The 56614-nt window shown below is 70.2% G+C and carries 50 protein-coding genes, 2 pseudogenes and 2 CRISPR repeat arrays (2 of these 54 cut by a window edge); of the genes and pseudogenes, 30 read left to right on the top strand and 22 right to left on the bottom strand.

The window, feature by feature from the left end:
* The 3 genes from IE255_RS11335 to hemL all read right to left on the bottom strand — a co-directional run.
* Positions 1-1028: the 5' portion of a polysaccharide deacetylase family protein gene (locus IE255_RS11335; protein WP_190050034.1), read on the bottom strand. Its footprint begins 262 nt before the window's first position; 1028 of the gene's 1290 nt are visible here — the first part of the coding sequence; its start codon is at positions 1026-1028; its stop codon lies off the left edge, out of view.
* 205 nt (positions 1029-1233) lie between these two features.
* Complete coding sequence (locus IE255_RS11330; RefSeq protein ID WP_190050033.1) at positions 1234-1923, bottom strand: histidine phosphatase family protein; 690 nt, start codon at positions 1921-1923, stop codon at positions 1234-1236.
* A complete protein-coding gene (hemL, locus tag IE255_RS11325; protein WP_190050032.1) occupies positions 1920-3236 on the bottom strand; it encodes a glutamate-1-semialdehyde 2,1-aminomutase in 1317 nt (438 codons plus the stop codon). The genes IE255_RS11330 and hemL overlap by 4 nt, the downstream gene beginning before the upstream one ends.
* A gap of 619 nt (positions 3237-3855) precedes the next feature.
* Between hemL and IE255_RS11320 the strand changes: the two genes are divergently transcribed.
* On the top strand, positions 3856-4293 hold the full coding sequence (locus tag IE255_RS11320; RefSeq protein ID WP_003974483.1) for a hypothetical protein: 438 nt from the start codon (positions 3856-3858) through the stop codon (positions 4291-4293).
* 156 nt (positions 4294-4449) lie between these two features.
* A CRISPR array of direct repeats spans positions 4450-5943; the repeat unit is 29 nt; unit sequence GGGACCATCCCCGCGGGTGCGGGGAGCAG.
* A 92-nt stretch (positions 5944-6035) separates the two neighbouring features.
* Here IE255_RS11320 and cas2e read toward each other — a convergent pair.
* From cas2e to IE255_RS11275, 9 genes are all read right to left on the bottom strand, one after another.
* Positions 6036-6380 carry a type I-E CRISPR-associated endoribonuclease Cas2e gene (gene cas2e / locus IE255_RS11315; RefSeq protein ID WP_190050031.1) on the bottom strand — a complete coding sequence of 115 codons (345 nt, stop codon included), beginning with the start codon at positions 6378-6380 and terminating at the stop codon, positions 6036-6038.
* Positions 6377-7336 carry a type I-E CRISPR-associated endonuclease Cas1e gene (cas1e, locus tag IE255_RS11310; RefSeq protein ID WP_190050030.1) on the bottom strand — a complete coding sequence of 320 codons (960 nt, stop codon included), beginning with the start codon at positions 7334-7336 and terminating at the stop codon, positions 6377-6379. Before cas1e ends, cas2e begins: the two co-directional genes overlap by 4 nt.
* Complete coding sequence (gene cas6e, locus IE255_RS11305; protein WP_190050029.1) at positions 7333-8130, bottom strand: type I-E CRISPR-associated protein Cas6/Cse3/CasE; 798 nt, start codon at positions 8128-8130, stop codon at positions 7333-7335. Before cas6e ends, cas1e begins: the two co-directional genes overlap by 4 nt.
* Positions 8130-8876 carry a type I-E CRISPR-associated protein Cas5/CasD gene (gene cas5e, locus IE255_RS11300; protein ID WP_190050028.1) on the bottom strand — a complete coding sequence of 249 codons (747 nt, stop codon included), beginning with the start codon at positions 8874-8876 and terminating at the stop codon, positions 8130-8132. Before cas5e ends, cas6e begins: the two co-directional genes overlap by 1 nt.
* Complete coding sequence (gene cas7e / locus IE255_RS11295) at positions 8873-10066, bottom strand: type I-E CRISPR-associated protein Cas7/Cse4/CasC (protein ID WP_190050027.1); 1194 nt, start codon at positions 10064-10066, stop codon at positions 8873-8875. The genes cas5e and cas7e overlap by 4 nt, the downstream gene beginning before the upstream one ends.
* On the bottom strand, positions 10063-10740 hold the full coding sequence (casB, locus tag IE255_RS11290; protein WP_190050026.1) for a type I-E CRISPR-associated protein Cse2/CasB: 678 nt from the start codon (positions 10738-10740) through the stop codon (positions 10063-10065). The genes cas7e and casB overlap by 4 nt, the downstream gene beginning before the upstream one ends.
* Positions 10737-12452 (bottom strand): type I-E CRISPR-associated protein Cse1/CasA, encoded by a 1716-nt coding sequence (gene casA, locus IE255_RS11285; RefSeq protein WP_190050025.1) that lies wholly within the window; start codon positions 12450-12452, stop codon positions 10737-10739. Before casA ends, casB begins: the two co-directional genes overlap by 4 nt.
* Positions 12442-15369, bottom strand: a complete 2928-nt coding sequence (gene cas3, locus IE255_RS11280) for a CRISPR-associated helicase Cas3' (protein WP_190050024.1) — start codon at positions 15367-15369, stop codon at positions 12442-12444. Before cas3 ends, casA begins: the two co-directional genes overlap by 11 nt.
* Positions 15370-15588: 219 nt before the next feature.
* Positions 15589-17449: direct repeats of the CRISPR family, unit length 29 nt; unit sequence CTGCTCCCCGCACCCGCGGGGATGGTCCC.
* Between the two features lie 87 nt (positions 17450-17536).
* On the bottom strand, positions 17537-17836 hold the full coding sequence (locus IE255_RS11275) for a DUF6087 family protein (protein ID WP_190050023.1): 300 nt from the start codon (positions 17834-17836) through the stop codon (positions 17537-17539).
* Positions 17837-17967: 131 nt separating this feature from the next.
* On the opposite strand from IE255_RS11275, the gene IE255_RS11270 reads away from it, so the two are divergent.
* The gene (locus IE255_RS11270) at positions 17968-18432 is read left to right on the top strand and encodes a GNAT family N-acetyltransferase (RefSeq protein WP_190050022.1); all 465 of its coding nucleotides are present in this window, start codon (positions 17968-17970) and stop codon (positions 18430-18432) included.
* Here IE255_RS11270 and IE255_RS11265 read toward each other — a convergent pair.
* A complete protein-coding gene (locus tag IE255_RS11265) occupies positions 18396-19127 on the bottom strand; it encodes a MerR family transcriptional regulator (protein WP_190050021.1) in 732 nt (243 codons plus the stop codon). The genes IE255_RS11270 and IE255_RS11265 overlap by 37 nt on opposite strands.
* Positions 19128-19208: 81 nt before the next feature.
* On the opposite strand from IE255_RS11265, the gene uvrA reads away from it, so the two are divergent.
* Complete coding sequence (gene uvrA, locus IE255_RS11260) at positions 19209-21710, top strand: excinuclease ABC subunit UvrA (protein WP_229906359.1); 2502 nt, start codon at positions 19209-19211, stop codon at positions 21708-21710.
* On the opposite strand, the gene IE255_RS40105 is transcribed toward uvrA, so the two are convergent.
* The gene (locus IE255_RS40105) at positions 21683-22291 is read right to left on the bottom strand and encodes a DUF7848 domain-containing protein (protein WP_190050020.1); all 609 of its coding nucleotides are present in this window, start codon (positions 22289-22291) and stop codon (positions 21683-21685) included. The genes uvrA and IE255_RS40105 overlap by 28 nt on opposite strands.
* A 105-nt stretch (positions 22292-22396) precedes the next feature.
* Here IE255_RS40105 and IE255_RS40655 point away from each other — a divergent pair.
* From IE255_RS40655 to IE255_RS39105, 3 genes and pseudogenes are all read left to right on the top strand, one after another.
* Positions 22397-22573 (top strand): annotated as a pseudogene (locus IE255_RS40655) (helix-turn-helix domain-containing protein); the annotation flags it as partial.
* Positions 22574-22693: 120 nt separating this feature from the next.
* Positions 22694-23359, top strand: a complete 666-nt coding sequence (locus IE255_RS11250) for a DUF5753 domain-containing protein (protein ID WP_506005213.1) — start codon at positions 22694-22696, stop codon at positions 23357-23359.
* Positions 23307-23417 carry a DUF397 domain-containing protein gene (locus tag IE255_RS39105; protein ID WP_229906370.1) on the top strand — a complete coding sequence of 37 codons (111 nt, stop codon included), beginning with the start codon at positions 23307-23309 and terminating at the stop codon, positions 23415-23417. The genes IE255_RS11250 and IE255_RS39105 overlap by 53 nt, the downstream gene beginning before the upstream one ends.
* Before the next feature lie 3 nt (positions 23418-23420).
* Here IE255_RS39105 and IE255_RS11245 read toward each other — a convergent pair whose 3' ends face one another.
* Complete coding sequence (locus tag IE255_RS11245) at positions 23421-23705, bottom strand: PLD nuclease N-terminal domain-containing protein (RefSeq protein ID WP_190050018.1); 285 nt, start codon at positions 23703-23705, stop codon at positions 23421-23423.
* Positions 23706-23773: 68 nt separating this feature from the next.
* Between IE255_RS11245 and IE255_RS11240 the strand changes: the two genes are divergently transcribed.
* Genes IE255_RS11240 through IE255_RS11230 form a run of 3 tightly spaced genes read left to right on the top strand, consistent with a single transcriptional unit; the run spans position 23774 to position 26693 of the window.
* The gene (locus tag IE255_RS11240) at positions 23774-25225 is read left to right on the top strand and encodes a menaquinone biosynthesis decarboxylase (protein ID WP_190050017.1); all 1452 of its coding nucleotides are present in this window, start codon (positions 23774-23776) and stop codon (positions 25223-25225) included.
* A complete protein-coding gene (gene mqnP, locus IE255_RS11235; RefSeq protein ID WP_190050016.1) occupies positions 25222-26124 on the top strand; it encodes a menaquinone biosynthesis prenyltransferase MqnP in 903 nt (300 codons plus the stop codon). Before IE255_RS11240 ends, mqnP begins: the two co-directional genes overlap by 4 nt.
* A 14-nt stretch (positions 26125-26138) precedes the next feature.
* Entirely contained in the window at positions 26139-26693 is a 555-nt protein-coding gene (locus IE255_RS11230; protein WP_190050015.1) for a Uma2 family endonuclease, read from the top strand.
* Here IE255_RS11230 and IE255_RS11225 read toward each other — a convergent pair.
* On the bottom strand, positions 26641-27258 hold the full coding sequence (locus IE255_RS11225; RefSeq protein ID WP_190050014.1) for a rhomboid family intramembrane serine protease: 618 nt from the start codon (positions 27256-27258) through the stop codon (positions 26641-26643). The genes IE255_RS11230 and IE255_RS11225 overlap by 53 nt on opposite strands.
* 92 nt (positions 27259-27350) lie before the next feature.
* Between IE255_RS11225 and IE255_RS11220 the strand changes: the two genes are divergently transcribed.
* The 9 genes from IE255_RS11220 to IE255_RS11185 all read left to right on the top strand — a co-directional run bounded on the left by IE255_RS11220 (position 27351) and on the right by IE255_RS11185 (position 33781).
* Positions 27351-28037, top strand: coding sequence for a UbiX family flavin prenyltransferase (locus IE255_RS11220; RefSeq protein WP_190050013.1), 687 nt, complete (start codon positions 27351-27353; stop codon positions 28035-28037).
* Between the two features lie 56 nt (positions 28038-28093).
* On the top strand, positions 28094-28549 hold the full coding sequence (locus tag IE255_RS11215) for an Lrp/AsnC family transcriptional regulator (protein ID WP_031117078.1): 456 nt from the start codon (positions 28094-28096) through the stop codon (positions 28547-28549).
* A gap of 38 nt (positions 28550-28587) precedes the next feature.
* On the top strand, positions 28588-29751 hold the full coding sequence (gene mqnE, locus IE255_RS11210) for an aminofutalosine synthase MqnE (RefSeq protein WP_190050012.1): 1164 nt from the start codon (positions 28588-28590) through the stop codon (positions 29749-29751).
* Positions 29752-29846: 95 nt separating this feature from the next.
* A complete protein-coding gene (locus tag IE255_RS11205; protein WP_190050011.1) occupies positions 29847-30497 on the top strand; it encodes a UdgX family uracil-DNA binding protein in 651 nt (216 codons plus the stop codon).
* 16 nt (positions 30498-30513) lie between these two features.
* The gene (locus IE255_RS11200) at positions 30514-31038 is read left to right on the top strand and encodes a GNAT family N-acetyltransferase (protein ID WP_190050010.1); all 525 of its coding nucleotides are present in this window, start codon (positions 30514-30516) and stop codon (positions 31036-31038) included.
* Between the two features lie 91 nt (positions 31039-31129).
* The gene (locus tag IE255_RS11195) at positions 31130-31429 is read left to right on the top strand and encodes a DUF4229 domain-containing protein (RefSeq protein WP_190050009.1); all 300 of its coding nucleotides are present in this window, start codon (positions 31130-31132) and stop codon (positions 31427-31429) included.
* 140 nt (positions 31430-31569) lie between these two features.
* Positions 31570-31671, top strand: a complete 102-nt coding sequence (locus tag IE255_RS40345; protein WP_372487606.1) for a putative leader peptide — start codon at positions 31570-31572, stop codon at positions 31669-31671.
* A 65-nt stretch (positions 31672-31736) separates the two neighbouring features.
* Positions 31737-33038, top strand: coding sequence for a dicarboxylate/amino acid:cation symporter (locus IE255_RS11190; RefSeq protein ID WP_190050008.1), 1302 nt, complete (start codon positions 31737-31739; stop codon positions 33036-33038).
* A gap of 77 nt (positions 33039-33115) precedes the next feature.
* Entirely contained in the window at positions 33116-33781 is a 666-nt protein-coding gene (locus IE255_RS11185; RefSeq protein ID WP_190050007.1) for a TetR/AcrR family transcriptional regulator, read from the top strand.
* Here the strand turns inward: IE255_RS11185 and IE255_RS11180 are convergent.
* Together IE255_RS11180 and IE255_RS11175 are read right to left on the bottom strand one after the other, a co-directional pair.
* Complete coding sequence (locus IE255_RS11180; RefSeq protein ID WP_190050006.1) at positions 33769-34614, bottom strand: MaoC family dehydratase; 846 nt, start codon at positions 34612-34614, stop codon at positions 33769-33771. The genes IE255_RS11185 and IE255_RS11180 overlap by 13 nt on opposite strands.
* Positions 34614-35921 carry a 3-oxoacyl-ACP reductase gene (locus IE255_RS11175; RefSeq protein WP_190050005.1) on the bottom strand — a complete coding sequence of 436 codons (1308 nt, stop codon included), beginning with the start codon at positions 35919-35921 and terminating at the stop codon, positions 34614-34616. The genes IE255_RS11180 and IE255_RS11175 overlap by 1 nt, the downstream gene beginning before the upstream one ends.
* Positions 35922-36015: 94 nt before the next feature.
* Here IE255_RS11175 and IE255_RS11170 point away from each other — a divergent pair, with 94 nt between their 5' ends.
* From IE255_RS11170 to kstD, 4 genes are all read left to right on the top strand, one after another.
* Positions 36016-37299, top strand: coding sequence for an acetyl-CoA C-acetyltransferase (locus tag IE255_RS11170; RefSeq protein WP_190050004.1), 1284 nt, complete (start codon positions 36016-36018; stop codon positions 37297-37299).
* Between the two features lie 229 nt (positions 37300-37528).
* The gene (locus IE255_RS11165; RefSeq protein ID WP_190050003.1) at positions 37529-39448 is read left to right on the top strand and encodes an AMP-dependent synthetase/ligase; all 1920 of its coding nucleotides are present in this window, start codon (positions 37529-37531) and stop codon (positions 39446-39448) included.
* A 135-nt stretch (positions 39449-39583) separates the two neighbouring features.
* A complete protein-coding gene (locus tag IE255_RS11160; protein ID WP_190050002.1) occupies positions 39584-40675 on the top strand; it encodes a sugar ABC transporter substrate-binding protein in 1092 nt (363 codons plus the stop codon).
* A gap of 98 nt (positions 40676-40773) precedes the next feature.
* Positions 40774-42555, top strand: a complete 1782-nt coding sequence (gene kstD, locus IE255_RS11155; protein ID WP_190050001.1) for a 3-oxosteroid 1-dehydrogenase — start codon at positions 40774-40776, stop codon at positions 42553-42555.
* A gap of 42 nt (positions 42556-42597) precedes the next feature.
* On the opposite strand, the gene IE255_RS11150 is transcribed toward kstD, so the two are convergent.
* From IE255_RS11150 to IE255_RS11140, 3 genes are all read right to left on the bottom strand, one after another.
* Positions 42598-43254, bottom strand: a complete 657-nt coding sequence (locus IE255_RS11150; protein WP_190050000.1) for a class I SAM-dependent DNA methyltransferase — start codon at positions 43252-43254, stop codon at positions 42598-42600.
* A gap of 11 nt (positions 43255-43265) precedes the next feature.
* Positions 43266-43604, bottom strand: a complete 339-nt coding sequence (locus tag IE255_RS11145) for a hypothetical protein (protein WP_190049999.1) — start codon at positions 43602-43604, stop codon at positions 43266-43268.
* A gap of 123 nt (positions 43605-43727) precedes the next feature.
* The gene (locus IE255_RS11140; RefSeq protein ID WP_004984723.1) at positions 43728-43931 is read right to left on the bottom strand and encodes a cold-shock protein; all 204 of its coding nucleotides are present in this window, start codon (positions 43929-43931) and stop codon (positions 43728-43730) included.
* 319 nt (positions 43932-44250) lie between these two features.
* On the opposite strand from IE255_RS11140, the gene IE255_RS11135 reads away from it, so the two are divergent.
* From IE255_RS11135 to IE255_RS11125, 3 genes and pseudogenes are all read left to right on the top strand, one after another.
* Positions 44251-45099: a menaquinone biosynthetic enzyme MqnA/MqnD family protein gene (locus IE255_RS11135; RefSeq protein ID WP_190049998.1), complete on the top strand. Its 849-nt coding sequence runs from the start codon at positions 44251-44253 to the stop codon at positions 45097-45099.
* Between the two features lie 93 nt (positions 45100-45192).
* Positions 45193-45390 (top strand): annotated as a pseudogene (locus IE255_RS11130) (serine/threonine protein kinase); the annotation flags it as partial.
* Positions 45391-45670: 280 nt separating this feature from the next.
* Positions 45671-47212: a transposase gene (locus IE255_RS11125; RefSeq protein WP_229906358.1), complete on the top strand. Its 1542-nt coding sequence runs from the start codon at positions 45671-45673 to the stop codon at positions 47210-47212.
* A gap of 718 nt (positions 47213-47930) precedes the next feature.
* On the opposite strand, the gene IE255_RS11120 is transcribed toward IE255_RS11125, so the two are convergent.
* Positions 47931-52565 carry an FtsK/SpoIIIE domain-containing protein gene (locus IE255_RS11120; protein ID WP_190049997.1) on the bottom strand — a complete coding sequence of 1545 codons (4635 nt, stop codon included), beginning with the start codon at positions 52563-52565 and terminating at the stop codon, positions 47931-47933.
* Between the two features lie 306 nt (positions 52566-52871).
* On the opposite strand from IE255_RS11120, the gene IE255_RS11115 reads away from it, so the two are divergent.
* The 5 genes from IE255_RS11115 to IE255_RS11095 all read left to right on the top strand — a co-directional run.
* Entirely contained in the window at positions 52872-53174 is a 303-nt protein-coding gene (locus tag IE255_RS11115) for a WXG100 family type VII secretion target (RefSeq protein ID WP_190049996.1), read from the top strand.
* An 88-nt stretch (positions 53175-53262) separates the two neighbouring features.
* Positions 53263-53586 (top strand): DUF6317 family protein, encoded by a 324-nt coding sequence (locus IE255_RS11110; protein WP_190049995.1) that lies wholly within the window; start codon positions 53263-53265, stop codon positions 53584-53586.
* Positions 53583-55103, top strand: coding sequence for a putative T7SS-secreted protein (locus IE255_RS11105; RefSeq protein WP_190049994.1), 1521 nt, complete (start codon positions 53583-53585; stop codon positions 55101-55103). The genes IE255_RS11110 and IE255_RS11105 overlap by 4 nt, the downstream gene beginning before the upstream one ends.
* 12 nt (positions 55104-55115) lie before the next feature.
* On the top strand, positions 55116-56471 hold the full coding sequence (locus IE255_RS11100; RefSeq protein WP_190049993.1) for a hypothetical protein: 1356 nt from the start codon (positions 55116-55118) through the stop codon (positions 56469-56471).
* Between the two features lie 26 nt (positions 56472-56497).
* Positions 56498-56614, top strand: the 5' portion of a protein-coding gene (locus IE255_RS11095) for a hypothetical protein (protein ID WP_190049992.1). The gene runs 528 nt beyond the window's last position; only the first 117 of its 645 coding nucleotides appear in the window; it begins with the start codon at positions 56498-56500; its stop codon lies off the right edge, out of view.

The following is a 56614-nucleotide window of genomic DNA, read 5'->3' as shown; positions in this document are numbered from 1 at the left end:
TTGCCGATGAAGAACGGCGCCCGGTTTGTCTCGTATGCCCGCTTGAATCCCTGGATGTACGACTGTGCCGACTGCTCCCGCCAGCCCGGGTAGTTGTGCGCGGGCGCCTTGGTGGAGTTCAGGGACTGGTTGGCCAGCATGTTGTAGTCCATGGAGAGGACTTCGAAGCCCCGGCCGGGGAAAGGTATCTGCTGCAACGGCAGGTCCCAGATCCCCTGCCGCTTCACGGGCCACACCTGACGGCCGCCCGGGGAGGAGGCGTCGTACCGCCAGCCGAGCTCACGGGCGGTGGGCAGCAGGTTGTCCTGGCCGAGCAGACAGGGCGTACGGCCGCCGACGAGCTCCTTGTCGTAGTCGAACGGCAGCGGCGGCAGGTCCCGCCAGCCGGTGTTGGTACGCCACTCCGTCACGAAGGACTTCGCCTGGTCGATCTCGCTGCGCCACTGCCGCGGCGTCCAGTTCTTGACCGAGCCGTAGGCCTCGCCGCAGAAGTGCCCGTTGAAGTGCGTGCCGATCTCGTGGCCCTCCAGCCAGGCGCGGCGGACGTTCGCCAGCGTGTCCTTGATGTGCGCGTCGGTGAGGTAGCCGATGTCGGAGGCGCCGCGCGGGTTGTTCGGCGGGTCGTAGAGGCGCTTCTTCGACTCGGGCAGCAGGTACAGCCCCGAAAGGAAGAAGGTCATGCTCGCGCCGTGCTCCTTGGCGAGGTCCAGGAAGCGCGGGAAGAGGCCGTTGCCGACCTCGCCGGCCCCGTCCCAGGAGAACACCACGAACTGCGGCGGGGCCTGACCCGGCTCCAGCGGCTCCGGCCTGCCCGGCTGGTGGGGCTGCTTGCCGGTGTAGGCGGTGGAGCCGTCGCCGATGGGCCGGGCGGCGGGCTTGGGCTTGGATCCGCCCTGGGTCTTGTCGCCGCCGGAACCGTCGGCGTGGCTCGACTCGTCCGACCCCGTGAGGCCGGCGCAGCCGGCGAGCGAGACGGCGGCGGCTCCCGCGCCGATTCCGAGCATTCCCCTGCGGGTGAGAGCGCGCATGGCATCCCCGATTCATCGCATCGTGCTGGTCACCCAGTCAGAGGATGTGATGAACAGGGAGGTTCCGCTGAAATGTGCGGTTTCCGTAACGGAGGGATCATAAGCGAGCAGAAGGGGGCGAACGGCAAAGGCTCACGCGCCTGCCGAACACCCCCTGCGCGGGCTCACGCGCTCGCTGAACGCCCGCTTCAGGGCGTCCGCGGGCTCACGCGCCGAAGGCCTTGTCCTTCCCCTTGACCGGCTTGGCGCCGGCCAGGAGATGCGCCGGGACGAGATCGCGGGCCGGCTCGGTGTAGCCGACGGAGACGATCCGGTCGCCCTGGTACGTGAAGGTCGTCAGCGAGGCGAGCGTGCACTGCCGCCTGCGCGGGTCGTGCCACAGCCGCCGCCGCTCGACGTACGACCGCACGATCCAGATCGGCAGCTGGTGGCTGACCACGACCGCCTCGTGCCCGCGGGCCTTGTCCTTCGCCGCGCTCAGCGCGCTCATCATCCGCACGACCTGGTCCACGTACGGCTCGCCCCAGGACGGCCGGAACGGGTTGACCAGGTGTCTCCAGTTGCCGGGCCTGCGCAGCGCCCCGTCCCCGACGCCGAACGTCTTCCCCTGGAAGATGTTGCCGGCCTCGATCAGCCGCTCGTCGGTGGCGAGGTCCAGCCCGTGCGCCTTGGCGATCGGCTCGGCCGTCTCCTGCGCCCGCTCCAGCGGCGAGGCGACGACGTACGTCACATCGCGCGCCGCCAGGTGCTCGGCGACCCGGTCGGCCATGCGGCGGCCGAGCTCGGACAGGTGGTAGCCGGGCAGCCGGCCGTAGAGGATGCCGTCCGGGTTGGCGACCTCGCCGTGCCGCATGACGTGGACGACGGTGATGTCGCCGCTCGCCTCGCCGCTCATGCCGTTGCCTCCGCGGCCGCCCGGGCCGCCGCCGGGAGGGCGTCGGCGATCCGCTGCACGGCCCGCTCGTCGTGCGCGGTGGACACGAACCAGGACTCGAAGGACGACGGCGGCAGGTAGACGCCGTTCGCCAGCAGCGAGTGGAAGAAGGCGGTGAAGCGGAACGACTCCTGCGCCTTGGCGTCCTCGTAGTTCCGCACGGGCCGGTCGGTGAAGAACACGGAGAACATGTTGGAGGCGGTCTGCAGCCGGTGCGCGACGCCCTCCTTGGTCAGCGCGTCGGTGACGAGGCCCTGGATCTCCCGGGACACGGCGTTGACCTTGCCGTAGGCGGCGTCGTCGAGCAGCCGCAGCTGGGCGAGCCCGGCCGCGGTGGCCACCGGGTTCCCGGACAGGGTGCCGGCCTGGTAGACGGGCCCGGCCGGGGCGAGGTGGGCCATCACGTCAGCGCGCCCACCGAAAGCGGCGGCGGGGAAGCCGCCACCCATGACCTTGCCGAAGGTCATGAGGTCGGGCACGACACCGTCGATCCCGAACCACCCGGCGCGGCTGGTGCGGAAGCCGGTCATGACCTCGTCGGAGATGTACAGCGCGCCGTTCTCCGCGCAGAGGTCCTTGAGCCCCTGGTTGAACCCGTCGGCGGGCGGGACGACGCCCATGTTGCCCGGGGAGGCCTCGGTGATCAGGCAGGCGATCTCACCCGGGTGGGCCCGGAAGGCCTCCCGTACGGCGTCGAGGTCGTTGTAGGGGAGGACGATGGTGTCGCCGGCCTGGGCGCCGGTGACGCCCGGGGTGTCGGGCAGCGCGAAGGTGGCGACGCCGCTGCCCGCCGCGGCGAGCAGCGAGTCGACGTGCCCGTGGTAGCACCCGGCGAACTTGATCACCTTGCTGCGCTGGGTGAACCCGCGCGCGAGCCGGATCGCGGACATGGTCGCCTCGGTCCCGCTGGACACGAGCCGCACCTGCTCGACCGGCTCCACCCGGGCGACGATCTCCTCGGCGAGCGCGACCTCGCCCTCACCGGGCGTACCGAAGGACGTACCGCGGGCGACGGCGTCCTGCACGGCGGCGATGACCTCGGGGTGCGAGTGCCCGAGGATCATGGGCCCCCAGGAACACACGAGGTCGACGTACTCCCGCCCGTCGGCATCGGTCAGATACGGCCCGGTGCCGGACACCATGAACCGGGGTGTGCCGCCGACGGCGCGGAAGGCCCGCACCGGCGAGTTCACGCCACCGGGTGTGACGGCCGCCGCACGGTCGAACAGAGCCTGCGAGGCCGGTGCTTCATACGGATATGCCAGTTCGCTCATGACCTGCGACTTCTCCGACCTTCTCCGACGTTGTCGGGCTCCGGGTGCCAGTGACCTGTTCAGGGTAGGCCAGGGGGGTGGCGGGGAGGGGGGGTGGGACGACCGGGGGCCTTGGGCGGGGCGAGGGGGACTGCCGGGCGGGACGCCAACGGGAATCCCCGGGCGGGACAACGGGAACCCTCGGGCGGGACGACGAAACCCCCGGGTGGGACAACCGGCCCCGGGCCCGCCGGCGTCTGCGAGACTGGGACCTGATACACACAGCTCAAACGGCCCGGCGTGGTCAGAGGCTGCGAAGATCCTGCGGACAGATGTTTCAGCGCACGTTTCGGCGGGCGGCCGTGGGGGAGGTCACTGACACGATGATCGGGTTGCGCGGCGGGGGCGACGCGTCCTAGAAAAGCAGTCGGGTGGAGATATGCATCGCGGTGGCGGACTGGGCGAGGGGACTGATGACCTGGGTCCTCGACGTGCCCGGCGGGGAAGGCACCGGCGCGAGGCGGAGGACACGCAGGAAACACGTCAGGCTCAGGGGCTGCCGAGTGAACCGGAGCGGCTCGCCGGACGTACTGAACGCCGGGTGGACGATCTTCGGGCCGGGAGCAGGAATGGTGGTCGGGTGGGGGTGACGTACAAGTACTTCGGCGCGCCCGACGGCGCGACCGCGGCCCGCGTCCCGATCTCGATGCGCCCCGAGGAGCTCGGCGGCGACGAGCTGGGCATGAACGGCATGTTCACGAAGATCAAGCCGGAGACCATGGCCGCGATGGTCCTCACGGGCATCGAGGGCGTCCCCCTGCACAAGGTCCCGCCCCTGGAACTGGTCGTCCTGCACCCCGACTACGCGGTCGTCAAACTCCCCATGACGGTCGTCGACCCCCTGCGCGGGATCGGCGAGGAGGCGGTGGGCGCGGCAGCCTTCATCTGGTCGACGGTGCCGGACCGGGGTGGGCCCCGGGATGCGTTCAACGTGTACCAACTGCTGCATGAGTGGCAGGACTTCTCACATCGGTTGCATGAGGCGGGGCACCAGCCGTACTGCTTGGTGTGGCCCTGAGCTGAGGCTACTTAGGGCGGGGCGGCGCTTTCGGGCTCCGCCCCGGTTGTATGCGCCGGGGGCCCTCGCAGGGCGGGTGGCTCAGGCCCTGATCTCAGTGCAGCGCATTAGGCCCAGGTACTAGACAGCGCTCCGTTCGACGAAGGAGGCCGAATAGCGGCCATCCCCGCGGGTGCGGGGAGCAGCCAACGGCCGAACATCAGGCGGCGGCCGGGTAGGGGCCATCCCCGCGGGTGCGGGGAGTAGACCGATGCGATCTTGAGCCGGTTGGTGACGGCGGGACCATCCCCGCGGGTGCGAGGAGCAGAACGGTCGGGACTACGGCACGTTCACGCTGCCGGGACCATCCCCGCGGGTGCGGGGAGCAGACCGTGAGCGTCTGCGGGTCGGTGAGCTGGAAGGGACCATCCCCGCGGGTGCGGGAAGCAGCTGCTGTTCACCTAATCCGGGGGCATACGGGGGGGGACCATCCCCGCGGGTGCGGGGAGCAGCCCTCGCGCAGCGGCTGCCAGTCGTGCCGCATGGGACCATCCCCGCGGGTGCGGGGAGCAGATGGTTCGGACGACGGGGCGGCCCATCTTGTCGGGACCATCCCCGCGGGTGCGGGGAGCAGAGCTGGACGTCCGCACGGACGGCTACCTCGAGGGGACCATCCCCGCGGGTGCGGGGAGCAGGTTTCATGAGCACCACGCCTTGTGACGGTTGGGGGACCATCCCCGCGGGTGCGGGGAGCAGGCCACCGCCCTCAAGACCCCCGGCGCGCTGGTGGGACCATCCCCGCGCGTGCGGGGAGCAGCCTGCCCCACAGGATCCCGATCAGGACCGCCAGGGACCATCCCCGCGGGTGCGGGGAGCAGGACCGTGCCCGCCTCGATGTGGGACAGCAGCAGGGACCATCCCCGCGGGTGCGGGGAGCAGGGACCAGCGCTTGCGCGACGGTCAGCCGGGTCGGGGACCATCCCCGCGGGTGCGGGGAGCAGCTCGGCTCCATCAAGGGCGCGATCGGGTCCGTGGGACCATCCCCGCGGGTGCGGGGAGCAGCCTGACGAGTTGTCGTTTCCGGTCCGCGAGGAGGGACCATCCCCGCGGGTGCGGGGAGCAGACGGCCGTGGACAGCTTGACGCTGGAGAGGTCGGACCATCCCCGCGGGTGCGGGGAGCAGCGGCTCTCGCCCGAGGCCCGGCAACGGTTGAAGGGACCATCCCCGCGGGTGCGGGGAGCAGTCACCGGGGCACTGGTCGGCGATGGCCCACAGGGGACCATCCCCGCGGGTGCGGGGAGCAGTCTGAGGAGGACTTCGCGGGCGTCGGGGCGAAGGGACCATCCCCGCGGGTGCGGGGAGCAGTCTCCTGTTCAGGGGATGATGTCTACGGTGACGGGACCATCCCCGCGGGTGCGGGGAGCAGTGGTCCTGGGGCGCCTGCGGGTCCTGCGGCCAGGGACCATCCCCGCGGGTGCGGGGAGCAGAAGGTCCCCAAGGCGTTCCAGAAGCCCACCACGGGACCATCCCCGCGGGTGCGGGGAGCAGCTCACCGCCACGCTGCACGCGGTCTCGTTGTCGGGACCATCCCCGCGGGTGCGGGGAGCAGGGCGGTACGGTCGGCCGCGCGGTGCCGGGGATGGGACCATCCCCGCGGGTGCGGGGAGCAGGCTGGGTGAGCTGGGGATTTACCAGCTCCGGGTGCCGTATTCGAGCACTTTCTTTGAATCCGGCAAATCGGTCATGCGGGGCTCGATGCGCATCAGCGTCCTCCGAAGCGTCGGCGCTTGGATGCCCTGCTCCAGCCCGACCGTCGGTCGGGGGCGGGTGCGCTCAGGTTGGGGCGGTGGATCAGGGTGAGGCCCTCGTGATCCGTCGGGTGCCATGTGTGGTCGTGCGTGCGGAAAGTGAAGCCTTGTTCGTTGTTGGTGGTGTGGGCCAGTAGGGCGCGGCCCTGGCCTGCGTACTGCCGGACCTCGTCCCAGAGGACGTCGCGGATCCTGGCCGACGGATTGCCTACGAACACGCCCGCGGAGATCTCCAGCAGCCAGCGTGTGAGGAAGCCGCGCAGGCCGGCCGGACAGTTGGTGAGCACGATGATCGTCACCAGAGCTCATCCCCGTAGTCGTCAGGTCCGTCGTAGTTGATGCCGGAAGCGACCTGATGGCCGCCATCGCTCTGGAGCGTTACGACGTCCTGGTCCGTGGAGTCGGCCGTCTCCGGCGGCAGTAGGAGTCGTTTGATGTCGTCAACGCATCGGTGCAGCAAAGAGGTCTCGTTGATGCGGTCTCTCAGCGCGCGGCGCGTGCGAGGGCCTACGTCCTCCTCGTCCTGTGCGGCCACGTCGAACGCGAGTGGGATTCCGATCTCTGTCTTGTAGAGGTCGGCGATGTCCAGGACGAAGGACAGCTCGTGGCCGGAGTGGACGAAGCCGAGGGCGGGGCTGCATCCCAGCGAGGTGACGACGGCGTGAGAGATGCCGTACATGCACTGGGCGGCGGCAGTGACGGCCTGGTTGACGGCGTCGCCGCTCGTGAAGTCACCGGGGACATAGCGGCGGCCACGCCAGGGGACGCCGGTACGGGCAGCCTCTGTGCGGTAGCACTCCTTGACTCGTCTTCCCTCCCGGCCGAGGAGTTCCTGTCGAGTGAGGCCGGCGGGGTCCTCGTCCGGGAAGCGCAGACGGTACATGGCCCGTGCCACGGCAAGTCGGCTGCGCGGGTTGGCCCACTGCCGGGCTTGGGCCTCCATGAGCGCGGAGGAGCGGCTGAGGGCGCGGCCGGAAGCGTAGTAGCGCACGCCCTGTTCGCCGACCCAGCAAACGGCCGCACCTGTCTCGCCCAGCACGCTCATGGCCTGGTGAGTGACGCGTGTTCCCGGGCCGAGGAGGAGAGTGCCGATCGTGGCCGACGGAATATGGGTGGTGCCTTCCGCGTCCTGGGCCGTGATGGCGTTGGCGTCGCGGTGCACCGTGCAGCGTTCCAGGTAGACGAAGGAGAGCCGTTCACCGGTGCGGGTGAGCTGTCTCGGGCTGAGCCCCGGGCGCCGGGAGACCGTGCTCATGCTGTCTGCCGCGTGGAAGGGGCAAGGGGGGCCAGGGTCAGGAGACCGCAGCCGTACGCCCTTGCCCGACCGATGCCCTGGGTCAGAGTGCGGCGCAGGGCGTCGGGGTCGGTGACCTCCAGCCGTCCGTCGAAAGTGACGGTGACGAGCGTGACTGGCTTGCCGCGGCGACTGCCGTCCGTGCCACGGGCTTTGTCGAAGGACAGCGAGCGTGTGTCACCGATGGACAACTCGTACCGGTCGCCTGGGTGCGGTCTGCCGCGGTGGGTCGTGCCGTGGGGCAGAAGGCGCCGGTCGTCGGGCTTTTCGAGGATCCGGAAACCGCAGCGTTCCTGGCGTTGCGGGTCGAGCAGCCAGCCCATCTGGTGGACCGGCGTGAGGTGGGCGGTGACCTTCCGGGGCTCGCCCTCCTTGCGGCGGATGGTGTGCACGGGGTTCGCGGTCAGGCGGAAGGACCAGCGGTCGCCGGTGGCCAGGCGGTCGAGGAAGGGTGCGTAGGGCCTCGTCTGCCAGCCGGGGTTCTGCGGATCGGCGGTCGCTGCGGCGGGCCAGCCGGCCTGTTCGACCAGGTGGGTGAGGTCGGGCCGGTCGGAGCTGACGACGTACAGCACCACCTCGGCACGAGCACGTTGGTCCAGACGCCACAGCACCCGCGGCGCGTCGGGGACCGGGACGTCTGTGGGTAACAGGTGGGGGAATGAGGACATCACGGCCGCATGCATGGCCTGCGGCGAGGAGAGCAGGCGTCGGGCACCGGGCCGCGCGGTGTTGACGCGGAAGCGGGAGAGGTACATCAGGCGCTCTCTTCCTCCGGCACTTCGGACAGTGCCTCGAACGGATCGTGATGCTGGGGCCCGTCCAGCGGGTCGGGTGGCATGGGCACCTGGGTGGTGACGACCGTCCTCAACGCGTGGCGGCGGTGAGCTGCCGCGAAGCTGATCGGCTGGTCGCGTAGGACGTCTGTGGCCCCCTGTTCGTCGGCCGCTTTCTCGCGGAGGACGGTCAGCCTGTCGGGGGGCTCGTGGCGGTGGCGCCTGCGGTACCAGCCGGACGCTTGCCAGGGAAGTTCCTTCAGCGTGTCCTCCAGGCAGGCGTTCTCGTGCAGGCCCAGTTCGACCGGCCCGGAGGGTGGGCAGGAGCGGCGGCCGAGGAACGGTGCGTACACCGGAGCTTGGAGTGCGGCGTACAACTCGGCGAGCAAAGGGTGCTCGCCCTCGACCGCGGCGACGAAAACAGCATCGGCGAGGTAGAACCTCTCCGACAGCGGCATGGTTTTTTCTGTGACCGGATGCACCGCTTTCTGGAAGTCCCGGATGCGGGTGCCGGGTTGGTCGATGCGGACTCCGAACCGCAGTGCCGCCAGGGGGCCGAGGCGTGTGTCGTCGTCGCGGTCGATGCCGACTGCGGCGGCGAGCAGGCCGACGACGCCGCTCTTGGTGGGGGCGGACTCGGTGGTACGGCGGGTGAATCGGGAGGAGGCCCCCCACGATTGCAGGGGGCCTGCCAGGCGGAGGGCGAGCACGCTCGTGCGGCGGCTCATGCGGGTTCTTCCAGGCGATCCGCCACGGCTCGACCGACGGCTGTCACGAGATCGTGCAGGGAGTCGGATTCGGTGCCGAGGGCACCGAGTTTCTGGGTGCTCGGGCCGACGCGCAGCACCCAGGTGAGGGTTGTCTCCTTGTCACCGTAGGCGCGTTCGATCTCCGGAACGTACGCAGCGAGCCGCTCGGCGGCCTCCCGCAGATGACCGCCTCCGTCACTGTGGACCGGCTCCTCGAAGGCGGCGACGAAGCTGACCGGCCTGGTGGTACGGAGTTTGACCACGACTGCGTCGGGGTGCGTGTGGTGCCCGAACGTATTGATCTTTCCGGTGGGCAGAGATGCGATGAAGCTGTGCACGAACGCCTCGACGGCACGGCGCACAGGCTCGGTTCGCGGTTCGTCCTCGCGTAGTCCCTGACCGAGGTTGGCGGCGAGCTGGTGCACGCCGAGGGCCGCATAGCGGTAGAGCGTGGCGGAGTTGAAGTCGACGGTGCCGATCATGCCTGCGCCGGTCTCCCCCTCCGTGTTCTCGTCGTCGACGGCGGTGTAGTAGTCGGACTCGTTCTCCACTCGGTGGACGCTGATGGCGTGGGCGACCTGCACCGCGGCGTCGACGCTGATGTCCGCGGCGTCGGCGACCATGCGGCCGAAGAGGGCGATGTCCACGGAGTGTCGGGTGTCGGCGATCTCGCGGGCGCGGTCCTTGTTCTTCTTGTCCTTCAGGAAGGCCGTGATGTCGGCCGCGCCGTCGAGGGCGAATCGGGCCAGACCGTCGAGCTGGCGGGAGCTGAGAAACACCAGGTACTTGCTCTCCGGGGCGGGAGCCGGCGCACCGTCCTTGGCCTGGTCGGCCTTCCTCTTGGGAACTTCGGTCTTGAGACCGGTGGCCCTGACCGTCTCGTCGGCGAGCCGCAGTGCATCCTCGGCGGCCAGGGCCGGGTCGAGTCGCGAGATCCGCTCGGCAAGCAGCTCCACAACCTTCTTGGTGCGCACGCCGAGTTCGCCGGGATCCAGCAGGTGCTCGTCACGGAAGTAGGTGCGGATGGCCCGCTTCCACGACTGGCTGGATACGCGGGCACGTGGCACGCCTCCGTAGACGGCCGACTTGGGTGCGCCGGTGTCGTCCCGGTTGAGATTGCTGGGCGGGACGGTCTGGAGAGCGTGCACGTCCAGGAAGATGCGGTTCACGAGGCGTCCTTGTGGGTGTCCGTGGTGTGGGGCGGAGTCGTGGGGTGTTCACCGGCTGGTCCGGGCTGCTGCCAGGTCTGGTGGAAGGAGCGGCCCCACTCTCGGCGGACGGCGCCGGGCCCGCCCGGCCACTGCCAGGCGTAGAGCTGTCCGGCGAGCAGGCCGTAGTCGAGTGGGACGTCCGCGCGGCGCAGGAGGACGACGATGTCGCGCAGCCTCTGGGTGAGGCTGACCAGGTCGGGCGCTGTACCGGCACGCACCAGGCGTTTGCGGACGGGCTCGTCGATTCCGCCCGGCGGCATCAGGTGTCGTACGGCTGCGCCCAGGCCCGTCGGTCGTGTGCGCGTGTGCGGGCGGTGCATTCGCGCACCGCGGGACTGCTGGTGGAGTGCCCAGAGAGTCAGGACCGCGTACAGGGCGTCCTCGGCCCGGCTCAACTCCTGCTCGCTCAGCGACCGGGAGGCGTCGGCGTGAAGAGGACCGGTGTCGACGAGGCTCCACAGGTCGGGCATCTCAGCGGCATCCCGGCCTGCACCGCGGCGCAGGCGCGCGAGCGCGGCGACCTCTCTGGGGCTGTCGCGGAGGTATCCCTCCTGCCACAGCGTGATGCGTGCGGCCGCCAGTTCGGCGACACGGGAGCGAGTCGAGGGCGGGGCTGCCGGGGTGGTGGTCATACGTGGGCCTCCGTGTCGGGCAGGACGGGGGTGTCCGGCGTGCCGGCCGAGGAATGGACGGGTTCAGGCAGGCCCTCGCGATCGCCGGGGTCCCCCAGCGCCCTGGCCAGGCGTGCGCGGAACCACGTGTCGGCGAGGCCGTCATTGAGCCACTGGGTGCCCTTCTTGTCCGCGATGGTCCTGCCCTGCCAGGCGGCATGGCCCGCGGCCGTGATGAGGCGGTCGCCGAGCCGGCCGACCAGGCGGCGCACCTCCTGTTTCCATGCGCCCCGCTGTTCGAACGGGTCGCCGGCCTCGGCCAAGTCGGACAGCCAGCGGCGGTAGGGCTCCTCCAGCATGTCGAACCCGGTTTCGCGGGCCGCTGCGCGGGGCCCTTCCCGGTCGTTTGCAGCGGCGTGTGCCAGGTCGGCGGCGAGGTCTCCGAGGGCTCTCACCGCCAGGTCGGCGTCCTCCGCGGCGCCGATGGCCTGCTGGGCGTACGTGCGATCCTGCTGGTGGAGCAGCACGACGGGCATCGTCAGGTGATCGTCGATGATGTCGTCGACCACGGACTGCTGCGTTCCGTATCGGGCACCGATCACACGGGCCCGGACGAGGGAACGGCGCGGCAGCTGCCCCTCGGTGACCAGCCTGGCGATCCATTCGAGGACGCCTGGACGGAGGTACATGGCTGCCTCCGCTCCCTGTGTGGCCTCCGTGCGGTCGGCGACGAGGGAGGCGATGCCCCGCCAGGCCGAACGGGCCGGGTCGTGCTCACGGGGCAGGTAGACCGGTGACTGCCGCAGTTTCTTCTCCTGGGTGGTGCTGCGCCGCCATGCGGTCATCGGCTCCCGGCGGTGCATGTTCCGGGACGCAAGTGGGTCGCCGTAGCCGAGGACGACACCGTGGACGCCAGCCTCGTCGAAGTGCAGCCGCAGGCGGCGCGACTGCCAGGTGTAGAGGTCGCGCGGGCCGGTCGCGGGGCGTTCGGAACCGCCCGGACCGCACGGTTCGCGCCGCCAGGCCGGCCGATCATGTGCCGCGACCTCCAGTTCCTGGGTGTCAGCCGCGATGAGGTTGAGCAACAGGGTCTCGCGCAAGGTGCCGCCTTCGGCGAAGACGCCGCCGAGTTGGCCGGCCCAACCTGTGCCGAGCGGGTAGACCTTGCCCCCCTTGACCCGGTCGTCGCCCACCGCGCCGGACTTGATACCGGACGTGTCGTAGGCGTGGGCGTGGACCACCCAGCGGGCGGCCTCGGCGAAGGTCAGCCGCCCCACGACGGGCATACGGGCGGTGAAGAACGGCTCGCCGTTGGGGACGTCGGCCACGATCCGGTTGAGCGGAAAGACCTCGTCCCTGGCGGTGCGGAGCCCGGCGGTCTGGAAGAACGGGACGTCGGGATGGAGGAGGTCGAAGCGCTCGGCGTGGGTATCCAGGTAGGCCTGGACAGGCGCGAAACACTCGGGGTCGCCCCACAGGTCCGCCCATTCCTCGGTGTCGCCGGGACCGTCGAGGGCGTCGTGGGCAACGGCTAACAGGAGGCGTAGCAGAGCCAGTTCCTGGGTGGCCAGTTCCCCCACGATGCGGCGCAGGTCGTCTGCCTGGGCGAACACCTGACGCAACGACAACTCGTCCTGCGACCCATCACGTCTGAGGACCTCGATCCACGGCCTCCTGGTCAGGTCGAACGACGGGATCGTGCTCCCGCCCGACGCGGGCGGTTCAGCTGTCACGGGTCACCTCCAGGCCGTCGAGACGGCTGTAACGAAGTGAGAAGCCTGCCAGGCGGGTCTGGCACTCCTCGTCGAGCGTGAGAATCAGCTGATCGGAGAGCCAGGGGCTGTCCTTGCCCTGCCAGGCTGGCAAGTACAGCTGCTCCAGTTGCTCGATGGCCCGGTCCATGGTTTCCGCGTAGGAGAACTGCATAGGCAGCCGCAGTCCGCAACTCGCCGCCGTACGGCCCGCGAGCGGTGTGGGCGGCTGATCCTGCGGCAGCTCCAGCCCTCCGCGTTGCCTTCCCTTCCGGTCCGCCTCCAGCCACGGCAGGGTGGCGAGGCTTCCATCGGCACGTCGTTGTACGACGACGACCTCCAAGGCCTCGCGGCTGTCCCGGACCTGAGCCCGCCCGGTCCGAGTGTCGTCGACGTCCCCCACCCCCGCAGCGACCCAGCCGAACAGCGCTCTGCCCGGCCGCCCGACATCGCCGAGGCGAAAGACGGCGGCACGCTCGGCCTGATCCGCCCGGTGCTCGTCGAACTGCACACGAGCCTCAGCCAGCGCAAGCGCCCAGAGTTCCGGCCCAACCGGTCTTTCCCCGTACGCTCCCCGCACGAGCGCGCTGATGTCCGATGGCAGCCGTACCGGACGCTTCGTCCCGCCTTCCAGATGGGGCAGCAGGACCGCGGCAGAGCGCAGCAGCGGGTACAGCCCGTACACGGCGATCGAGCCCCGCACCGGCTCGGGGACGTCCATGACTCGGTCGCCCCAGTCGGCTCCTGTGAGAAGGCATCGAGCCGTTCGCAGAAGCTCGGGCCGCTCGCTCTGGTCCTCCCCACGCTGGTGTCGGTGCAGCCGACCCATGCGCTGGAGGAGCAGGTCAACAGGGCACAGATCGCTCACCAGAAGGTCGAAGTCCACGTCCAGGGACTGCTCTGCCACCTGGCTGGCCACCACGATGTGACGCCTTTCGGGACGACCGGTGGCCTTCCCCGGCGGGCCGAAGCGCTGGAGCAGGTCTCTGTCTTTCGCTGCCCGGTCGATGTCGACGAAGCACGAGTGCGCGACGGTGACGTCGTCGTCACCGAACCTCTCCCGCAGGACGCGGGCAGCCCCCAGCACTCGCCGAACCGTATTGCGCACGACCAGAACGCATCCGCCACCGACGAGTTCGCTCTCCAACCGGTCCGCGAGTACGTCCATGTCGTCGGCGAGCCACTCCACCTCGACATCCGTGGTCCTGCCGGACGCTCGGGGACCGCGTACCACGGGAGTGCCTCCTGGAGTGACGGCGGTGAGCAGTGGGTAATCACCGGCGTCCATGCCGCCCCCGGCGGTGGACTCGATGCCGGCTCCCGCATACGCCTGTAGGAGCCCATGACGACGCGTGGCGGGCAGCGTCGCCGACAGCACGATCACGGGGACTCGGTAGGCCCCCAGCCATGACAGCACCCGGTCGAGGTACACGCTCATGTAGGTGTCGTAGGCGTGCGCCTCGTCAATGACGACGACTTTGCCGGCGAGGGCAAGGTGACGAAGGGCCAGGTGCCTGCTCTTCAGCCCCATGAACAGCAGTTGATCGATGGTGCCTGCCACGAACGAGGCCAGCATGGCCCTCTTGCGGCCCCGCAACCAGGCATGCGCCACGAGTTCGGCACCAGCACGCCGCTCGTCCGGACGCTGACGGGACTCGGCCTCCGCCTCGTCCAAGTCGACGGCCGCGACTCGCCCTGCACGGGACATGAGGCCGGCGAAGTCCTCGTTGAGAGCTGCTTTCGAATGAGCCAGGTGCACTGAGCGCCGTGAACCCGCCACTCCGGGCAGCCGATCCAGCCAGTCGATCAGGCGCGGGAACATGGCGTTGCCGGTGGCCATGGTGGGCAGGGCGAAGAACACCCCGCCCGCACCCGAGCGCGCGGCGAAGATCTCTGCCACGGCGAGCGCCGCTTCTGTCTTGCCCTCTCCCATGGGGGCCTCGACGATCATCAATCCGGGAGTCTCCATCTCCCGGGCCAGTTCTACGGCCGCCTCCTGGACAGGGCGCACCTTGGCTTCGGCAGGGAGCCCGAAGCGGGAGACGAACAACTCCTGCCCACTCAGTGCAGGCTCCTCGGCCCGCCAGGGGGTCGGTAGATCAAGTCCACGCCACGCCGCGTCAATACGCTCCTCGTGGGTGCGATCCGCCCCGTCGGGGAAGTACGGAAAGAGATCCGGATTGCTGGCGATCCAGTCGGAGACGATGACCAGTGCGGTGAGGAGCACTTGTGCCGGCTGTGGCAGGCTCACTTTTCGCCACTCACCGAGCCGTTCTCCTACGCCGAAATTGCGCGCGCAGGCATCCAACAACTCGGTCTGCACCTGCTGCCAGACACGGCTGCTCGGGCCGGGAGTACGCAGCAATTCCTCGTGCTCATAGAGGGCCTTGATCTGGCCGTGCTCGGGCGGCACGCCGTGATGCCCGCCCACGGCGACCGTGAACTGCCCGGTCCGAGCGGACGCCCACCCGTGTCGCTCCTCCAGCCATTCCCCGAGCAGGAGCTGCCCGGCAAGACCATGCGGAGCGATACGACGATCTGGTCCCATCGCCTTGGCCGAGCGCATCTCCAGGCCCTGGTCCCGCATCATGTCGGCAAGCTGATCGACCTGGCAGGCGAAGGCGGGGGTGGCTTTGCCGATGTCGTGCACGCCGGTGAGCCATACCGCGAGGGCGCGAGCGTCGGACTCCCCTTCCGGCAACGCCTCGGCTACCAGCCGTCGCACTCCTACAGGCAGCCACTGGTCCCATAACAACCCGGCCACCGCGGCACTGTCCTCCATGTGCCGCCACAACGGCAGCCAGCCCTCAGCATCCCGATCATGCTTGGCCCACACCGACCGTGCCGCTTTCCCGAGGCGACGCAACATGCCGGCTTTGGCATTTCCCCCACCGCTCATGAACGATTGATACAGCGAGGCTGCGGCGGCAGACAGCGGAATCCGCGAATAGGCAGATCCTCAAGAAATCCACCCACAGACACCTTATGCTGATCGGCTTGCTGTGGATCTGCAGCAGAGCGCCAGGGGACTCGGGGGTGCGTCATGTCTAATTTGCCGGAATCCTTGATAATCAGCGAAACCATGTCCTCCCCGCCATAACACCGCAGGTCATCCAGTCTGCTCCCCGCACCCGCGGGGATGGTCCCGACCGGATCATCGTCGGTATCGACCTCGGTTCCTGCTCCCCGCACCCGCGGGGATGGTCCCTGCTTGACGTGCTCCGCGATCCGTTCCGCCAACTGCTCCCCGCACCCGCGGGGATGGTCCCAACCCCTCACCCCAGCACGGCGACCGCCCCACCTGCTCCCCGCACCCGCGGGGATGGTCCCGTCCCGGTGGGCGAGCGGACACCGGACCACTGCTGCTCCCCGCACCCGCGGGGATGGTCCCTTGCGGGGCTTATCGTCACGCTGGCGGTCAATCTGCTCCCCGCACCCGCGGGGATGGTCCCCCCCCCGCCCCGACTGGGTCCGCTCCGAACAACTCTGCTCCCCGCACCCGCGGGGATGGTCCCCACCTGCGCCAGCCCGAAGCGGTGCTCACGCCCTGCTCCCCGCACCCGCGGGGATGGTCCCGTCGACAACGCCGAGCTCACCGTGCAGGCGCTCTGCTCCCCGCACCCGCGGGGATGGTCCCGGCTCTGTGGCCATCAGCAGGGCGCCTGAAGCCTGCTCCCCGCACCCGCGGGGATGGTCCCGTGCGCTCAGGGAGGTCGTTCCAGGCGTGGAACTGCTCCCCGCACCCGCGGGGATGGTCCTCACCAGCAGCGGCCACACCGTCACCCCAGGCACTGCTCCCCGCACCCGCGGGGATGGTCCCTCGACGAACTCGCCGAGGCCGAAGGGCGCGACCTGCTCCCCGCACCCGCGGGGATGGTCCCCTGCGGGCCATGCAGGACGCCGGCTGGGATATCTGCTCCCCGCACCCGCGGGGATGGTCCCACGATGACGCTGTTCCCGTCGATCCTGTCGAACTGCTCCCCGCACCCGCGGGGATGGTCCCGTCGGCACCGCCGCGTCGGGGTCGGGCTTCAACTGCTCCCCGCACCCGCGGGGATGGTCCCGACGCTTCGCGCCGTGCCTCGTGCATCCCCTCCTGCTCCCCGCACCCGCGGGGATGGTCCCCGCGAGACCGCGATGATCGGGCGGGCGTCGGGCTGCTCCCCGCACCCGCGGGGATGGTCCCGGCTACCTGATCAGGACCGAGACGTCCGACATCTGCTCCCCGCACCCGCGGGGATGGTCCGAGAGCAGGACAGACGGGTCGACGACGACGCCGCTGCTCCCCGCACCCGCGGGGATGGTCCCGGGCAGCCCCTCGTCACCATCCACCCCGACGGCTGCTCCCCGCACCCGCGGGGATGGTCCCTCGATCCGTGTGAAGTGGTGGTCGGGCGAGTTCTGCTCCCCGCACCCGCGGGGATGGTCCCGGCTGCCCCTGGTGGCCGCACAGCAGCGCAGTCTGCTCCCCGCACCCGCGGGGATGGTCCCCGGACCTGCGTCGCGGTCGGGGGGTCGTATCGCTGCTCCCCGCACCCGCGGGGATGGTCCCCGCACTGCTCGTGTTCAGCCCCGACGCCGAGGCTGCTCCCCGCACCCGCGGGGATGGTCCCTCCCCGCAGCGCACCCGTTCCCGCCCAGAGCCCTGCTCCCCGCACCCGCGGGGATGGTCCCACCAGCTCAGCGCCGATGATCTGCGCGAGCGGCTGCTCCCCGCACCCGCGGGGATGGTCCCTACACCGGCCCCCTGCGGGTGTGGGTGTGGCACTGCTCCCCGCACCCGCGGGGATGGTCCCGGCTACCTTCTCAACAAGAAGGCCAAGGCAGCGTGCTCCCCGCACTCGCGGGAATGGTCCCCCGATGGACTGGCAGGACATCGAGCTGGACGAGTGCTCCCCGCACCCGCGGGGATGGTCCCCCGTAGGATTCGCCGTCCTGCGAGAACAGCATGTGCTCCCCGCACCCGCGTGGACGTCCCCGTGCTGGCCGAGCCGGAGAGGTGCCGGGTCAGGGCCGGACTCATCACGGCCCGGGCTGACGGCGATAGGGGGATGCCCGCGCCCGTTCTACCTGGGCGCCGGAGGCCTGCGATGCTTCCCGGTGCCGGGACCGAGCGGCTTCGGCGCCGGCCCCGCAGGCGCAGCCCCGTTCGCCTCCGGGTAGAGGAGCGCCTTCGCCTCCGTCAGGTCGGCGGCGTAGGCGTACGGCTCCCAGGCGTGCCCGTTCCAGCGCTCGATGACACGTGGGGCATCCGGCTGTAGATGCGACCCCCGGGGGCCGTCGCTGGAGACGACCGGTACGGCACGAAGGCGGCCGATCCTCGCGTCGCGGCGTTCCGCCCAGTCCTTCAGCGGTTCGTCGTCCATGCTGGCATTCCTCGCGTCGGCAGCGGCTGTTACTCGGGAGCCCAGGAGAGTAGCGGCCCAAGAGGTCCCCTGGCCGAGGACTTCACGGCGGCCCCCCGAAGGTGTGGTCAGATCCGCCCTACGCTCACCCCATGATGATCAAAACCCGCCCCGCCACCGAAGCGGACCTCCCCCAGTTGCTCGCCCTCTACGGCGAGTTGAACCCGGAAGATCCACCGCTGTCCCGCGCGTCCGTGGACGCCGTCTGGGCGGCGATAGCGGCGCAGCAGGGGCGGACCGTCCTGGTGGCCGATGTCGAGGGCCGCGTGGCCGGTACGGCGGACTGCATCGTGATGCCGAATCTCACCCGCGGTGGGCGGTCCATTCTGTTCGTGGAGAACGTCGTCGTGGCCGGTTCCCACCGGCGGCGCGGCGTGGGGCGGCTGCTGATGGACGCCGCCGTGCGGTTGGGAGAGGCCGCCGAGTGTTACAAGGTGCAGTTGCTGGCGGCGGATGACGCGTACGTGCACTCCTTCTACGCCGCGTGTGGGTTCGAGCCCTTGGCTCAGGGGTTTCGGCGCTACGTCGAGGCCTCGGCGAGGGCGGCGTCGAGGTAGGCATGCAACGCCCCCGCCCCCTCCACCATCCCCCGCGTCCGCGCCGTCAGGGCCTCCCCCCGCGCCGTGATCGCCGCGCGGAGTGCCTCCGTGCTGCCCTCGCGCCGTAGGCCCTCCAGGACCGGCCTGATCTGGTCGAACAGGTAGTGGCTGCGGCGCAGGGTGTGGACCAGTCGGGCGTCGCGGACATCGGTGGGTTCGTAGAGCCGGTAGCCCGTGCCGCGCTCGCGGCACGGGGTGAGCAGGCCGGCTGCCTCCCATACCCGTAGCGCGGAGGTGCGTACGCCCAGCAGGGCGGCCACCTCGCCGATGCGCAGCCCGCCGCCGGATCGGGGGAGCATCCCGACTGGTTCCGCCGCCAGCAGCTCCAGCGCCTCGCTCGCCGCCCGCAGGGACACCCGCTCCTCGTGCAGCGCGGCGTGCGCGGCGTCGACCAGTGCGAGTGCGCCGGGGGCGTCCCCGCCGTGCAGGGTCCGCATGATGCGCGTCGCCGTCACCGGGCCGTATCCCCGGAGCATGGTCCGGTACGCCAGCAGCGCACGGCGGTGCACCTCCCCGAAGACGCGGTAGCCGGACGCGGTCCGCGCGGCCGGTGGGAGTACCCCGGCCTCCTCGTAGTTGCGGATCTGCTGCGTCGAGACACCGGCCAGGCGGGCCAGGTCGACGGGGCGCAAGCGGCGGTCGTCGTTCGTCATCGATTTGAAGGTTATGGCAGACAGCAGCTCGTTGACAGCTCATAAGTCTCAATATCGGGCTTCAATGGAAGACTTGAAGGAATGGACTCCCGCATTGAATCCCGCATTGACCCTTGCATTCATGTCACCGGCGCCCGTCTCCACAACCTCAAGAACGTCTCCCTCTCCCTCCCGAAGAACAAGCTGGTCGTCATGACCGGCCTGTCCGGCTCCGGCAAGTCCACGCTCGCCTTCGACACCCTCCACCAGGAGGGCCAGCGGCAGTACCTGGAGTCGCTGGGCATGGTCACCGGCTTCGTCAGCAAGCCCGCCGTCGACTCGATCACCGGCCTGTCCCCGTCGATCAGCGTCGACCAGCACCACACCAACCGCAGCCCGCGCTCCACGGTCGGCACGGTCACCGAGGTCTTCACCTATCTGCGGCTGCTGTGGTCGCGCATCGGCGTACGGCCGTGTCCCGGCTGCAAGCAGAGCATTCCGCCGTCGTACGCCGACGACAGCGAGCCCGACGAGGACGCCGAGGCCGAGCAGCGGCCCTGCCCGCACTGCGGCACCCTCGTGCCCGAACCGGTCATGGGCTCCTTCTCCTTCAACAAGCCCGCGGGCGCCTGCCCGGCCTGCACCGGCCTGGGCGAGGTGATCCGCCCCGATGCCAAACGCCTGGTCGACGGCGGCCGGTCGGTCGCCGAGGGGGCGGTACGGGGCTGGAACGCGAAGTACACCGAGTGGAGCCTGCCCGTGCTGCGGGCCGCCGCCGCGCACTACGGCTTCACCTTCGACGCGGACCAGCCGGTCGACGAGCTGGACGCCCGGCAACGGGACTTGCTCCTCCACGGCGTCGAAAGCCCCGAGTTCCGGCGGCACTTCCCGGACACCGACCCACCGGCGACCGTCTCCGCAGGCCGTTTCGAAGGCGTCGCGACCGCGCTGCTGCGCCGCTACACCGACCGCGCCGACGACCCCGAGTACCGCGAACGGGCCGAACAGCAGGGCCTGGTGAAGCAGCCCTGCGGCGACTGCGGCGGGACCCGGCTGCGGGCGGAGAGCCGGGCGGTGACCGTGCACGGCCTCACCATCGTCGAGGCGGCCGCGCTTCCGCTGACCGACCTCGCCACCTGGCTGACCGGCCTGCGAAGCCAGTCGGACGGCGACGAGTGGCTGCTCGTGGAGCCGGTCGTCGCCGACCTGGAGGAGCGCGTACGGCGCCTGGTGGACGTCGGCGTCGGCTACCTCACCCTCGCCCAGGCCACGCCCAGCCTCTCCGCCGGGGAGACGCAGCGGCTGCGCCTGGCCGCCCTGCTCGGCTCCGGACTCACCGGCGTGCTCTACGTCCTCGACGAGCCGACCATCGGCCTGCACCCCTCGGACACCGCCCGCCTGGTCGACGTCCTGCGCCGTCTGCGCGACCTCGGCAACACCGTGCTCGTCATCGAGCACGACCTGGAGGTGCTGCGCGCCGCGGACCACGTGGTCGACGTCGGCCCGGGCGCGGGCCGGGACGGCGGCCGGATCGTCGCGGCCGGCACGCCGGACGAGGTCGCCCGCACCGAGGGCTCGGTGACCGGCGCCTACCTGTCGGGCCGGCTGTCCACGCCCCGGTCACGCGCACGCGGCGACAGCGACACGGCCGTCGTCATCCGCGGGGCCCGGGCCCACAACCTCAAGGACCTCACCGTACGGATACCGCTGCGCCGCCTGGTGACGGTCACGGGCCCGTCCGGCTCCGGCAAGTCGACGCTGCTGCTGGACATCCTCGGCCGGGCCGCCCGCCGGCACTTCCACCGCGCGGGCGAACTGCCCGCCGAACACGACGGCATCGACGGCTGGGAGCACCTCTCCAAGGCCGTCCTCATCGACCAGGAGCCCATCAGCCGCCTCCCGCGCTCCAACGCGGCGACCTACTCGGACGTCTTCACCCCGATCCGCGAGGTCTTCGCGGCCCGCAGCCAGGGCCGCCTGACCGCGGGCCACTTCTCCTTCAACGTCCCGGGCGGACGCTGCGAACGCTGCGAGGGCGCGGGCGTCCTCACCGTCCGCATGCACTTCCTCCCGGCCGTGGAGGTGCGCTGCCCCGGCTGCAAGGGCCGCCGCTTCCGGCCCGAGGTGCTCTCCGTCCGCCACGAGGGCCACGACATCGCCGAGGTGCTCGAAGCGACCGTGGACGAGGCGCTGACCGTGTTCGCGGACGTCCCGGCGGTCGCCACCCGGCTCCGGCGGATGGCGGACGTCGGCCTCGGCTACCTCCCCCTCGGCCAGCCCGCCACCACCCTCTCCGGCGGCGAGGCCCAGCGCCTGAAACTCGCCAAGGAACTGGGACGGCGGACGACCGGACGCGCCCTGTACCTGCTGGACGAGCCGACGACGGGCCTGCACTCCGCCGACACCGCCCGCCTCCTCGACGTCCTCCAGCGCCTCGTCGACGCCGGGCACTCGGTCGTCACCATCGAGCACAACCTCGATGTCATCCAGGCCTCCGACTGGTTGATCGACCTCGGGCCGGTGGGCGGATCCGGCGGCGGCCGGCTCATCGCGGAGGGCGTCCCGCAGCAGCTGCGTCAGCCCTGCCTCTCCAGCACCGCGTAGTCGGCGAAACTACGGCGGTAGCGCAGGTGCCGCGTCTCCTGCGTGTGCCTGCGCTGCCACTCCTCCACCTCCCCGGGCGCCCGGCACGGCCCCGAACTCGCCCCGCAGTCCGCGTCCTCGCCGGAGACGCAGTACGCCTGGTACTCCGGCAGGGCGGACGCGTCCTGCACGATCGTGTACGGCACGTACCGGAAGATCCTGCGGCCGGTCGCCGACTCCCCGCCGTGCTCCTCGCGTTGGTGCTTGCGCAGCAGGACGTTCGCGTCCGTCACGGCACTCGCGTCGAACGCCACCCGAGCCCTGTCCCGCCGGACCGACAGCTCCTCGCACGTCGCGCACCCGCGCACGGGCAGCGGAGGCCGGTTCGGATCGGCCGACAGCCCTTCCCTGGAACGGTCGTTGGCCGCGCGGACGCCCGCACTGAGCCGTTCCTCCAGCGTCGCCACCCTGATTTCGGCCGCGTCCGCCTGCCACTCCCGGCCGCCGCCGACCGGGCGCAGCATCACGTGCGGGCCGGACTTGTCCTGGTACTCGCCGACCCTGCGCGCCCGCTGGTCGTAGACGAGCGTTCCCGGTTCCATTTGGTGCACCTCCGTCACTCTCGGTGTATCGAGCGTTGCGCAGGGGAATGGTCCGGTTCAATGCTTGGCGTGTGACACCGGTGCACTGTCACGGAGGGGGAAGCCGTGAGCCGACGGAACGGCGGGGCGGAGTCGGGCGCGAGTACGGCGGCGGTGTTCGGGGAGGTGCTACGGCACTTCCGCGAGGCGGCGCTGCTCACGCAGGAGGGCCTCGCGAGGCAGATCCCGTGCGACCGGTCGCATGTGGCGCGGGTGGAGGCGGGGACGAGGGTCCCCCAGGACACGTTCGCCAAGTCCTGTGACGAACTTCTGGGTACGGGTGGGGTGTTGCTTCGGCTGTGGGGCCGGATCGACTGGTATCCGCAGGTGGAGCATCCCGACTGGTTCGAGCGGCGAGTGCGTATGGACGCGGAGGCTGTCTCGCTGCTGTCGTACCAGGCCAACGTGATTCCGGGCTTGTTGCAGACGCAGGACTACGCGTGGGCGCTGTTCGCCCGGCACATCGTGGACCAGGACGAGGTGGCAGAGCGCGTCAAGGCGCGGATGAGCCGACAGCGACGCTTCCTCGCCCCGGACGGACCCCTGTTCGTGGCCGTACTCGACGAGAGCTGCCTGCGCACCAGGGTGGGCGGCACGGCGATCATGCGCGACCAGTTCGCCCATCTGCTGGAGGTGGGACAGCGTCCCAACATCCGCATCCAGGTCGTACCCGCCGACGACCCGGACATCGACCGCCCCAACACGTCCATGTCGCTGATCACGCTGCCGGACGGGCACCAGTGGGTGTACTCCGAGTCGCTGGATCAAGGCCATTTCAACGACAATCCGGCCCTCTTCGCGAGGCATCGCCACACCTATGATGTGCTCAGGGCCGACGCGCTGTCCGCCCGCGAATCAGCCGCTCTGATCAGCGACTTGATGAAGGGGTACGAGCACGATGAGCAGTCACGAACTCAGCGCGGCAACCTGGATCAAGAGCAGCTACAGCGGCACAAACGGCGGGGACTGCATCGAAATAGCCCCCGGCTTCTCCGCAACCGTCACCGTCCGCGACAGCAAGAACCCTGACGGACCCGTCCTGCTCGTCGCCCGGTCCGCCTGGTCCGCGTTCACGGCCGCTCTCTGAGGACTACGGCTCGTCGTCCCTCTTCTCCTCGTCGTCGAGGGACTTCAAGAACTCGGGGTTGTCGTCCGGCGCCACCCACTGCCGGGGCCGGGGACGGCCCCCCGCCGCGCTCCTCTTCTTGCCCGCGATGAGCCAGGAGATCGAGCCGACGAGCGGAAACAGCAGCACGAGGATCGCCCACAACGGCTTCGGCATGTGACGAATGTCGTCGTCCTTCGTGCTGATGCAGTCGATGAACGCGTACACGCTCAGCGCCAGCGGCACGAGGAACATCAGTACCCGGAGCATGCGCGGCCTCTCAGCGAAAGCGGTGGGCGGTTCCAGGCCAGGGTAGCCGCTCGGGGATACTGGACCCCATGGCTTACGACGATCTTCGCTCCCTGCTCAGGGCGCTGGAGCGCGAGGGCGACCTCAAGCGCATCAAGGCCGAGGTGGACCCGTATCTGGAGGTCGGGGAGATCGTCGACCGGGTGCAGAAGGCCGGCGGCCCCGCGCTGCTCTTCGAGAACGTACGCGGGTCGAGCTTGCCGCTCGCGATGAACGTGTACGGCACGGACCGGCGGCTGCTGAAGGCCCTGGGCCTGAAGTCGTACGGCGAGATCTCGGAGCGGATCGGCGGGCTGCTGAAGCCCGAGCTGCCGCACGGGTTCGTGGGCGTGCGCGAGGCGTTCGGCAAGCTCGGCGCGATGACGCACGTCCCGCCGAAGAAGGTGAAGGACGGCCCGGTGCAGGAGGTCGTGCTCACCGGGGACGACGTCGACCTCGACCAGCTGCCCGCCCTGTTCACCTGGCCCAAGGACGGCGGGTCGTTCTTCAACCTGGGGCTGACCCACACCAAGGACCCGGAGACGGGCGTCCGCAACCTCGGCCTGTACCGGCTCCAGCGGCACGACCGGCGCACCATCGGCATGCACTGGCAGATCCACAAGGACAGCCGGAACCACTACCAGGTGGCGGCGCGGAGGGGCGAGCGGCTGCCCGTCGCGATCGCCTTCGGCTGTCCGCCCGCCGTGACGTACGCCTCCACCGCGCCGCTGCCCGGGGACATCGACGAGTACCTGTTCGCCGGGTTCCTCGCGGGCAAGCGGATCGAGATGGTCGACTGCAAGACCGTGCCGCTCCAGGTGCCGGCGCAGGCGGAGGTCGTGATCGAGGGCTGGCTGGAGCCGGGCGAGATGCTGCCCGAGGGGCCCTTCGGCGACCACACCGGTTTCTACACGCCGCAGGAGCCGTTCCCGGCGCTGAAGATCGACTGCGTGACGATGCGGAAGCGGCCGTTGCTCCAGTCGATCGTCGTAGGCAGGCCTCCGACGGAGGACGGACCGCTCGGTCGTGCGACGGAACGCTTCTTCCTGCCGCTGCTGAAGATCATCGTGCCGGACATCGTGGACTACCACCTGCCGGAGGCGGGCGGCTTCCACAACTGCGCGATCGTCTCGATCGACAAGAAGTACCCGAAGCACGCGCAGAAGGTCATGCACGCCATCTGGGGCGCGCACATGATGTCGCTGACCAAGCTGATCGTGGTCGTCGACTCCGACTGCGACGTGCACGATCTGCACGAGGTCGCCTGGCGGGCGCTCGGCAACACGGACTACGCCCGCGACCTGTCGGTCGTCGAGGGCCCCGTCGACCACCTCGACCACGCCTCCTACCAGCAGTTCTGGGGCGGCAAGGCCGGGATCGACGCGACGAAGAAGTGGCCCGAGGAGGGCTACACCCGCGACGGCGGCTGGCCCGACATGGTGGAGTCCGATCCCGAGACGGCGGCGAAGGTGGACCGCCGCTGGAAGGAGTACGGCCTGTGACCTCCGCTTCCGCCGCGATCCCGCAGCCGGGACGCACCAAGGCGTTCCTGCGGCTGGTGATGATCGAGCACTCGGTCTTCGCGCTGCCCTTCGCCTATATCGCCGCGCTCACGGCGATGTACCAGTGGGACGGGAACATCCACTGGGTCCGGCTGCTGCTGGTCACCGTCTGCATGGTGGGGCTGCGGACCTTCGCCATGGCGGTCAACCGGATCATCGACCGGGAGATCGACGCGAGGAACCCGCGTACGGCGCACCGCGAACTGGTGACCGGTGCGATGTCGGTGAAGCACGCCTGGACGGGTGCGCTGATCGCCCTCGCCGTGTTCCTGGGGGCGGCGGCCCTGCTGAACCCGCTGTGCCTGGCGCTGGCGCCGATCGCGGTGATCCCGATGGTGGTCTACCCGTACGGCAAGCGGTTCACGAACTTCCCGCAGGCCATCCTGGGTCTCGCCCAGGCGATGGGCCCGATCGGCGGCTGGCTGGCGATCACGGGGTCCTGGTCCTGGGACGCGGTGATACTCGGTCTCGCCGTGGGCATCTGGATCGGCGGCTTCGACCTGATCTACGCCTGCCAGGACGTCGAGACCGACCGCGAGATCGGCGTCATGTCCGTCCCCGCGCGCTTCGGCATCCCGGCGGCCATCTGGGGCGCACGGGTCTGCCACGCCCTCACGACGGCCCTGTTCGTCTGGTACGCCCTGGCCACCGACGCGGGCACGTTCTTCTGGCTGGGCCTGATGATCGTCGCCGCCGCGTTCCTGTACGAGCACTCGATCGTCCGCCCGCACGACCTGTCGCGCGTGAACCGCGCGTTCTTCAGTGTCAACGGCTTCATCGGCATCGCCCTTTTCGTGTGCGCGCTGCTGGATCTGCTGGTGCGTGGTCTGACCGTCTGAATACGGTGCGGCCCATGGACCGCCTTCGCGCTCAGCTCGCCCGCTTCGAGGACGCGTTCCCGGGGTTTCACGTGGAGATCGTGGAAGGCAGTGTCGTCGCGAGCCCGGTGCGGCCGTTCGACGGGGAGACCGTTCAGCGGCTGTGGGCGGTCGTCGAACCGCAGCTGCCGCCAGGGTGGGACGTCGTCAGCGGTGTCGTGTTCCCCTTCGACGACGCCCATGAGTTCTGCCCCGATCTCGCCGTCGTCCCGGCCGATGCGGTGGCCGAGAACCGCATCGCGTACCCGGCCGACCTGATCGAGCTCGTCGTCGAGGTGGTGTCCCCGGAAAGCGTCCGTAACGACTACGAGGTCAAGAACAAGCAGTACGCGTCCCGGGGCATCCCGAACTACCTGATCTTCGACCCGCAGAAGGGGCACGTCATCACCCTCTGGAACCCCGGCCCCGACGGCTACCGCGGTCGGGACATGCTCCCGTACGGCGGCAGGGTCACCGTCGAGACCAGGATCGGGCGCCTCACGGTCGAGACCAGTCGGCTTCCCGTGGGCCCCGGGTCGGGCGGCGGCTGAACAGGAACGCTGCTGCGATGCCCGCCAGCAGCCCCAGTAGATGCCCCTGCCAGCTGACGCCTGTCTGGGTCGGGGCCAGGCCCGTGAGGATGGAGCCGCCCCAGATCGCGGCGATGACGATGCCGACCAGGATGCCCAGCGGGCGGCGTTCGACGAAGCCGGTGACCAGGAGGAAGCCGAAGAGGCCGAAGATCAGGCCGGAGGCGCCCGCCGTGTTGGTGTGCGCCGGGGATATGAGCCAGACGCCCAGGCCGTCCGCGATCACGATCAGCGCGCAGACCAGGAGGAAACGCCGTAGGCCCGTGAGTGCCGCGAGGAAGCCCAGGACCAGCAGCGGCAGCGTGTTCGCGGTCAGGTGGGCGAAGCCGAAGTGGATGAACGCCGACGGGACGACGTCGGCCAGCTCGGACGGATCGCGCGGGGTGACGCCGAAGCCGTCCAGCGCGTGACCGGTCGCCGTGTCCACCACTTCCAGCAGCCACAGCAGCGCGACCCAGGCCAGCATCAGCTTGCCCGCGGTCATTGCGCGGTCGCTCCTCGACCACCCGGCTTGCACATTCGACATGGCGACCCCCAGTGCTCGCTCATCCCCGTCTGTGCAACGGCCCGCACCCCTTGGCCGGTTCCCACCCTGCGACGCCGGATAGGCTCGGTCCTGTGAACCCAGTCAAGCCAGGCGAGACACCGCGTACGCCTTGGATCGTAGGGGTGTCCGGCGCCTCCGGCACCCCGTATGCCGCTGCCGTGCTGCGGGCCCTCCTCGCCGCCGGCGAGAGCGTCGACCTCGTGGTGTCCCGGGCCTCCCGGCTCACCCTGCTGGACGAGACCGGGATCTCCTTCCGGGACGCCCACTGGCGGGACGACCTGCGCGAATGGCTGTCCCGGGGCGCCGACGGCAAGCCGGACACCTTCTCCGTCGACCTCGACGCAGTACGGCACTGGAGCGCCGGTGACCTGGCCGCCGGCCCCTCCTCGGGGTCGTACCCCACCAAGGGCATGCTCATCGTGCCCGCCTCGACCGCGAGCGTGGCCGGAGTCGCGCTCGGGCTGTCGAAGGACCTGTTGCAGCGGGCGGCGAGCGTGACCCTGAAGGAGGGCCGCCCGCTCGTCGTGGCCGTACGCGAGACCCCGCTGAACGGCCAGACCCTGCGGCACCTGGTCACCCTCGACGACGCGGGCGCGACCGTCGTACCCGCCTCACCCGCCTTCTACGCGGGCGCGACGCACATCCAGGACCTGGTGGACTTCGTCGCCGGACGCGTACTCGACGCGGCGGGCGTGCCGCACCGGCTCTACCGCCGTTGGCAAGGTGAGCTCGGCGGCGGAGCACACCGCGCCGGCTGAGCGCACCCGAACCTCATCGGACTCAACGACAACTTCAGCGGAAGGCTTCGATCGCAATGGACGCGGTGGACAGGCAGCTCATCCAGGCCCTGAGGGAGAACGGCCGGGCCTCCTATGCGGAGCTGGGACGCCTCGTCGGGCTGTCGGGACCCAGCGTCACCGACCGCATCAACCGGCTGGAGGCGGCCGGTGTCATCACCGGCTACCGGGCCACCGTCGACGCCGCCTCGCTCGGCCTCGGCGTCACCGCCCTGATCGGCATCTCGCTCTCCGACGCCACGGACCACGAGGACGTGGCGCAGCGGCTGCGGGACCTCTCGGAGATCGAGGACTGCTGGTTCATCGCGGGCGACGACTCGTACATGCTCAAGGTGCGGGCGGCCGATGTGGACGGCCTGGAGAAGATCATCCGGCGGCTCAGCGGGACCAAGGGTGTCTCCCGGACGCGCACCACCATCGTGCTCTCCACGAAGTGGGAGAACCGGGTCGGGGAACTGCCGGAAGAGGCGTAGGCGTACGGTTGGTCGGGCTGTCTCAGAAAGGTGTGGGTATGGACGTCGGGCTCAAGCGCGAGCTGGAGGAGAAGGTCCGCTCCGGTGAGCGGCTGACTCGTGAGGACGGCATCGCGCTGTACGAGTCGGACGACCTGGCCTGGCTCGGCGGCCTCGCGCACGAGGTGCGGACGCGCAAGAACGGCGACGTCGTGCACTTCAACGTCAACCGGCACCTCAACATGACCAACGTGTGCACGGCCTCCTGCGCGTACTGCTCCTTCCAGCGCAAGCCGGGGGAGAAGGACGCGTACACGATGCGCATCGAGGAGGCCGTCAAGCTCGCCAAGGCGATGGAGTCGGAGAACCTCACCGAGCTGCACATCGTCAACGGGCTGCACCCGAACCTGCCGTGGCGGTACTACCCCCGGTCGCTGCGCGAGCTGAAGGCCGCGCTGCCGAACGTGTCGCTGAAGGCGTTCACGGCCACCGAGATCCACCACTTCGAGACGATCTCCGGGATGAGCGCGTCCGAGATCCTGGACGAGCTGATCGACGCGGGGCTGGAGTCGCTCACGGGTGGCGGTGCGGAGATCTTCGACTGGGAGGTCCGGCAGCACATCGTGGACCACCGGACCCACTGGGAGGACTGGTCCCGGATCCACCGGCTCGCGCACGAGAAGGGGCTGAAGACCCCGTGCACGATGCTGTACGGGCACATCGAGGAGCCCCGGCACCGGGTGGACCATGTGCTGCGGCTGCGTGAGCTCCAGGACGAGACCGGGGGGTTCCAGGTCTTCATCCCGCTGCGGTACCAGCACGACTTCGTGGACGTGAAGGACGGCAAGGTCCGTAACCGGCTTCAGGCCCGGACGCAGATGGCGACGGGGGCGGAGGCGTTGAAGACCTTCGCGGTGTCGCGGTTGCTGTTCGACAACGTGCCGCATGTGAAGGTGTTCTGGGTCATGCACGGCGTCCAGACCGCGCAGTTGGCCTTGCAGCATGGTGCCGATGACATGGACGGGTCGGTGGTTGAGTACAAGATCACCCATGACGCCGACAACTTCGGTACGCCCAACAAGCTGACCCGTGAGGATCTGCTGGATCTGATTCGGGATGCGGGGTTCCGGCCCGTGGAGCGGAATACGCGGTACGAGATCATTCGGGAGTTTGAGGGGCCCGACCCGTTGCGGCGCGAATCGCCGCAGCCGATGCGGGTCTGAGTTTTGGGTGCGGGTGCGTGGGGGCTGGTCGCGCCCACGCGGCGGAGCCGCATATCGACAGGGTCCCGCGCCCCTGGGTGGGGTACCCGGAGGGCATGGTTGGCACCAAGGCGCCTGAGGATGCCTATACCGCTGAACCGTTTGTTCCTGAGCGGGGTGGGCTTGCTGCTCTGCGGCGGGCCGCTGCCGACTGCCGGGGCTGTCCGTTGCACCGGGACGCCACCCAGACCGTGTTCGGGGAAGGCCGTCAGGATGCCCGGGTCATGCTCGTGGGGGAGCAGCCCGGGGATCAGGAGGATCGGCAGGGGAAGCCGTTCGTCGGGCCGGCCGGGCGGCTGCTGGACCGGGCCCTCGAAGAGGCGGGGATCGATCCTGACGAGGCCTATGTCACCAATGCTGTGAAGCACTTCAAGTTCACGCAGGCCGAGCCCCGGAAGCGGCGGATCCACAAGGCGCCGAACCTGCGGGAGATGACCGCGTGCGGGCCCTGGCTGGCCGCGGAGCTGGCGGTCGTGGAGCCGGAGTTGATCGTCGTGCTGGGGGCCACCGCCGGGAAGGCGCTGCTCGGGTCCTCGTTCCGGGTTTCGCAGGTGCGTGGCACAGTGCTGGAGGAGGAGATCCACGGGCGGCCCGAGCGGCTGGTGCCGACCGTGCATCCGTCGGCGGTGCTGCGGGCCGACGACCGGGAGGCGGCGTACCAGGGGCTGGTCTCGGATCTGAAAGTGGCGGCGCGGGCGTTGGGGTAATAGTTACAATCCCTGCATGCCCCTTACCTTCACGCTCGATCCCGCTGTCACCCCCGAGCTGCGTGACGGCATCCTCGACCTGTGGGCCGATGTCTCCAACGCGGGCGGAGCCGTCGGATTCGTGCCGCCGGTGACGCGGGAGGACATTCGTCCCTGGCTGCTCAAGCACTTCGCGTCGATGTCCGAGGGGCAGGTCAGACTCCTCGTCGGGCACGACGAGGAGGGGCGGGTCGCGGCGACCGCGTTCCTGACGTTCAACACGCACCATCTGATGACGCACTGGCTGTGGCTGTACACGGTGATGGTGCATCCGCGCCACCAGGGCAAGGGGTACGGCCGCGATCTGCTGGCCGCGGCGGCGGACGCCGCCCGGGGGATCGACGGGATCGAGGCGATCCGGCTGACCTGCCGGGGCGGACTCGGGCTGGAGCGGTTCTACGAGTCGTGCGGCTACAAGGAGGTAGGCCGGATCCCGGGCGCCATCCGGGTGGGGCCGGGCGACGACCGCGATGACGTGATCATGCTCCTCCCGCTGAACTGACCCCGCTGCAAGATCGGCCGTCCGGCGTGCTTCACTGGACGGTGCCCCTTTGGGTACGTTCTGGCCGTTCGAACCGGAAGAGTGGATTGAGATGCTCCGCTACACGCTGATGCGCCTCGGGATCTTCGTGGGCTGCCTCGTGGTCGTCTGGGGCGCCGTCTACTCCGGCCTCGCCCCGCGCGGCCTCGGCGAGAGCAACGGCCTGTGGGTCGTCCTGCTCGCCCTGCTGATCTCCGCGCCGATCAGCTTCGTCGTCCTGCGCAAGGAGCGGGACCGGGCCTCCGTGCAGATCGTGCAGCGGGTCGACCGGATGAAGGCCAACCTGGAGGCCAACCGCAGCCAGGAGGACGTGGCCGACGACACCGCCCGGGCTCAGGGGCAGACCTCGTAGCTCACCTCACCGGCGTACAGCGCCCCGTTTCCGCACATGCGCGGAAACGGGGCGCTTTGCCTTGTATGGGTGTGTGTGGGTCGTCACCTATCAAAGCCAGGCTTTGAGGTCCTCAAAGCTCAGGTGTTAAGGTCGATGCTATGAAGTCAGCAGTCGCGTCTCTTCCGCCCCGGAGCGTTCCGCTCGTGGCGCGTCTGCACGTGGATCTCTGTCGGTGCGCGTCCGCTTTCTGTCGTCCCTGACGTCACGCAACCCCCGTCGTCTCCCACGTCAGTTCTCCCTACGCGTCCCCCAACGGAGTCAGTCCGTGTCCTCACGCCTGAAATTCTTCAAGGTGCCCTTCTGGGCCCAGATCATCGCCGGTCTCGTCCTCGGTGTGCTGCTCGGGTGGCTCGCCCGTGGCCAGGATCTGTCCTGGCTGGTCACGACCCTGGAGAAGGTCGGTGACACCTTCATCGGGCTGCTGAAGCTCGCCGTCGCCCCGCTCGTCTTCTTCGCGATCCTGGTGTCGATCACCAACCTGCGGAAGGTCAACAACGCGGCCCGCCTGGCCTCGCGGACCCTCCTGTGGTTCATGATCACCTCGCTGATCGCGGTGAGCATCGGTCTCGTCATCGGCCTGGTGACCAACCCCGGTGCCGGTACCGGCCTCACGCCCAAGGACGGCGCGAAGCCCGAGGACACCGGCTCCTGGATCGACTTCCTGACCGGCATCGTGCCGACGGACGTCATCACGCCCTTCACCGAGCTGAACGTCCTCCAGATCGTCTTCATGGCCGCCGTCGCCGGTATCGCCGCCCTCCAGCTCGGCGAGAAGGCCCAGCCGATCCTCGCCCTCAGCGAATCCGTCCTGGAGCTGCTCCAGAAGGCGCTGTGGTGGGTCATCCGGCTCGCCCCGATCGGCACGATCGGCCTCATCGGCTACGCCATCGCCACCTACGGCTGGGACCTGATCGGCAAGTACGCGACGTTCACCGCCGACATCTACGTCGGCTGCCTCATCGTGCTGTTCGGCGTCTACCCGACGCTGCTCGCGCTCGTCGCCAAGGTCAACCCGGTCCAGTTCTTCAAGGGCGCCTGGCCCGCGATCCAGCTGGCCTTCGTCTCCCGCTCCTCCGTGGGCACCATGCCGCTGACCCAGAAGGTCACCGAGCGGCTCGGTGTGCCGAAGGAGTACGCGTCCTTCGCGGTGCCGTTCGGCGCGACGACCAAGATGGACGGCTGCGCCGCGATCTACCCGGCGATCGCCGCGATCTTCGTCGCCCAGATCTTCGACATCCGGCTGGGCGTCGGCGACTACCTGCTGATCGCGTTCGTCTCGGTGGTCGGCTCCGCCGCCACGGCCGGCCTCACCGGCGCGACGGTCATGCTGACCCTGACCCTGTCCACCCTCGGCCTGCCGATGGAGGGCGTGGGCCTGCTCCTCGCGATCGACCCGATCCTGGACATGATCCGCACCGCGACCAACGTCGCCGGGCAGGCGCTGATCCCGGTTCTGGTCTCGGCCCGCGAGAACCTGCTCGACCGTGACGCCTACGCCACGGCCGACGGCTCCTCCCTGGACGAGCCGCGGGACACGCGGCCCGAGCAGGTGCCCGCCGCGGCCTGACGCAACGACGGCCCCTGGCCGCTCCTCGGCGGGTTTCCCGGCCGAGGGCCGGCCGGGGGGACCGTACGCTAAGCGGTATGGGTGCCGTGAAGACGAAGCGGATGCCGCGTGCGGTCCGTGAACAGCAGATGCTGGACGCCGCCGTGCGGATCTTCGGCCAACGCGGCTACATGGCCGCGTCGATGGACGAGATAGCCGAACTCGCGGGCGTCTCCAAGCCGTTGGTCTACCTGTACCTGAACTCGAAGGAAGACCTCTTCACGGCCTGCATCCGCCGGGAGGCGGGGGCCCTCGTCGAGGCGGTACGGGCCGGCGTCCGCCGCGACCTGCCCGCCGACCGGCAACTGTGGGAGGGTCTCGGCGCGTTCTTCGCGCACACCGCCGAGAACCCGGACGCCTGGTCGGTCCTGCACCTCCAGGCCCGTACGCACGGCGAGCCGTTCGCCGCCGAGGTCGCCGCGATGCGCGAGGAGATCGTCGCGTTCGTGACGCAGCTGATCCTCGCCGGGGCCCGCGAGGCCCACCGCGACCCCGATCTGCCGGAGCGCGAGGTCGCCGGGCTCGCCGCGGCCCTGGTCGGCGCCGCCGAGTCGCTCGCCGCCTGGGCCAACGCCACCCCGGGCGTCACGGCCCGCCAAGCCGCGGCCACGATGATGAACTTCGCCTGGGCCGGACTCGGCGACCTCATGGCGGACCGGCCCTGGTCACCCCCGGAGGAGCAGCCGGACGCTCAGGTGGGGTAGACGTCCCCCGTCAGGTGGAGCCGGTCCTCCCGGCCGCGCAGTTCGAACCGGCCGTCCTGTGCCGCGTACGTCACCGTCCCGGGCAGCAGCACCGGTGCCTTGAAGTCCGCCCGTACATGGCAGGAGTCCGGCGTGCCGTGCGCGGCGAGGCAGCGGGCCACCGTCCACATGCCGTGCGCGATCGCCCGGGGGAAGCCGAACAGCCGGGCGGTGAGCGGGTGGAGGTGGATCGGGTTGCGGTCCCCGGAGGCGGCTGCATAGCGCCGCCCGACATCCCCGGCGAGCCGCCACTCGGCGACCGCGGGCAGCGGCTTGCGTATCTCCTTGACGGGCGCCTCGCTGGGGCGTTCCGTGCGGTGCCGGGCCAGGTACGTGCTCTTCGACTCCCATACGACGTCCCCGGTGCCGCGCACCTCGGTGACGACCGTGGCCTGGGTGCCGCGGCGGTGGGGGGCCAACTCCTCGACGTGGACGGAGAGTTCGTAGGTGCCCGTCGCCGGCAGCGGCGCGTGCCGCGTGATCGTGATCGACGTGTGGACGAGGCCGAGCAGCGGCAGCGGGAAGTCCCGGCCGCTCATCAGCCGCATGGCCAGGGGGAATCCCAGAACGTGCGGATAGGTCAGCGGCAGCGCGTCCGCTCCGGTCGGGAACCCGCAGACCCGCTCGTACGCCGCCAGCCGCGCGAGGTCGACGCGCAGACCGGGCAGGACGAGCCGGGTGCGGGGGAACTCCGCGTCGGGGGACGGGCGTTTGAAGGGGGACAGCAGGGCGCCACGGGCGAGGAGCGGGGCGAGGGAGGGGGACGCGGTGAGGACGAGCGCGGTGTCGGTCATCAGGCACCCAGCAGACTCTGGCCGCAGACGCGGACGATCTGGCCGTTGACGGCGCCCGAGGCCGGGTGCGCGAGCCAGGCGGTGGTCTCGGCGACGTCGACCGGGAGGCCGCCCTGGGCGAGGGAGTTCATGCGGCGGCCCGCCTCGCGGATGAACAGCGGGATCGCGGCCGTCATCTTCGTCTCGATGAAGCCTGGCGCGACCGCGTTGACCGTCACGCCGTGCTCCGCGAGGGCGCGCGGCGCGAGGGAGCGGACCAGGCCGACGACGCCCGCCTTGCTGGCCCCGTAGTTGGTCTGGCCCGCGTTGCCGGCCAGGCCCGCGATGGAGGCGGTGGCGACGATCGAGCCGCCGCGCTTCAGCGTCCCGGCCTTCAGCAGGGCGTCCGTCGTGCGCAGCACACTCGCCAGGTTCACTTCCAGCACGGAGATCCAGCGCTCGGCCGGCATGTTCACCAGCCGCCGGTCGCGGGTGATGCCCGCGTTGTGGATCAGCAGGTCCAGGCCGTCCGGCAGGGCCTCGGCGATCCGCGCGCCCGCGTCGGCGGCGGTGATGTCGAGGAGCAGGGCGGTGCCGCCGAGCCGGTCGGCGACGCGCCGGGCGTCCTGCCCGGCCTGCGGCACGTCGAGGACGACGACCCGGGCACCCTCCCGGGCGAGCGTCTCGGCGACGGCCTCGCCGATACCGCGGGCGGCGCCGGTGACGAGGGCGGTGCGGCCGGTGAGCGGGCGGGCCCAGTCGACGGGGGTGGTGGTCTCCTGGGGCGGTCCCACCTCGATCACCTGCCCGCTCACGTACGCGGACTTGGGCGAGAGCAGGAACCGGAGCGTGGACTCGGCCGCCGAGGCGTCCGTGAGCCGGACCAGGTTCACGGTCCTGCCCCGGCCGATCTCCTTGCCGAGCGAGCGCGTGAAGCCCTCCAGGGCCTGCTGGGCCGCCGCCTGGTGGTGGTCGGCGGGGTCGAGCGGGGCGCCGAGCACGACCACGCGGCCGCTCGCGGCGATCGACCGTACGACGGGATGCAGGGCGGCGTGGACCTCGGCCAGTCCCTCGACGTCCCGGACCCCGGTCGCGTCCAGGACGACGGCGGCGGCCCGGTCGGAGCCGGCCGGGCCGATGCCCGTACGGGCGAGGACCGGCGGCAGGTCCAGGCCGGAGGTGCCGGCCGTGAGGTGGCGCAGGCCGCCGGCCAGGGCGGGCCGCTCGGGGGACCAGCGGACCAGGGCCGCGGGCTGCGGCAGACCGAGCCGTCGGGTGAGGAAACGGCCCGGCGCGGTACCGGTGAAGCTCAGATAGCGGTCGGCCATGGCGACTCCCGGCTCGGATGACTGTTCGCATTTGCTTACTCTGGAGTAAGGTTACCGGAGGTAAGGCTACGTCACAGGCGAGGAGCAGGTCGAGATGAGCCCCCAGGAGATGTCGGTGCGGCGCGTGGCGGTCATCGGCGGAGCGCGCATCCCCTTCGCCCGCTCCGACGGCCCGTACGCCACCGCCTCCAACCAGCAGATGCTCACCGCCGCCCTGGACGGCCTCGTCGAGCGGTACGGCCTGAAGGAGCCGGGCGCGGTCGGGGAGTTCGTCGCCGGCGCGGTCCTCAAGCACAGCCGCGACTTCAACCTCGCCCGCGAGACCGTCCTCGGCTCCAAGCTCCACCCGCGCACCCCCGCCTACGACATCCAGCAGGCCTGCGGCACCGGCCTCCAGGCCGTCATCGCCGCCGCCAACAAGATCGCCCTCGGCCAGACCGACTCGGCGATCGCGGGCGGCGCCGACACGGCCAGCGACGCGCCCCTGGGCGTCAACGACACCCTGCGCCGCGTCCTGCTGGAGGCCCGCCGGGCGAAGTCGCTGGGTGCGCGCGTGAAGGCCTTGGCGAAGGTGCGCCCGGGCCACCTCGTCCCCGACATCCCGCGCAACGCCGAGCCGCGCACCGGACTGTCCATGGGCGAGCACGCCGCCGTCACGGCCCGCGCCTGGGGCATCGGCCGCGAGGCCCAGGACGAACTGGCCGCGACCAGCCACCAGCGGCTGGCGGGGGCGTACGAACGCGGCTTCTTCCAGGACCTGGTGGTCCCCTTCCGGGGCCTCGCCCGCGACCAGAACCTGCGCCCCGGCTCGACCGTGGAGAAACTCGCCACGCTGAAGCCGGTGTTCGGGCTCGACCACCCCGACCCCACGATGACGGCGGGGAACTCGACGCCGCTGACGGACGGTGCCGCGACCGTCCTGCTGGCGAGCGAGGAGTGGGCCCGGGAACGCGGCCTGGAGCCGCTGGCGTACCTCACGGCGTACGAGACGGCGGCCGTCGACTTCGTGGGCGGCGATGTCGCCGGTGGCGAGGACGGGCTGCTCATGGCACCGGCGTACGCGGTCCCGCGCCTGCTGGAGCGGGCCGGGCTGGGCCTGGCCGACTTCGACCTCGTCGAGATCCATGAGGCGTTCGCCTCCCAGGTGCTGGCGACGCTCGCCGCCTGGGAGAAGCGGGGGCTCGGCACGGTGGACCGCGCCCGGCTGAACGTCGCCGGCTCCTCCCTCGCCACCGGCCACCCCTTCGCCGCCACCGGCGCCCGGATCGTCGCCACGCTGGCCAAGCTGCTGGCCGAACGGGACGCGCCCGCCCGGGGGTTGATCTCCGTGTGCGCTGCGGGCGGACAGGGGGTGACGGCCGTCCTGGAGCGGGCCTGAGCGCCCCGGTGAACCGAACCTGAAAGACCCTCACATAACCCCCGAGAATGCACAGGCCCGGCTCCGGACCATCCCCGAACCCGCACAAACCCGCCACGTGAGCGCCGTACGATCCCCTTCCTGCCGTCACCAACCCCTTTCTGGGGGTTCAGCCGGTTGAGCGCCTCGGCGTGCGAGGCACGTACGTCATGCAGCAAGCAGTCAGCGCTGCACGCCCCAGGAGCCGCCCGTGTCCACTGCGTATCCCTCCTCCGCCTACGGCGACGTGTACGGCGGACCGGTGCTGGTCGCGCCCGAGGTCCGGCGCCTGGACGGGGTCGTGCGGGAGGCGTCCGTGCCGCCGCTGGCGCCGCCGTGGACGCACGGGTCGCTCGCCGACCTGCCGTTCGACAACGCGGGCGCGGACCCGGGCGCCGTGGCGCTCAGCCGCAAGGACGCCGACGGGCGCTGGAGCGACGTCACGGCGGCCCAGTTCGCCGGCCAGGTGATGGCCGTGGCGAAGGGAATGATCGCCGAGGGGCTGATGCCGGGCGACCGGATCGCGGTGATGGCCCGGACGATCTACGAGTGGACGGTCCTGGACTTCGCCGCGTGGGCGGCCGGCCTGGTCACCGTCCCCGTCTACCCCACGTCCTCCGTCTTCCAGGCCCGCTGGATCCTCCAGGACTCCGGCGCGGTCGCCCTGGTCACCGAGACGGCCGGGCAGGCCGCCGCCCTCGGCCCGGAGCGGGAGCGGCTGCCCGACCTCAAGCACGTGTGGGTCGTGGAGAAGGGCCACGTGGACCGGCTCGCGGAGGCCGGCGCGCATCTGACCGACCCGGAGGTGGAGGTGCGGCGCGGCATGCTCGGCCCCGACACCCTCGCCACCCTCGTCTACACCTCGGGCACCACGGGCCGCCCCAAGGGCTGCGCGCTCACCCACGGCAACTTCTTGGCCGAGGTCGACAACGCCATCGAGCTGCTCTACCCCGTCTTCCGGGCCAGGACCAGCGAAGAGGCCTCCGTCCTGCTGTTCCTGCCCATGTCCCACGTCTTCGGCCGCATGGTGGCGATCGCCTGCGTCCGGGCCCGGGTCCGGCTGGGGCACGCGCCGAGCATCAAGGCCGAGCACCTGCTGCCGGACCTGGCGAGCTTCCGGCCGACCTGCCTGCTGGCCATCCCGTACATGCTGGAGAAGGTCTTCAACTCCGCCCGCGCCAAGGCCGAGGCGGGCGGCCGGGTGACCTCGTTCGACCGCGCGGTGTCGGTGGCGCGGCGCTACGGCGAGGCGATGGAGGCCCGGCAGACCGGCACGGGCCCCGGCCCCTCCCGCGCCCTCAAGGCCGCCCGCGTCTTCTACGACCCGCTCGTCTACCGCCGCATCCGCAACGCCATGGGCGGCAGGGTCCGCTACGCCATCTGCGGCGGCTCACCCCTCGGCCGCCGCCTCGCCGCCTTCTACGCTGGCGCCGGCATCGAGATCTTCGAGGGCTACGGACTGACGGAGACCACCGGCGCGTCGACCGTCACCCCGCCCCTCAAACCCCGCCTGGGCACGGTCGGCTGGCCGCTGCCCGGCACCCGCGTGCGCATCGCCGCCGACGGCGAGATCCTCGTCGCCGGCGACCACGTCCTGCGCGGCTACTGGGACCCCCAGGCCGGCGGCGTCGTCCCCGCCGCCCCCGACGGCTGGCTCGCCACCGGCGACATCGGCGAACTGGACGACGAGGGCTACCTGACCATCACCGGCCGCAAGAAGGAAATGCTGATCACCGCGGGCGGCAAGTCCGTCGCCCCGGCGCCCCTGGAGAACTGGCTGCGCGCCCACCCGCTGATCTCCCAGTGCCTCGTCCTGGGCGACGGCCGCCCCTACGTCTCCGCGCTGATCACCCTCGACGAGGCCGGCGTCAGCCACTGGCGCCGCATGAACGGCAAACACCCCGTCCCGCCCCGACTCCTCCTCGACGACGAGGAACTCCGCGCCGTCCTCCAACGCGCCGTCGACGAGGCCAACAAGATGGTCTCCCGCCCCGAGTCCATCCGCCGCTTCGCCATCCTCCCCGAGGACTTCACCGAGGAGGCGGGCCACCTGACCCCGTCGATGAAACTCCGCCGCGAGGCGGTCCTGCGCACGTACGCGGCGGAGGTGGAGGGGCTGTACGCGCGGTGAGGCACCTTTGCGAGGTCTTCACACGCGGTTCTTGACGGCGCAAGGTGTCTGCCCCTTGGCTTTCAGCCACCTCGTCGCGATGCTCCCCCACGGAAGGCACCACCAGTGAAAGCGCGTAACACCCGTCGGACCGCTGTGCGCCCCGTCGCGATAGCCCTGGCGGTCTCCGTGTCGGCCCTGTCCCTCGCCGCGTGCGGTGACGGCGGGAGTGACGACGCCACCGTGAAGAAGGGCAACGACATCACGGTCGGCCTGCTGCTGCCCGACCGGGACACGGCCCGCTTCGAGAAGTTCGACTACCCGCTCATCAAGCAGGAGATCGCCTCCCTCACCGAGAACAAGGGCAAGGTCCGCTACGCCAACGCCCAGGCGAGCGTCTCCAGACAGAGCCGACAGTTCCGGCAGATGATCGAGGACAGGGTGGACGTCATCCTCGTCGACGCGCTGAACTCCAAGGCCATCGCCCCGGACGTGCGGAAGGCCAAGGACGCCGGCATCCCGGTCGTCGCCTACGACCGGCTCGCCGAGGGCCCGATCGACGCCTACGTCTCCCACGACAACGAACTCGTCGGGCAGGTACAGGCCCGCGCCATCCTCGGGGAACTCGGCGAGAAGGCCCAGAACAGCAAGGTCGTCATGATGAACGGCGACCCCGCCGACCCCAACACGGCACGCTTCAAGAGCGGCGCGCTCGGCGAACTCCAGGGCCAGGTCGACATCGTCCAGCAGTACGACACCAAGGAGTGGAAGCCCGCGATCGCCAAGGCGAACATGGAGAAGGCGATCAAGACCGTCGGGCTGGACAACATCGACGCCGTCTACTCGGCCAACGACGGCATGGCGGGCGCCGTCATCGAGGCACTGGAGGAGGCGGGCGCCACCAAGCTGCCCCCGGTGACCGGGCAGGACGCGAACCTGGACGCCGTGCAGCGGGTCGTGTCGGGGGAGCAGTACATGACCGTGTACAAGTCCTTCCTGCTGGAGGCGACCAACGCCGCGAAGATCGCCGTGGCGAAGGTCCAGGGCCGCTCGATCGAGTTCGCCGCGCTGACCCGGGAGACGGTCGACAGCCCCACGCAGAAGAACATCCCGGCGATGCTCGTGCCGGTGGTCGCCCTCACCAAGGACAACATCAAGGAGACGGTGATCACGGACGGCGTGTACACCGTGAAGGACATCTGCACCCCGAAGTACAAGGCGGACTGCGCGGCGATCGGCCTGGAGTAGGCCGGGCCGGCTCCACCCGGACAAGGGCCTTGACTTCACAAGACCCCCGCGCGACATTCCCCACCCCTCTCACGTTCCCGAGCCGGGCTGGAGTCGCCATGACCACAGGCACGAACCCCGCGGAGACCTCCGGAGCCCCGTCCCGAAGACGACTGCTGGCCGGTGCCGCCGGGGCCGGGCTCGCGGTCGCCGCGGGAGTCCGGCAGGGCGCCCACGCCGCCGACTTACGCCCGCTCGGCACGTACGACGTCGTCGTCATCGGGTCCGGCGCCGCCGGGATGACCGCCGCGCTGACCGCGGCGCGGCACGGCCTGAGCTGCGTCGTCCTGGAGAAGGCGCCGACCTTCGGCGGGTCGGCCGCCCGCTCCGGCGCCGGGATCTGGATCCCGAACAACCCGGTGATCCTGGCGGCCGGCGTCCCGGACACCCCCGCCAAGGCCGCCGCCTACCTCGCCGCGGTCGTCGGCCCGGACGTCCCCGCCGACCGGCAGCGCGCCTTCCTCACCCACGGCCCGGCGGCGATCTCCCTCGTCATGGCCCACAGCCCCCTGCGCTTCCGCTGGATGGAGGGCTACAGCGACTACTACCCCGAGCTGCCCGGCGGCCTCCCGAACGGCCGCTCCATCGAACCCGACCAGCTCGACGGCACGGTCCTCGGCGCCGAACTGGCCCGTCTGAACCCGCCGTACATGGACGTCCCCGCCGGCATGGTCGTCTTCGGCGCCGACTACAAGTGGCTCGCCCTGGCCGCCGTGAACGCCCGGGGCGCCGCGGTCGCCGCCCAGTGCCTCGCGCGGGGCGCGAAGGCGGCGGCACTCGGGCAGAAGCCCCTGACCATGGGCCAGGCCCTGGCGGCGGGCCTGCGCGCGGGGCTCGCCTCCGCCGGGGTGCCGGTGTGGCTGAACACCCCTCTGACGGACCTGCACGTCGAGAACGGCACCGTCACCGGTGCCGTCGTCACCCGCGACGGCACCCCCGGCCTGGTCCGCGCCCGCCGGGGCGTGATCGTCGGCTCCGGCGGCTTCGAGCACAACGCGGCGATGCGCGAACGCTTCCAGCGGCAGCCCATCGGCACGGACTGGACGGTCGGCGCCAAGGAGAACACCGGCGACGGCATCCGGGCGGGGGAACGCCTCGGCGCGGCCCTCGACCTGATGGACGACGCGTGGTGGGGCCCGGCGATCCCGCTCCCCGGCCGGCCGTACTTCTGCCTCGCCGAACGCACGCTGCCCGGCGGGCTCCTGGTCAACGCCTCGGGCCGGCGCTTCGTCAACGAGGCCGCCCCCTACGGCGACGTCGTCCACACCATGTACGACGTCCACGGCACGGACCCGGCGATCCCGTCCTGGCTGATCGTCGACCAGAACTACCGCAACCGGTACCTCTTCAAGGACATCGCCCCGACGCTGCCGCTGCCCGCCGAGTGGTACGACTCCGGCGCCGCGCACCAGGCCTGGACCCTGGACGCCCTGGCCGCGTCGATCGGCGTCCCTCCGGCCGCCCTGCGCACCACGGTCGACCGCTTCAACACGCTCGCCCTGCGCGGCGAGGACCTCGACCACCAGCGCGGCGACAGCGCCTACGACCACTACTACACGGACCCGTCGGTCCTCCCCAACTCCTGCCTGGCCCCTCTCTGGCTCCCGCCCTACCACGCCTTCCGCATCGTCCCCGGCGACCTCGGCACCAAGGGCGGCCTCCGCACGGACGCCCGCGCCCGCGTGCTGCGCGAGGACGGCTCGGCGATCCCGGGCCTGTACGCCGCGGGCAACGCGAGCGCGGCGGTGATGGGCCACAGCTATGCGGGCGCGGGGTCGACGATCGGGCCGGCGATGACGTTCGGGTACATCGCGGCGAGGGATGTCGCGGGGGGTTCGTAGGGGGTTCGTAGAGGGAGAGGGGGAGGGGCCAGGACAGCGGACCTAGGCGGCCACCGGCGGCTTGCGGGCCACGAGGAACGCCTGGGGGGTCGGTTCGCCGAGGGTCTCGTCGGGCTCTCGTCCCATTTGTGCCCGCAGGGCGAACCCGGCGGCTGCCAGCAGCTCGGCGACCCGCTCCGGACGGCGTCGGCGGAAGTCCAGGGCCACCTGGTGCCCGAAGGCCTCCTCGTAGCGGCGGGGCTCGTCGCCGGCCTGGAAGGCGAGGAGCAGATGGCCCCCGGGCCGCAGGACCCGGCCGAACTCGGCGAAGACGTCCGGCAGCCGGTCCAGCGGGGTGTGGATGGTCGAGTACCAGGACACGACACCGTCGAGCGAGCCGTCGGGCAGGTCCAGCTCCAGCATCGAGCCCTGCGCGAACCGCAGCCCGGGGTGCTCGCGGCGGGCGATCGCGAGCATCGACTCCGACAGGTCCAGGCCGAAGACGGACAGCCCCCGGGACGCGAGGTATCCCGTCACCTCGCCGAGCCCGCACCCGAGATCGGCGACCTCGCCCCCCGCACCGACGAGCTCCGCGAAACCGGCCAGCAGGCCCCGCTCCAGCGGCGTGGCCGCGAGGTAGTTCCGGAAGTGCCGGGCGTAGTCCTCGGCCACGGTGTCGTAGAAGGTGCGGGTGTCGGTGAGGAAGTCGGCGTGGGTCATGGGCCCGGAGCTTATTGGCCGGGGGTGTCTCCTCGGCTCTCGGGCGTCGGTCCGTCTTCTTGGCCGTCGGGTTTCGGTCCGTTCCCGGGGCCTTGGGGCGTCGGCCCGTTCCCGTGGCCCTCGCGCCCCTGTCCGACGCTGAGAGCCGCCCCGATACCCGCCCCCGCACCGATCGCCGTGCCCAGACCCATGCCCAGGGCGAGCCCCAGGCCCATGTTGTCGAAGACGGTCATACCGAGCACCAGCCCGACCGCCGTGCCGAGCGCGAGGCCGGACGACAGGCCGGTCGCGAGGCGGCTGTTCCCGGGCGGGACGCTGGGGGAGCCGCTGTTCTCTTCGCTGTTCCGCATCCGAACATTCTCCCGGTCTGACCACCGGGGAGAAGAATTCGCCAAGAATTCACGAAGGGGTGCGGCCGGGAAAAGGCAGGAGCCCCGCCGCCTGACGGCGCGGGGCTCCTTGGGTACTGCTTATCAGACCGGCGTGACGTTCTCAGCCTGCGGGCCCTTCGGACCCTGCGTGACGTCGAAAGACACCTGCTGGTTCTCCTCGAGGGACCGGAATCCGGTCGCATTGATCGCGGAGTAGTGGACGAAGACGTCGGGGCCGCCGCCCTCCTGGGCGATGAAACCAAAGCCCTTTTCGGCGTTGAACCACTTAACGGTTCCGGTAGCCATAAGCCCTCCTTGGGCCCAAAAGGGTTGCCCTGCTCCAGAACCAGCAAGTGTGAAGAGAATTCCGCACAAGTGCATATGTCTGTGAATGACGAGAGCCCGCGGTCACATGCTCCGCAGGCTCTGTACTGCAAGGGAAACCAAACTGCAACTTGCGACGAGCCTAGCACGCGGAGACCGGAATGCAATAGGGGTCAAGATCACGTCACCCGAATGTTTGAACATCCCCGGCCGACTGGCGGTGAAGGCGCATGAGGCCGGCTCGCGCGCCGACAGCGGGGCCGCGCGCCGCCCCGTACGCCGTGAGGGCTAGCCTCACGACGTGGACAATCCTCGCACCCGGCCGCGCGTCGGCCACATCCAGTTCCTGAACTGCCTGCCCCTGTACTGGGGGCTGGCGAGAACGGGCACGCTCCTCGACTTCGAGCTCACCAAGGACACCCCGGAGAAGCTCAGCGAGAAGCTGGTGCAGGGCGATCTCGACATCGGTCCGATCACCCTGGTCGAGTTCCTCAAGCACGCGGACGACCTGGTCGCCTTCCCCGACATCGCCGTCGGCTGCGACGGCCCGGTGATGTCGTGCGTGATCGTCTCGCAGGTCCCCCTGGACCGGCTGGACGGCGCCCGCGTCGCCCTCGGGTCGACCTCCCGCACCTCCGTCCGCCTCGCCCAGCTGCTCCTCGCCGAGCGCTACGGCGTCCAGCCGGACTACTACACCTGCCCGCCCGACCTCAGCCTGATGATGCGGGAGGCCGAGGCCGCCGTCCTCATCGGCGACGCGGCGCTGCGGGCGAACATGCTCGACGGGCCGCGCTTCGGGCTGGAGGTGCACGACCTGGGGGCGCTGTGGAAGGAGTGGACGGGCCTGCCGTTCGTCTTCGCGGTCTGGGCGGCGCGCCGGGACTACCTGGAGCGTGAGCCGGTCCTCACCCGCCGGGTGCACGAGGCCTTCCTCGACTCCCGCAACCTCTCCCTCGAAGAGGTCGGCAAGGTCGCCGAGCAGGCCGCCCGCTGGGAGGCCTTCGACGAGGCGACCCTCGCCCGGTACTTCACGACCCTCGACTTCCGCTTCGGCGGCCCGCAGCTGGAGGCCGTCGCCGAGTTCGCGCGGCGCGTCGGCCCGACGACCGGGTTCCCGGCGGACGTGAAGGTGGACCTGCTCCAGCCGTGAGCGGGGCACTGCTCCGGCACTACGCTGCTGGGGAGTGCGCGCGTACGGGGGCCGGCGAGGGCCTGCGCGCGCCCACGGGGGAGGGGTGACGCCATGCGGCCGCTCGACGTCGACGAACCCACGGTCGTGGGGCCCTACCGGCTGCTCGGCCGGCTGGGCTCCGGCGGCATGGGCCGGGTCTACCTGGGCCGCAGCGCAGGGGGCCGTACGGTCGCGGTGAAGATCGTGCACCCGCACTTCGCGCTGGACGACGAGTTCCGGGCCCGGTTCCGGCGCGAGGTCGACGCCGCATGACGTCCACGGGCGTGTCGATCGGCCCGGCCCCCACGACCGTCCACCTCACGCCGGTCGGCGACGATCTCCAGTACCGCTCGGATAGCGAGGAGTCGGGACGTCCTCAGGCTCCCGCGTTTCCTTCGGGATCGTAGTGATTGGTCATCGGTTGGCGTCATGCCGTGTGTCCGGAACTGGTGGCGGTGTCGTGTGTGAGTGCGTGGTTCGAATGCGTGACCTTTTCGCGGGGGTGTCGTTGATCGGATGACAGCACCACGCATGGGGAAGGGGGGTGCGGGTGAGCCGGAGACTGCCGCTGGGCGAGGGCGAGACGGCCCGCACCGCTTGTGCCCCTGGCCTGTTGCGTTGCGGGGTGGAGGAGAAGACCGGGCAGGTCCTCACCGCGGCGGTGCTGGCGAAGCGGGTGGGCTGGGCCGCTGATCTGGTGTCCGGGATGGCCGCCGAACTGCTGGCCGAGCACTGGAATGCCGCCGACGTGGATGCGCTGGCTTCGGGTGTGGATGCCGGGGGCCGGGCGCTGCCGTCGAAGGCGTGGATGGCGCTGCGCCGTCTGGGCTGGACCGCCGCACCGCCTGGGGGCTTGCGGGTCAACGACCGGATCGTGCGGATGGCCCAGGAGCAGGCCGGGCGCCTGCTTCGGTCGGTGAAGTGGCGGGCCGATGTGACCACCGCAGTCCTGAAGACGTGGCCCGCCGAACCCGGCAAGCGCACTGCGCGGGAGTGGGACGCCGTCCGCGAGGCCATCCCCGGCGGCCGGGACCTGCCCTCCGGCGTCATCACCTCCCGCACCCGGCAGATCGCCGCCTTCCAGCACAAGCACGGCCGGCTGCCGGCCGGCGTGTTCGAGCTGGAGGCCGCACCCCACAGTGCGGGGATGCTGTTGCTGTCCGCGTGTGACCGGCAGCAGGCCACGATCGGGCGCGGGGATGATCCGGGCCGGGCGCTGCTGCGGTTGCAGCTGCCCACCCGTCCCGACCCGCAGTTGTACAAGGACTGGACGTGGGTGGCATGCCCCATCGCGCTGCCGCCGACGATCCCGCCCGGCGCGCTGCTGCACCTGCCCACCCTGCGCGTGCACGGGGGCGGGGTGCGAGTGGATCTGGCCTACACCCATGCCGTGCCGAAGGCCCGGCGCAGCGGGCACACGGTCGCGCTCGGTGTGGACTGGGGGCTGAACACACTGCTCAGCGCGGGCGCGGTGCGCCTGCACGACGACGGGCGCATCACGGCTCTCGGGGCCGGGAGCATGTTCCGGGCGGCCGGTGTCCTGGCCAAACAGCACCGCCTGCGCCGCGAGAGCGAGCACCTGCACGCCAAGACCGACCACTACCAGCGGCTCATCGCCCAAGCCGACACGCACCCGCTGACCGGCAAGCACGCCATCCTCGCCGACGAGATCCAGCGCGTGGCCGCCCGCCGCTCGAACCTCAACGACACCCTGGCCTCATCCGCCGCCCGCTGGACGGTCGACCAGGCCCTCACCGCCGGCGCGAGCGTGATCTACGTCGAAGACCTCCGCTCCATGGAGGCCCGCCACATGGGCCGCACCCTGAACACCCGCCTCTCCCAGCAGGTACGCGGGAAGATCGTCGAACGGATCCGGCACCTGGCCGCCGAGACGGGCATCGCCGTGGTCACCGTCCCGGCCCGGAACACCTCCCGGCACTGCCCCCGCTGTCTCGTCCCGCTGCGCCACCGCAAAGCCCCCGACCGGCCCACCACACCGGCTGGAAATGGGCCCTGTGCCCGAACCGGGACTGCGGCTGGCAGGGCGACCGCGACACTGGAGCATGGCAGCGTATCGCCGCCCGCGGCCTGACTCACCAGACCAAGACCGCCACCGACCGCACCAGCGGCGCGATGGCTATCCGCAGCGTGGTCGACCGGCTCGAAGCCACCGCCGTGATCACCCCGGCCACCGTCCAGACCCGTCGGCAGGACCGGTCCAAGACCGGCCCCACCCGGCGCCGCACCACACGCCCCGCGCCCAGGCGACGCAGGGCACCCTCCCCCACCGGCCCAAGCGGTCCGGCGGGCAAGCGTCCGGAGGGACACGCACCCACGGGCCGGAGACGGCTGCCCCGTGCAGCTCACCGGTACCAGGGCGTGACGACGATCAGCACATCCACCACCAGCCGACACCGGCCACGAGGCGCAGCACTGGGCGCAGGCTTCCACCTCCACGCCCACGCCACCCCTCCACGGTGGACACCACCCATGCCAGACACCACGTCCTGCATAGGATCACTTAGCTGATTAGAGACGCTCGGATGTCGAAGGTCCGGTAGAGGACCGACCGCCGTACTTGACGAGTACGGGAAGTGGACATGCACCCAGCACGAGCCGCCCTGGCTGTAGCAGCCGTAGTCCCAATCGCGGCGCCGTTTGGGCCGGATGGTCGTGCCGATCACCCCGGCGACCAGGTACCCCGCAGCCAGCCCGGGCAGCGAACCGACCACCCCGGCCGGTGCTCGTACCGCAGGGCGGCCCCCGCCGCCTTCCTCCGCTTCGGCTTCGCCGAACCCCCGCTCAACGCCTCATCCCGGCACCACGACCGTACGCAGCTCCCCGTCCCCGAGGTGCAGCATGCCCTTGCCGGGGGCGACCTGGCCGCCGACCATGCTGCGGGACAGGCGCACGCCGATGAGGTCGCCGCTGGAGGACTCCTGCGGGGAGAGCAGGATGCCGCGGCGGGCCTTCTTCGCATCGACCTGCCAGCCGGAGAAGCCGCTGCACACGTCCTCCTCGTCACCGGCGATGACCAGGGCGAGGCCGCGCTCGGCGCCCCGCGAGACCAGCTTCTTCAGCTGGCTCTCCGCGTCGCAGTCCTCCAGGATCTCGCCGTCGTCGACGAGGACCGCGATCGGCTCCTCCAGGGACGCCTGGTCGATCAGCTCCTCGAACTCGTCCTCGTCGATGTCGTCGCCGGTGAAGACCTTCAGGACGCCGTCCGTGCCGTCGAGTTGGCGCAGCGGGGACTGGCGCGGCGCCGCGATCACCAGGCGCGTGCCCTGGGACAGGAACGAGTGGGCGAAGTTCAGCAGGACCGTCGAGCGGCCCGACTTGGCCGGGCCCGCGACGACGAACGCCGGTACGCCCTGCGCCAGATCGGGGCCGAAGCCGATGATCTCGTCGCCGCCGATGCCGACCAGGCCCCACAGGCGCGAGCGGGACAGGTCCGGGTCGCGCAGCTCCCACGCCTCCGGGAAGGAGATACGGCTGGGCAGGCTGTCCACACGGAACGGGCGGCGCGTGCGCGGCACGGACGCGTCCCGGGCCGCGGCGGCCTCTCCGATCGCGGCGAGCGCGGCGGCCTGGCCCTGCCCGCTGGTGTCCTCGGCGAGCAGCGCGAACTGCGTCTCCGTACCGAACTCGTTGCGGAAGGCCCGCCCCGGCGGGATCTCCTCCGGCACCTTGCGCGCCGGGATGCCGAGCGCCGAGAAGTCGCTGCGGTCGGCCAGCCGCAGACCGTACTTGTCCTCGGTGAGGGTCGCGATACGGCCGACCAGGAGGGTCCGGTCGCCGGTGAGGACCAGATGGATGCCGACGCTCGCGCCCTCGCGCATCATCGTCTGCAACTCGTCCGTAAGCGAACCGTGGTCGATCTCGCCGAGCGTGGGCACCCAGCCCTCCCAGCGGTCCAGCAGCACGACGATGTGCGGCAGCCGCTCGTCCTCGGAGACCGAGGCCCGCTGCTCGCCGATGTCCGCGAAGCCCTTGTCCGCCAGCAGGTCCTGGCGGCGGCCCATCTCGCCCTTGAGCCGGTTGACGAGCCGCACGACCCGCTCGGTCTGGTTGCGGCCGACGACCGCGCCGCAGTGCGGCAGCCGGGTCAGCGCGTTGAGCGCGCCGTTGCCGCAGTCGATGCCGTAGAGGTGCACGTCGGCGACGGAGTGGGTGCGGGCGATCGAGCCCGCCAGCGTGCGCAGCACCTGGGAGCGGCCGCTGCGCGGCGCACCGCCGATCATCAGATGGCCGAAGGACGAGAAGTCCACGACGACCGGGCGGCGGGACTGGCTGGCGGGCAGGTCCTCGATGCCGTACGGGGCCGGCGGCAGCTTGCCGGCGCCGCCCGCGAACGCCGGCACCTCGATCTCGTCCAGCAGCAGCGTCTCGTCGAGGGCCGGCAGCCACGGGCTGTGCTGGGGCGGGATGCCGAGCGAGCGGTTGGCGTCGCGGATGGTGTCGACGAGGACCTTCAGGTCGGTGATCTCCTCGTCCTCACGGGCCTCCGCCTTGGGCTTGGCCAGCGCCGCCCGGCCCAGGTCCTCCCAGGTCAGCGGGCCCACCCAGGGCATCAGCACGGCCGGGTCGGCGGCACCGGGCCGGCGGCCACCGACGCGTCCCGACTGGAAGGGGACCAGGGAGGCGTGCCCGAGGCGGGCGTAGGCGCGGCCCGGGGTGCTCTTGGAGATGTGCCCGGCCTCCGGCGAGTCGATGACGTCGGTCGACTCGCCGCCGTCCGTCACACGCAGCGCGATACGGAGGTTGGTGTTGGCGCGGATCTCGGGGGAGACGACGCCGGACGGCCGCTGCGTGGCGAGCAGCAGGTGAATGCCGAGGGACCGGCCACGCTGGGCGATGTTCACGAGGCCCGTCACGAAGTCGGGCAGGTCACGCACCATCGAGGCGAACTCGTCGATGACGATGAGCAGCCGGGGCACCGGCTGGTGCGAAGGATCCCGGCGCACCAGATCCTGGTAGTCCTCGATGTCCTTGGCGTCGGCGGCGGCCAGGATGTGCTCGCGCCGGTGCAGCTCGGCGCCCAGCGACTCCAGGGCGCGTTCCACCAGGTGGGCGTCGAGGTCGGTCACCATGCCGACGGTGTGCGGCAGATGGACGCAGTCCTTGAACGCCGCGCCGCCCTTGTAGTCGACCAGCACGAACGTCATGTTCTCGGGCGTGTTCGCCACGGCCAGCGCCGCCACGATGGTCTGCAGCAGCTCCGACTTACCCGAACCGGTCGTACCGGCGATGAGACCGTGCGGCCCGTCCTTGCGGATGTCGATCCCGAACGGACCGTCGTACGACTCACCGATGACGGCCAGCGTCGACTGCCCGCCCATCCGCCAGCGCGCCACGATCGCGTCGCTCGTCGGCGGCTCCAGCTGGAGCACGTCCAGCAGCCGGCTGGAGGCGGGCAGGGCCGAGTCCTCGGTCTCACCGCTGATGTCACGCAGTGGCGACAGCGACCGGGCGAGCCGCAGGCACCAGGCCGGGGAGACGAAGTCGGGCCGTACGTCCTTCAGCCGCTCGGCACCCGCCTCCTCCACCCGCAGCCGCAACCGCTCGGTACGGCCGGCCTGTTCGGGCTGCTGCGCGGTGGTGTGCCAGGCCTGGAAGGAGGGGAAACCGCCGGCGACCTGCTGGGCCTGCTGCACCTGCCGGTCGGGCTCGTGCTCCTCGGGCTTCGGCTCGGCGACGACGTAGGCCTGGCACTCGCCGGGCAGGAACCGCTCCTCGGCGTCGAGGCAGATGGCGAACATGGACACGGAGGGTCCTTCGCGCAGCAGCCGTACGACGCCGGGGAGGGACCTGAGCCGCCGCGACCCGTCCCACACCACGACGATGTCGGGATCGCTGAAGCTCGAACCGCCCTGCGACTTGTTCTGCTCGGCGGCCTTCTTCCGCGCGTCGAGGATCTGCGTCAGCTCGCCGATGCGGGCGCCGACGGTCTCGGCGTCGGTCCCGATGAGCGCGTTGACGTCCTGCCCGCCGGACGGCCGGGCGTGCGGCAGCCAGCGCACCCAGTCCCAGGACTCCTGCGCGGCGTTCTCGCTCAGCACGTAGAACTGCACGTCCATCGGGCTGTGCAGGGCGGCGGTCTGCGCGACGGCCCACCGCCCGAGGGCCCGGGCGGAGTCCCCCGGCCCGGCCATGCCGACGACCCCGAGGGTGCGCAGGTGCAGCGCGACCGGGGCGTCCTCGATCTTCCAGGTCACCTGCCGGCGGTGGTCGTCCTGCTCGGGGTCGTCGAGCACGACCTCGGAGGGCAACTGCCCGGTCCCGACACGGAGGAGGAGATGGTCGCGGTCGGTACGCCGCCGTTCCCAGAGACGGGTCCGCGGCCCCGTGCCCAGGGCGAGAACAGTGGCGGGGTCGGGTATGGCGTGCCGCCGGTCGTTCCGCTCGGTGACGAGGGCGTCCTGCGCGTCCTTCTCGATCCGCTCCTTCTGCTCCTCGTACTCCTTGACCTGCTTGGCGTGGGACTTACGCCCGTGCTTCTTGTCGTTGTAGTAGTTCGCGAAGAGCAGGAACGGGCTCAGCGCCGCCATGATCAGGTAGTACCAGCGCTGGAAGATCATCACTGATACGACGGCACCGACGAGCGGCGTCAGCGCCATCAGCCACGGCAGCGGCCGGGCCTCGTACTCGCGAGGCGGCGACGGCAGCCGGAAGTTGGTCTGCCGCTCGGGGGGACGCAGCCGCGGGGGACGGTTGTAGTCCAGCCCGATACCGTCGTCGGACCACTTGAGGGCGGCGTTCGGGGGCGTGTAACGGGTGAGCTCGAGAAGGGTGTTGCCGATCCCGATCTGAGCCCCGAGGGGCCACTCGGAACCCCCGCCCTTCTTCTCCTCTTTCTTCTCCTGCTTCTTCTCCTGCCCCTTCTTCTTACTGCTGCCCTGCTCCTCTGCTTCCTCGTCGGCGAGGGACTTGCCGTCGAGGGTGACGTGCTCTTTGTCCATATGGACGGCGACCTGGCAGGTGCCGTCGGTGGCGACGGAGAGGGTGAGGGCCCGGGCGTCGACCTCGGGATCGTCGATCCGGACGTACGACGCCGCCCCGCTGCCGATGTCGTAGCGCCCGACGCCGAGCCGGTGCACGAACCCGGCGGCGGGCCCGCCCACGACACGCAACTCGACCAGACCGGTGGGCTCACCGGGCAGACACCCGGACGGATCCTGAAGGCTGACGACGGCGCCCTCGCGCAGGGGCGATCCGACGACGGTGGCGTTCGGATCGACGGCGTACCCGTCCACGTACACGAGGGGCGCGTTGTTGGCCGGAGCCTGCCGGTGCTGCCCGAGCGGGATGATCTGCGCCCCGCTGTGCCCGACCTGCTTGGCCAGCTCCAGGGCGATGTCCCCCACGGTGGACTCAGGATCGGCATCGAGCACGACGTCGGCGGTGCCACCGCCGTACGGGTCGACGACGGTCAGAGTCAGGCGCACGACTAGTCCTCCCCGTGCCACTGGGCCGGTGTGGCCTCTGTGGTCGCCATGGCCGCTTCCGCAACGCGGGCCACAGTCGTAGCGACGATATCCGTTCGAGGTCGGGGCGGGGCAGTGGGGAGGCGTTATGACGTTCCCGATGGCAACGTCGTACACGACTTCATGACGGCTCGTTCACAAGCGGGGGTTTGGCCCCACTGGCCACACCCGTAAGCTGCTGACGCAAGAGCGGACGATCACACAATGGGTCCGCAAACAGGGAGCCACGGGGGTTGGCCCTGCGGCGTTGTGAGAGGGAGCGGCTTCATGGCCAAGGACCTTGACATCACATATCAGGACATGCGGGAAGCTGCCAAGCATGTCGTGAAGGAGAAGGAAAAGCTCCAGGAGAAGCTCGAGGGCCTCCGCAAGTACATCAACAACCTCGTGCAGTCCGGCTACGTCACGAAGTCGTCGTCGAAGGCGTTCGACGAGAACTTCGACGAGTTCGTGCAGGGCACGAAGACCACGCTGGACGGCCTGGACGGCATGGGCGACTACCTGACCATGGCTGCGGACAAGTTCGAGCAGATCGACGAGGAGCTGGCGAAGCAGGCTCGGAGCAAGTGAGCTTCTGCTAGAAGATCCACGGCGGTGGGGCGGGCTCTGCGGTCCGCCCCACCGACGCGCGCCAGTACGCCTCGCAGCGGGGGGATCCGTGTCGGACCAGACTGCAGATATCGAACGCATCAAGGAAAGCGCCAAGTCTCTATCGAAGATCCACCGGGAGTTCGACAAGAACGCCAATCCTGCCGAAGGGCTGGGGGTGGCCGCCCTGGGCGACCAAGGACTGGTCGATGTCTTCGACGAGTTCGGTGACAACTGGAAGATCCATCGGGAACGACTCACGGAGGAGCTGGAGAACCTTTCGAAGCTGCTCTCCACGGCGGCGAAGTCGTACGAGGACATCGATCACCAACTTGCCGAGGCGCTGCGGAATGCAGGCAAGAAGAAGCCGAATTCCGGGGGAGGCGCCAAGTGACGCGTCCGCGAGCTGAAGAGTGGGCGGTGATCGGCGAGGCATCCGACCCGATTCCCGGGGATCCGGATGAAGTCGCAAAGCTGGGTCGAGAGCTCCGGAAAACCGCAGAGGCGATCAAGAAGCAAGCGGACGAGATCAAAGCGCTGGCGTCTGTTGATGAGTGGAAGAGTAAGACGGCAGAAGAATTTCGTAAGGATGCCGAAGAGGCTGAGGGGAAGCTGCGGAAGGCGTTCAAGCGTTACGATGCCGCTGCTGATGCCCTCGGGGAGAAGGTGATCGAGGGCGTCTGCTCCAGCCAGTACGCCTCGGAACTCCACCGCGCGCAGGCCATGGCCGACAAGGCGCTTCGTGATGCCCGGGACGCGCATGACGAGCACAACGCGAGCAGTACCGCGATCGACAAGCTTCCGAAGGCCACAGCCGACGACGATCCGGACCGCAAGAAACTGGAGAAGCGCCAGGACGCGGCGAGCTTGGCCTTGGAGCGGGCGAAGAAGGATCTCGAGGCGGCAAAGGACGTACGCGATGCTGCCGCAAAGAGGGCGCGTGACTCCATCCGGCACGCCATCGATCATGACGGTCTGAAGGACGGTGGCTGGGACAAGTTCAAGGACTGGGTCAACGACAATTCTGGCTGGATAGAGGATGTCCTCAAAGTTTCCGGTTGGGTCTCTACCATTTGTGGGACGCTGGCGCTCATGGTCGGGTGGATCCCAATTGTTGGGCAGGTCCTTGCCGGGGTTCTCGGCACCATCGCGCTTGCGGCTACCCTGGTCTCGCTCTTGGGGCACACCCTTTTGGCACTGGCTGGTAAAGGAAGCTGGTTCGATGTCGCCCTCGACGTCGTAGGAATTGCGACATTGGGTATCGGCCGGGGCGCGCTCGCTGGAGCCAAGGGGGCGTCTGAGGCAGCCAAGAGCGTGGGCCGATCGGCGAGGGCGAAAATGCTCAGGGACAGCATCACCGCGAAGCCCGACTCCGCGGCGTACAAAAAGGCCGTCAACGACGCATGGAAGCAGGCCAATCGAGAAAGCGGTGGTGCCCTGCGCGGCAAGGCCGGCGCCGAGGCGATCGCCAAGGCACCAAAGGGCTGGTTCCCCGGCGCCCAGCGGATGGCGGATGCCTTCAACCCCAAGCTGATCTGGAAGGAATCGGTGGACAGTTTCAAGGCCGTCAAGGACCTGAGCCTGAGCAACCTCCGGCAGCTTGGACGGGCCGATACCTGGTCGGGGGCCCGCCCAGGGTTGAATGATCCTGGTGTCACGAGCCTGCAAAGGAGCCTCGATCAAATGTCGGAAGGTCTGCGGGCCGACAGTGCGGTGAAGGCCGTCACCGACGTGTTCGAGACCCAGACCCGGATCTGGGCCGGCTCCACCGCTGTGGCGTCGACCACCGACTTGCTCGACAAGGGCGAGATCACTGGGAAGATCGGTGATCTTGTGGGGGTGCAAGGACTGGGCGACGGGGTTTGGTCGGCAACCGGGATCAAGGATGCCACCACAACGAGTAACGGATGATCAGGGCAAGCAATGGCTGAGCAACCTGGACTGAATGCGTCGCTACGGCAACCGGCCGAGCCGGTCGCGCGCCCCGCGGGTGCACTGCCCCACAATGCCCACGCCGTGCGGCGGGCCCGGCTCTACGCCGAAGGGCACACCCTGGTGGTTCGCGACGCTCGGTTCCGGGAGCGCCGGTATGAGGTCGGTGCCGATGGTATTTGCCGTGCGGTCTTCCACCCGCCTGGCAATCTCTGGGAGACCGTGCAGAAGCGTCCCGTGGAACGCTGGGGCGTCCTGGTCTTCAAGGGCGAGGGGGAGCGGGAGGTTCTGCGTGTACCGCTCGCAGCATGGTTGCCCGAGGCGGGGGTGGTCGGGGCCATGGACCTGGAGCCGTCGAAGTGCCTGAACCGGACTGGTCTCAGGGACCTTGTCGCCACTCTTGGAATACCGCTGGAGGAGGGCGCGCAGCCTGCCGGCGGCGTTGAAGCGCAGGGAAAAAGTCGTGGAATCCGACCGGACCGTGCTGTCCATGCCGACCTGCCTCGCTGGCACAGCTGGGCAAGAGGGCTCGGCATGTTCGGGTGGTTCGTCGCTGTCGTGACCGCTTTCTCCGCTGATCTGGTTTGGGCCATGCCAGTGGCTGCGTGTGCCCTTCTGCTGATTCCCGCATCAGATGGCGTCGTGCGCATCGCGGCGTGGTGGCGGAACAGAAGAAGCAACCTGTTCGCCGGAGCCCTGATGTTCAGGCCGTCCTCGGGAGCCGGAGCGACGCGGCGGTTCTTGCGAACGGCTTCCGTTCGGGTGCTGCCCTACGACGTGGTCCTCACCAACACGGTGGGGGAGGAACGCTGGCTCGGACGGGCCGGTGCGCACGGAGTGGCAAGGGTGGTGCGACTTGTCGCCTCCACGACGGGGGAGCCGCTCGCTGTCGAGTTCCGGGACCGCAATGGTGACGCACGGGCGCTGCTGCCCTGGAAGCACTGGTTCGAGGGACAGCAGGGACAAGATCGCTGGGCTGAGTTGAAGGCGGCATTGGCAGTTCCTGTTGCGGACGAGAAGCTCCGGATTGCCGAGAACGCCAGCGTCTGGTGGCAGGGGCACATGCTCGGTGCGGACGTCCGCAAGATGTCACCGATGGAAGCAGAGGAAGCCCGCAAGGAGACCGACTGGTACCGCTCTGTCATCGGCAGGAACGAACTCCTTGCGCTCCCGCTCTTCAGCGCTGTGCTGCTGGCCGGTCTCTTCAGCGACGAATTGCCGGCGTTTCTGGCGGGCTTGTTGTCCGCGCTGACCATCGCGGCGGCTCTGGTTCCCGCGGTGGCGAGTGCGCTTGTCAGCCGCTTCTCGTACGACAAGGTGATCGAGAAGGCAGAGGCCAACGTATGAGATCAGCCGACCACATCGGAGCCACCATGACCACGCCCGAAGGCAGTGGCAGAATCGCACCGCCGACTGATTACCGGCTGCTTCTGCCGGAGGGATGGTTCCGCGTGCGCATCGAACCGGAGCTCCGTGAGCGCTCGGTCGAC

Origin of the sequence: Streptomyces lomondensis (assembly GCF_014651035.1) — a bacterium.
Classification (GTDB): domain Bacteria; phylum Actinomycetota; class Actinomycetes; order Streptomycetales; family Streptomycetaceae; genus Streptomyces; species Streptomyces lomondensis.
This window is presented reverse-complemented; position numbering and strand designations above follow the sequence as displayed.

What these genes read in the sequence shown, in the direction of transcription:
- IE255_RS11240 (WP_190050017.1), top strand. Translation starts at nt 23,774, where the DNA reads ATGGCTTACGACGATCTTCGCTCCCTGCTCAGGGCGCTGGAGCGCGAG.
- cas5e (WP_190050028.1), bottom strand. Translation starts at nt 8,876, where the DNA reads ATGAGCCGCCGCACGAGCGTGCTCGCCCTCCGCCTGGCAGGCCCCCTG.
- mqnE (WP_190050012.1), top strand. Translation starts at nt 28,588, where the DNA reads ATGGACGTCGGGCTCAAGCGCGAGCTGGAGGAGAAGGTCCGCTCCGGT.
- IE255_RS11245 (WP_190050018.1), bottom strand. Translation starts at nt 23,705, where the DNA reads ATGCTCCGGGTACTGATGTTCCTCGTGCCGCTGGCGCTGAGCGTGTAC.
- IE255_RS11275 (WP_190050023.1), bottom strand. Translation starts at nt 17,836, where the DNA reads ATGGACGACGAACCGCTGAAGGACTGGGCGGAACGCCGCGACGCGAGG.
- casB (WP_190050026.1), bottom strand. Translation starts at nt 10,740, where the DNA reads ATGACCACCACCCCGGCAGCCCCGCCCTCGACTCGCTCCCGTGTCGCC.
- IE255_RS11205 (WP_190050011.1), top strand. Translation starts at nt 29,847, where the DNA reads ATGGTTGGCACCAAGGCGCCTGAGGATGCCTATACCGCTGAACCGTTT.
- IE255_RS11175 (WP_190050005.1), bottom strand. Translation starts at nt 35,921, where the DNA reads ATGGCCGACCGCTATCTGAGCTTCACCGGTACCGCGCCGGGCCGTTTC.
- IE255_RS11115 (WP_190049996.1), top strand. Translation starts at nt 52,872, where the DNA reads ATGGCCAAGGACCTTGACATCACATATCAGGACATGCGGGAAGCTGCC.
- IE255_RS11230 (WP_190050015.1), top strand. Translation starts at nt 26,139, where the DNA reads ATGGACCGCCTTCGCGCTCAGCTCGCCCGCTTCGAGGACGCGTTCCCG.
- cas1e (WP_190050030.1), bottom strand. Translation starts at nt 7,336, where the DNA reads ATGAGCACGGTCTCCCGGCGCCCGGGGCTCAGCCCGAGACAGCTCACC.
- IE255_RS11145 (WP_190049999.1), bottom strand. Translation starts at nt 43,604, where the DNA reads ATGCGGAACAGCGAAGAGAACAGCGGCTCCCCCAGCGTCCCGCCCGGG.
- IE255_RS11200 (WP_190050010.1), top strand. Translation starts at nt 30,514, where the DNA reads ATGCCCCTTACCTTCACGCTCGATCCCGCTGTCACCCCCGAGCTGCGT.
- IE255_RS11265 (WP_190050021.1), bottom strand. Translation starts at nt 19,127, where the DNA reads ATGACGAACGACGACCGCCGCTTGCGCCCCGTCGACCTGGCCCGCCTG.
- uvrA (WP_229906359.1), top strand. Translation starts at nt 19,209, where the DNA reads ATGGACTCCCGCATTGAATCCCGCATTGACCCTTGCATTCATGTCACC.
- IE255_RS11150 (WP_190050000.1), bottom strand. Translation starts at nt 43,254, where the DNA reads ATGACCCACGCCGACTTCCTCACCGACACCCGCACCTTCTACGACACC.
- IE255_RS11330 (WP_190050033.1), bottom strand. Translation starts at nt 1,923, where the DNA reads ATGAGCGGCGAGGCGAGCGGCGACATCACCGTCGTCCACGTCATGCGG.
- IE255_RS11250 (WP_506005213.1), top strand. Translation starts at nt 22,694, where the DNA reads ATGGACGCGGAGGCTGTCTCGCTGCTGTCGTACCAGGCCAACGTGATT.
- hemL (WP_190050032.1), bottom strand. Translation starts at nt 3,236, where the DNA reads ATGAGCGAACTGGCATATCCGTATGAAGCACCGGCCTCGCAGGCTCTG.
- IE255_RS11185 (WP_190050007.1), top strand. Translation starts at nt 33,116, where the DNA reads ATGGGTGCCGTGAAGACGAAGCGGATGCCGCGTGCGGTCCGTGAACAG.
- IE255_RS11100 (WP_190049993.1), top strand. Translation starts at nt 55,116, where the DNA reads ATGGCTGAGCAACCTGGACTGAATGCGTCGCTACGGCAACCGGCCGAG.
- IE255_RS40105 (WP_190050020.1), bottom strand. Translation starts at nt 22,291, where the DNA reads ATGGAACCGGGAACGCTCGTCTACGACCAGCGGGCGCGCAGGGTCGGC.
- kstD (WP_190050001.1), top strand. Translation starts at nt 40,774, where the DNA reads ATGACCACAGGCACGAACCCCGCGGAGACCTCCGGAGCCCCGTCCCGA.
- cas6e (WP_190050029.1), bottom strand. Translation starts at nt 8,130, where the DNA reads ATGTACCTCTCCCGCTTCCGCGTCAACACCGCGCGGCCCGGTGCCCGA.
- IE255_RS11170 (WP_190050004.1), top strand. Translation starts at nt 36,016, where the DNA reads ATGAGCCCCCAGGAGATGTCGGTGCGGCGCGTGGCGGTCATCGGCGGA.
- IE255_RS11195 (WP_190050009.1), top strand. Translation starts at nt 31,130, where the DNA reads ATGCTCCGCTACACGCTGATGCGCCTCGGGATCTTCGTGGGCTGCCTC.
- IE255_RS11215 (WP_031117078.1), top strand. Translation starts at nt 28,094, where the DNA reads ATGGACGCGGTGGACAGGCAGCTCATCCAGGCCCTGAGGGAGAACGGC.
- IE255_RS11225 (WP_190050014.1), bottom strand. Translation starts at nt 27,258, where the DNA reads ATGTCGAATGTGCAAGCCGGGTGGTCGAGGAGCGACCGCGCAATGACC.
- IE255_RS11180 (WP_190050006.1), bottom strand. Translation starts at nt 34,614, where the DNA reads ATGACCGACACCGCGCTCGTCCTCACCGCGTCCCCCTCCCTCGCCCCG.
- cas3 (WP_190050024.1), bottom strand. Translation starts at nt 15,369, where the DNA reads ATGAGCGGTGGGGGAAATGCCAAAGCCGGCATGTTGCGTCGCCTCGGG.
- IE255_RS11140 (WP_004984723.1), bottom strand. Translation starts at nt 43,931, where the DNA reads ATGGCTACCGGAACCGTTAAGTGGTTCAACGCCGAAAAGGGCTTTGGT.
- IE255_RS11270 (WP_190050022.1), top strand. Translation starts at nt 17,968, where the DNA reads ATGATGATCAAAACCCGCCCCGCCACCGAAGCGGACCTCCCCCAGTTG.
- IE255_RS40345 (WP_372487606.1), top strand. Translation starts at nt 31,570, where the DNA reads ATGAAGTCAGCAGTCGCGTCTCTTCCGCCCCGGAGCGTTCCGCTCGTG.